Genomic DNA, 56348 nt, shown 5'->3' with positions numbered 1-56348 from the left:
GCGCAGCGTCTGGAGGATTTCGGGGATGTGCTGGTGCTCGAGCGGCTTGTAGGTGCGCAGGTTCGCCGCGCGCAGCGGGTGGTGCGTCGTAATCTGCGGGTTGGCACCACTGCCCGAGGAGCCGGTGGCGGCCACGGTGTGGATGGGACCGGTGAGCAGCCCGGCCTTGGCGAGCGGCATCAGGCCGAGCGCGATGGTGGTGGCGAAGCAGCCAGGGCTGGCGATGTAGCGCGCCTTGCGGATGGCCTCGCGGTTGAGCTCGGGCATGCCGTAGGTGAAGGCGCCGTCGGTGAGCATCTGCGGAGCCGGGTGGTCCACGCCGTAGTACTTCGCGTAGGAGGCCGCGTCGCGCAGGCGGAAGTCGCCGGACAGGTCCACGATGCGCACGCCCGAGTTGATGATGTCGAGCACCACCTTGGCGGTGGTCTTGTGGGGCATGGCCAGGAAGACCACGTCCGCGCCGGCCACGGCCTGGGCGGGAGGCAGCTCCTGGAAGGAGAGGTCGGTGAGCCCGGCGAGGTTGAAGTGGACGTCGCCCACCTTCTTGCCGATGTTGTCCACCGCGGTGACGCGGATGACCTCCACGTGGGGGTGGAAGAGGAGGCGGCGGAGGATCTCGGCCCCGCCATAGCCGGTACCGCCGATGAGGACTGCCTTGACCTTGTTGGCCATGTGCACTGTCTCCGTGAGGTACTGCCCGGGGCGTGTATAGAGGTGCCCCGGCTGGGAAATCCACCACCCCGCGCCTCTGACGCGGCGGGCCAGGAGGACCTGTCTCCTCCCCTACAGCCCAAGGCGGCGGTCTCACTCCGGGTGTGCCCCTCGCGGGCCACGGGACGGCATCAAGGTGCTTGGCCTCGGAACGGAGGCTGTGGAACGGTGCACGCACCATGAGCACGGAACTGAAGCTGCGCCCTATTGAGTCGCGGGACGATGCGGTGGTGGCGGCCATCATCCGCCAGGTGATGCCGGAGTTCGGAGCGAGCGGACCGGGCTTCGCCCTCCACGATCCGGAGGTGAACGGGATGAGCGGGGCCTACTCACGCCCGGGATGCGCCTACTGGGTGGTGGAGGACGGGACGGGCCGGGTGTTGGGAGGAGGAGGCATCGCGCCGCTGGATGGCGGCGAGCCGGGCATCTGCGAGCTGCGGAAGATGTACTTCCTGCCCGAGCTGCGTGGGCGCGGCGTGGGCGAGCGTCTGGTGCGCCACTGTCTGGCCTTCGCCCGGGAGGCGGGTTACCGGACGTGCTACCTGGAGACGCTGTCGGGGATGAAGCAGGCGCAGAAGCTGTACAGCCGCCTGGGCTTCCAGCAGCTGCCGCGCCCCCTGGGCGCCACGGGCCACTTCAGCTGCGACCGCTTCTACGCGCTCGACCTGACCGCCTAGATCCGGACCTCGGGAGACGGAAATCCCCCCGGCGGTAGTGGAGTTGAAGAATTACATTCATGCCACGGTTTGGACCGCGTGCGGTGTATATCTTTGATATCGCTGCACGCGAACCCCGGAACAAAAACACTTTCACGCCTTGCACCTGGCGAGGTCCGCCGCCACCTCAAGGGCCCATGCCCCCCGGTGCATCCTTCTCGTTCGATGATTCCCAGTGGCCGCTGATGGTGGTGCGGCTCACCGGCGAGCTCTCCTCCCAGGACTTCGAGAGCTATCTGAGCCGGGCCTCCCACTACCTGCAGCGCCAGCAGAGACACGTCTGCATCTTCGACGTGAGCACGCTCCGGCTCTTCTCGAGCGAGCAGCGGCAGCGGCAGGTGGAGTGGCTCAAGGCGCACGAGGTGCTGATCCACCAGACGCTGCTCGGCATCGCGTACGTGGTCACCTCGCCCGTGGTGCGGCTGACGATGAGCGTCATCTTCCACCTCAAGACGCCGTCGGCCCCCTACACCATCGTGCCCGACCTGGGCGCCGCGGCGGCCTGGGCGGCGGCCTGCCTCGACAAGACGAGCCTGCGGCCCGTCGCCGAGCGCATCCGGAGCCAGTTCTGCTCCGGCAGGGAAGGAGACGCCGTGTTGCCCCAGGCCGGAGCACTCCCGCGGCATCCCCTCCCCGAGCCGCGCGCCGAAGACTAGTCGTCGGTCGCGTCCTCGACCTTGTCGCCCGCCTTCTCCGCGGCGTCCTCGACCTTGTCGCCCGCCTTCTCCGCCGTGTCCTCGACCTTGTCGCCCGCCTTCTCCACGTTGTCCTCGGCGCGCTCACGGGTATTGCGGTGGCAGCCCGTTCCAGCCAACAGGGTCCCCAGCGCCACGGCCAGCAGTGCCTTCTTCATCATGCTCCTCTCCTCTCGTGTGGCCCCGGCCTCGGCCGCCGGAGCCTTGTCACGCGGAGGAAGGTAGGAACGCGCCGCCGGTTGCACAGGGGTTGCACGAAGAAAGAAGCGGGCCACTCCCGTGTTCACTGACGGATACGGCGGCAGAGCGCGGACGCCGCCAGGAAGCCGTAGCTGAAGCCCTTGCGGAAGAGCTTCGTGTACACCCAGCCCACCCCGGGAACGGCGGCGATCATGTCGCCGAAGCTCCACATCTCCTCATGCGCGTGGATGAGGGGCCTGACGTCCCCTGCCGGAGTGCCCACGAGGGTGAAGTCGAAGACGAGGATGGTCCTGAGTGGGTAGGTGTACAGCCAGCTGAACTGCTTCAGGTTCATCACCCCGTCGACGATGGCGCGCCCCTTCTCGTGCCCCTCCTCCAGCTGGACATTGAGCTGGAAGATGTCGAAGTCGAAGGAGAACATGCAGTGGAAGCCGGCCGCGCCGCGCCGGTAGGTCTCACGGCCCCCGCCGCGCTGCCAGGGGTCCGTGAAGGTGACATCCTCCGCCAGGAAGGGCACGACCTCCTCATCCAGGACACGGGCGGGAACGCTCGTGTCGTAGAGCAGATGGGTGATGCGCCGGAAGCGCTCCTCCAACTGTTGAATGAGCGCCCGCTCTCCGTCCCGCCTGGGGTTGCTCTTGCCCTGCCCTCTCCCCGATGTCGATGCCGTCGTCATGGCTGCGCGCAGGGTAGGCATCGCCCCATCCCCCGGGAAGCCATCATGCCGGATTCAGGGCAGCTCGCCCTTGCCAGCAAAGGCTTGCATCCATGCCTGCTCGTCGCGAGCCCTGGGCGCACAGGACTCCTCCTGCAGCGAGGCCAGGGGCCAACGGTAGTAGGCCGCCTGCTTCAAGGCCTCCTCCCACTTCCCCAGCTCCAGCCAGGCGGCGATGCATTGCTCCCGGGACGGGGTGTGCCCCGTCAGCTCGGAGCCGCGCATCTGGAGCCGCAGCCCCATATCCAGCTCCAGGTCCGAACGCTGCTCGCGCAGGCGAGCCCCCACATCCCAGAGAAGCCGCCCCAACCACCGCTGCTCGTCCTCGGACAGGTGCGTCTTGCTGGCATTGGCCCGCTGCACGAGCCACGGGCCGAGGAAGATACCCTGGGCCAGCGTGGCCATCAGCCAGGCATGGTGGCTGGGTGCGAGCAGGAGTCCCTCGAAGAGCGCGCGCATCTCCAGGAAGAACTCCTCGCTCGAGGGATTCTTCCACTCGGGCAACGCGACGAGCTTCTCGAGCGACTCCAGGTCGCTGCGCTCGAAGGGAGCTGTTCGAGGCCTGCCGGACAGGAAGGACAACAGGGCGAGTTGGAGGGTCCGGGAAGAGGACCCGGTGAGTTGACCGAGCCGCTCCTCCACCACGGGCCGCAGACGCTGGCTCAGCGGCGTTTGCGCGTCGAGCGCGTGGAGCTGCTGACACAGGACCATGAGGAGTGGCACGGATTGACTGACGCGCACTTGTTCGAGGGCCCACTCCTGGCGCGGCTCCATCAGCGATTCCGGATGCAATACCGCCAGGGGGAAGCGCTGGGCCTCCGTCGCGGCCTTCCAGGCGGCCGCGGTGTCGGCGAGCAGGAGATTCCACTCCAGCGGCTGGGGAAGCAGGGTGCTTTTGCGGAAGTCAGGCCTGCCGAGCGCCGTCCAGGTGTCGAGGAAGGCATGACGCCAATCCGGCGCGTGGGGCCTGCGTCTGGCGAGCTCGCGCAGCAGGCGCGCCTCCGGAGCGTCTCGCACATTGGAGAACGCGAGGTGCCATTCCACCCGGCTCCAATCGCCCCGCTCCATGGACAGACACGCGCTCAACAGCCGGGCCGGCCTGCTGGGCGTGAGGGGCTGAAGCAACCTGTCCAGCCCAGCAACCGCGTCCGGGTGCCCCGAGAAACAGGCCAGGGCAACCTGCTGTGTGAACGAATCGGCCCAGATCTCACTGTCCGACTCCACCGCGACGAGCCCCCGCCGTCCGCCAAGCCACTCGAAGGCGGCCCACCCAGCTCCCGCCGTGACCGGCACCAGCCCCAGGGCCCAACGCAGCACCCGGCGGCGCGGCCACCGAGGATCCCGCTCTCCTGTACCTACTGGGGCCGCGCCAAGCTGTCCCGCCGCGCCGTCTTCCGTACCACCGTTCATGGTGCCTCTATAGTAGAGCCCATGCCTCCTATCGCGAAGAGTGAGCCCCTGCGGTTGCTGGTGCTCCTAGCCCTGCTGCTGGGAGGGTGCCTGGCGGAGTCAGAGCCCGTCGATGTGGCGGGAAAATGCGGGCCACGAGACCTGACCCCCGAGTGCTGCCTCAAGCAACTCCCCGGCGAATGGGAGCGCTGCACCGGCTCGAGCCAGATAGCGGAGCAGGTGGTGAGGACGCCCTCCACGGCACTCAAACTCGCCGCTGGCGGTGTGGCTGGCACCGTGGCAGTGCAATCCGTGCGCATCAATTCCGCCGAGCAGCGGGGGACGCAACTGGCTGCGGATCTCCGCTCAAAGCTCGAGAGAGCCATCGAGCAGTGTGTCCGCAGGGCGGATCGCGAGGTGAACGACTACCACTTCAATGGCAGGAGCCCGAGCCGGGAACTCTGTCAGCAACTCAAAGTCGGCGAACAGACGACGTGGGCCGCATACTTGGGGCTCTTCAAGCACGAGCAGTCCTGGCCATGTCTGCGCAAGGCACTGGACGAGTTATTACCGAAGAAGAACTACCTGCTCCATCCCCGTTTCCGGCGCGACGGCCAGACCGACAGGTGGGAGTTCCTGGATGAGCAGATGGTGAAGAAGATTGTGTCGGAGCAGGGATGGAAGGGCCTGACGGGCAGCATCGAGCCGGACATCGTCATCCTGGATGAGAAGAGCTTCATCATCCACGTGTACGATCTCAAGTTCCCATGCCCGGAGACCAACGTCGCCACCTGGACCAAGTATAAGAACAATACCTGGAAGGAATGGTCACAGGGTGACCTTTATAAAATAGCCCTCGGGGTAATACCCAGGCTCGCCTCCCCACGGGAGGGAGTAGTACCGGAGACGAAGTAGAACGAGAGGACCCTATGCGCTACCCGCGATTGCGATACCACGACAAGGACGGCGGGCTGCGCGCATGTGATGCCCTGGTCATGAGCTTCTACATGCGACACCCCAACGACCGGATCGCCCCCGCCGTCATACGTGCTCTGGAACTCTTCCGTGAACGGATTCGGCCCTACCAGCTTGCCTGGAACGACACGGGTGAGGGGCAAGCCGAGCCACTCGACGCTGCTTCCTGGGAAAGAACCCGCAGGAAAACATTGGCGCCAGGGCCCGACACGGCCGCCTTCATACAAATGTGGGATGACCCTCACCGGTTCGCGGGATTCCACGTGGACTATAGGGGGCTGGATGTCGTCCCCCTTCCCTGGCCCTACCGACAGGATGATGTGAGCGTCCTGTACCTGCGCATGCCCACGGAGTACCTGGAAGAGCAGGGCCCGGACCGCATCCGTGCGCTCGCTCTCGACATGGCGAAGGAGCTCCCCTTCAACTCGGGCTATGTGGACTTCGTCCTCTGCTCGTCCCGTGGAGAGCCTGATGAGGCCCTCGAGCTCATCCGCCCGCGCTACCCGGGAGTCCACCTCGCCTGGAGCGGGGCGAACATGCACATGAACACCTGGGTGGATGGGGTACATTGGATGAACTTCCTCGGGCAGCCCGTGCTCGGGAAGCTCGGAGGGGTGGCCGGCCTGCGCCAGCACCTGGCGCTCCCGGGAATCTCCATTCAGGAGATGAGTGACGACCGCGTCCTCGTCACCCTCGGTGAGCAGCCAGAAGTGGGAGACATCGAAGCAGGCCAGACGCTCCCCATGCACCGTGCGCTCGCTCGGCTCCTCGAGCCACACCTCTACCACTGCAAACCCATCTTCGGAGGCCCGAGCTCCGAGCCACTCCTCCGCTGGGAGCGCCGCTTCCTGGACTGACGAGCCTGGACCGCCTGTCGGCCTGCCCGCCCGGCGGCGCGGCGATAGCCGGAGCCAGCCCTCTGGAGCATCCCCATGTTGTCCGGAAAGGGAGGTGCCCGATGGCACAGGACCAGGACAGGGAGAAGCTGCATTCCGACGAGGACAAGGAGAAGCTGTACCCGAAGGTCGACTCGGGTGACGTCTCGGGTCAGGGCCGAGAGCGGCGGCCGGACGAGGAGTATCCCAAGCACCGCAACGCGGGCGAGTTCGGCACGCATGGCGGCCCCAACAAGCCTGGCAAGGAAGACGCTCGCAAGGTCCACGCCCCCGGCAGCTCGAAGGCGGGCTCCCAGTAGGCGAGAACCCATGGAAGCGCACCCGCGCGAGGACAAGCAGCCCTTCGACATCGACGTGGCGCTGGCGCGGGTGCGCGACTCCATCCAGGGTTTCGCCGACGCCGCCATGTTCGAGCTGGCGGCGCGCGGCCACGCGAGCCTCTTCGAGCAGCTCGTGGCCTGCATCCTCTCCATCCGCACGCGCGACGAGGTGTCCTTGCCGGTGTCCCTCCGGCTGCTCGCCCAGGCTCGCACGCCCGAGGCCATGCGCCGCCTGGGGCCCGAGCGCATCCGAGCCCTCATCCGCCCCGTGACGTTCCCCGAGCCCAAGTCGGCGACGATCCACGCCATCGCCGTCCGCACCGTGGAGGAGCTCGGCGGCGAGCTGCCGTGCGACGCGCAGGTACTCCAGTCCTTCAAGGGCGTGGGGCCCAAGTGCGCCCATCTGGCGCTGGGCATCGCCTGCGGGCAGGCCCGCATCAGCGTGGACATCCACGTGCACCGGGTGACGAACCGTTGGGGTTACGTCCAGGCACGCACGCCCGAGCAGACACTGGCCGCGCTGGAGGCGAAGCTGCCGCGGGCGCACTGGGTGGAGCTCAACCGGCTGCTGGTGCCCTTCGGCAAGCACGTGTGCACGGGCACCCGGCCCCAGTGCTCCACGTGCCCCGTTCTGTCCATGTGCCAGCAGGTGGGCGTGCGCAACCCGCGCTGACGCTCTCCCCCCTAACGGTCCACGGCCAGCAACTGCGTCACCCGCCGCGCGAACCGCCGCCACGGATTGGTGCGTCCTCCATGTGCGAGCGTCATCTCCTTCGCGTGTGCCAGGTCCCGCTCCCAGCACTTCTCCAGCTTGGAGGCGAGCCGCCGGTCGGCCACCACAATCGAGCCCTCGCGCATCCGGTGGAGCGACAGCGCGTCCAGGTTGGTGGAGCCCACCGTGCACAGCCAGTCGTCCGCGAGCACCGTCTTCGAGTGCAGCATCGAGGGCTGGTACTCCCAGATGCGCACCCCGCCCTTCAGCATCTGCTCGTAGGTGGCGCGCTGCGAGGCCCGCACGATGCGCCAGTCATGCACGGGCCCCGCCGCGAGCACCCGTACGTCCACCCCCTGCTTCCGCTTCTCCAGCAGCTGCTCGAGGATGGCCTTGGGCGGGGTGAAGTAGGCGTTGGCGATCCACAGCCTCCGGCGCGCGGCGGCGAACACCATGCGCAGCATGCGCTCGGCGTCGGACAGCCCATGACCTCCCGTGCTCTCCACGAAGGCGGCGTACCCCTCGCCCTCGTGCTCCAGCTCGGGGAAGCAGCTCTCCGGGAGCAGCGCACCGCCACACTCCTGCCACGTGCGCGCGAAGGCGAGCTGCATCTCGCGCACCGCGGGGCCCTGCACACGCACGTTGGTGTCGCGCCACTCCTCGGGACTGTCGCCCTCGCCCTGCCACGACTTCCAGATGCCGAAGCCCCCGGTGAAGCCCAACTGCCCATCGAGGATGACGAGCTTGTGGTGGGTGCGCCCCAGGAGCCGGCCCAGCCACCGGCCCGACAGGGGCCGGAAGTAGTGCACCTCGACACCTCCCTCGCGCAGCCGCTGCTCCACCTTCGGGTCGAAGTCGTGCTCGCCGCGGACCTCCTCGCTGCCCACCGGATCCACGATGACACGGCAGGCGACTCCGGCCCGCGCGCGCTCGCACAGCGCCTCCACGATGCGGTCCGACGGCTCGCTCGGGCGCCAGATGAAGACGAGGATGTGGACGGACTCGGTGGCCTGGCGGATGGCCTCGACGACCTCGTCGAAGATGCGCCCGTTCTCCACCAGCTCCACCCGGTGCCCCGGCTCGAGCCGCAGTCGGGTGGACTGGTAGAGCGCATGGCGGAAGGCCTCGAACCCGGGCGGCAGCACCATGGGCCCGCGCATCTCATGCTGGTCATTGAGGCGGTCGGGTCGCTCCCACCCCTGCGCCCCCGTCGGTGGTGATTCCATAAGCCGTGGGAAGGTAGGGACGCCGTCGGCCCGGGGAAGCCCTCGGGACGCCGAGCCCGCCTGTCCGCCCTGCCTTCCACCGAGCAAATACCCCTCTCCCACCGGGAGAGGGACGGGGTGAGGGTACCTCGTGTAATCAGGTTCCCCCTCCGCGCCCACCCCGCTGCGCCTACTGGATGGAGGAGGGAGCGCGGAACACCTCGCCATCGCGCCCCTCGAGCACGAGGCTCGCCGAGTCCGCCGGAGTCACCCGGAGCGAGGCCCGGGGTTGCCCCTTGCGGTCCACGAGCAACAGGCCGGGAGAGCCATGCTCATCGGCGCCGAGGATGGCGCGCGGGCGTCCGTCCTCATCCGCCAGCTCCAGGCGCGAGGAGCCATCCGACAGCAGCCCCACGGAGAAGAACTCGGTGCCGCCGTTCTTCCCGAGTGAAAGCCGTGGGGCCTCGTTCGCGTACACGGTGAGCTCGGCGAGGGTGGCGCCCTCGGCGGTGGCGAAGCGGAGGCGGGGCGAGCCGCTGGCGTCCACGCCCAGCAAGGCGCGGGGCTGGCCCTGGGCATCGTGAAGCACCAATCCGCCCTCCCTCCCGTCCTGCGCGGAGAGGGTGGCGCGTGTGTGGCCCTTCGCGTCCCGCAGGGTGAGGCGCGAGGCCACCAGCTCCCCACCCTCGGCGGGCAACCTCGGGCGCAGTGCGGCCACGCCCACCCCGAGCGCCCCCAATACGAGCGCGGCGAACGTGACGGACTGCAGGCGACGGCAGCGGCGCTCCAACCGCTCCAGGCGCGAGTCCAGGCTCTCCATCTGTCGAGACCTCCTGTCCGGGCCCACGGGCCGGCACCGGATGACGACAGGCTAGCCCGAGCCCGCCCCCCGTGCCCGCCAGGAACCGTGGACCTTGCACGAACGGAGAATTCCAGACGAGCTGAGAAAATCCAGAGATACTTGACAGACGCCATGTTCTTGCTGTTCAATGAGCTCACGAGTCGCTAAGAAGGCGGCTCGTACAGGCCTCTCGGGTTTTACCTGGGTTCGTCGGAACGGAGGATGCGATGTCACTGGAAGCATTCACGAAGGTCTCCGAGGCCTCGAAGCTGCTGGTGGAGCAGGGCTTCTCGGCACAAGCGGTGATGGGGGCCATGGAGATGGTGGGCCGGGCGATCGGGGTGGACCGGGCGGTCATCTACGAGAACAGCACCTCGACGATGCCGGGCAAGCGGCTGGCGCCGCTGAGGCACGTGTGGGGTACGGCGCCGATGACGCCGCTGCTGCAGACGTTCCCGCTGAAGGATCAGATGGCGGGCTGGGTGGAGGTGCTCTCGCGCGGGCAGCCGGTATGGGAGGTGGTGCGCAACATCCAGGGACCGCTGCAGGTGAACCTGGAGGCGCAGGCGGTGCAGTCGGTGCTGCTGTGCCCGATCAACATCGGCAACATCAACGGGCAGTGGTGGGGCTTCCTGCGGCTGGACGACTGCCACAAGGAGCGGCGGTGGTCGGCGGAGGAGGTGACCATCGTGAAGACGCTGGCGCGCTCGCTGTCGAACGCGCTGCGCCAGGACCTGCGGCGCGAGGCGCTCGCGCAGACGCGTCAGGACCTGGAAGCGATGATGGCCCGCTGCGCCGGCACGCGCTGACCACCCCCTCTCCCTCTCCCTTCGGGAGAGGGCCGGGGTGAGGGTATCTCGCCCCTCGGGTTGAACGCATCGGTGCTCACCGCACCAATCCGGCCTGGAACCGCTTCTCGTGAGCGGTCCAGGCCGCTTCGTTTTTCACGAACGTGTCGAGCGACTCAGGAAGTGCGCCGCGAGCCACGAGCGCCCGGGCGTACACCTCGAGCCGCTCCACGTCGAGCAGCCGGGCCCGAGGCACCCACGTGCTCCCGAACCGAGCCCCCAGAACACCCCCCGCGATGGCCGCGACGGTGTCGGTGTCGTAGCCCTGCTGGATGATGTCCGCGAGCACGGCACCGGGGGCCTCCTCGGCGGTGAGCGCGCGAACCAGACCATGAGCCCCACCGAGGAGCGCGAAGCCCTGGTTGGGGTGCGCCACGGTGAAGCCCTCGGCGAGATGGGGGCGGGCCAGCTCGGAGATGCGCTCGCGCAGGGCCTCCGGGGCGAGCAGCGGCCCTTCGAGCAGCGCGGCGAGCGTCTCCGAGACGAGGTGCCCACCGGTCCGGTCGAAGCTCCACGTGGAGCCCGACTGGAGCCAGCGCGTCTCCTCCTCGCGGACCACGGAGGCCACGCCAGCACGCACGCGGGCCACATCCTCACCCCGCGCGAGGGCGGCCACGGACCAGGCCACGGCGTAGGCCAGGGCGGAGGCACGCAGATCCGCATGGGTCATCATGGAGGACTCCATGACCACGCGGGCGAGCTCGGCGGGCGCATCGCGCAGCAGGGCGCCCACGGGAGCCACGCGCATGGCGGCGCCCATACCGGCGGAGGCGCTCCCCGAGTGCTCCGGGGCCCCGCCCTTCGCCAGTTGGGACACGGCGACCTGGAAGTTGCGCCCGTAGCCGCGCCAGGCCTTGCGGCGCATGCCCTCGACGAGCCAGCGGGCCCAGGACTCGCGTGTCCACCCACCCGGCTCGAGCGCGCAGGCGACGAGGGCCAGGGCCTGCTGGGTGTCATCGGAGTGGAGCCCCAGCGGGCGGAGCCGCTCGAGCCGCTTCTTGTCGCCCGCGAGTGCCTGGAGGGGCAGCTCGGAGGGCAGCTCCACATAGTCGCCGAACACCTGACGGATGAAGGAGGCGCGCCAGGTCTCGACGGGACAGCCGAGGGCGTCACCCCAGGCGAGGCCCCACAGGGAGCCCTGGACACGCTCCTCCACGGAAATGCCCTGAATGTCATTCGGAATCATAGTGTCCATAGGACACTATATAGACTCCGAACCTGACAATCGCCAACCGGGAGACTCACCGCCGGTCGCGCTCCAGATCGGCCAGGACGCGGCGGAGGTACCAGGCCTCGGTCTTGCCGGGGTGGCGCTCCTGGAGTCTGGCGAGATGGCGCGCGAGGGACTGCTCGGCCTGGGCGCGCGGGAGTTGGACACTGCGGAAGTACTGGTTGCGCAGGCGGCTGACCTCGTTGCCACCCACGACCCAGATGATGAGCCCGAGCAGCACCACCGCTCCGAGCACCACGAAGACGACGTTCCAGTTCACGCGGCCGGAACCTACCGCGAGCCCCGGCTCAGAACAGCTTCCACCACTTCTTCTTCGGAGGCTCGGCGGGCTTCTGCTCCGTCTCCGTCCGCGGACTGTCCACGGGAGCGGCGGCCGGAGCACTCGTGGGCCTGGCCCGCGGAGGTGCGGCGGGCCGGCGTCCGTAGCGCAGCTCCAGCGCCCGGGCCTTCTCCTGGAACGCCCTGCCCTTCACCGGGTCCACCATGGCCACGTAGTTGGCGAAGCCCACGGCCGAGGCGATGACGTCCGCGCCGTGCCCCCACCGCTTGCCCTCGGGCCCGGACTTCTCCAGCTGGTGCAACAGCGCGCGGAAGCGCTTGAGCGTCTCGCGGTCCACGCCGGGCTTGTCGTTGACGACGACGCCCGTCACCTCCTGCTGCCGGCCCCGGCGCAACACGCGCGTCTTCTCGGGGTGCGGCGTGAAGTCCTCCTGCCGCACCAGCCAGCGCACGAAGCGCAGCAGCTCCCCGGCATCGCGAGGCTCCGGCCCGTGGGCGGAGAACGTCAGGTCATCCGCGTAGCGCGTGTAGACGAAGCCCAGCTTGCGCGCCGCGCCCGAGAGCCTCCGGTCCAACCGCCGGCAGAGGATGTTCGTCAGCGCGGGCGAGGTGGGCGCGCCCTGGGGCAGCCGCCGCCCGCCCTGGGTGACGTAGTAGCGCTGTCCGTCCAGCTCCACCTCTTCCACGTCCGGCTCGGTGCACAGCAGCGCCAGCACCGTGGCGGTGGCCTCGCTGTAGCCCAGCCGAACGAAGACGCCCTTCACCCGCGGGTACAGCACCGAGGGGAAGAAGTCCTTCAGGTCCAGGTTCACCACCACGCGCGCGCCCACGTGCGGCCGGGCGTTGGTGACGATGGAGCGCCCCTCGCGGAAGCCGTGGGCCGCCTCGTGCACCGGCACCTTCTCGAGGATGTTCTCCAGCACCCACGCCTGCGCCGCCTTCAGCCTGGGCAAAGGCGCGGAGATGAGCCGGGTACCGCCCGTCTTCTTGGGCAGCAGGAAGCGCACGTAGTTGCTCGTGGTGGACGCGGTGCGCGTGAAGCACAGCGCCCGGAGCCTGCCCACGCTCAACCCCAGGGCATGTGCCAGCGCCTCGGGCGTGGCCAGCACCGGCAGGCCCAGGCGCGCCAGCTTCGCCTCGTCCGCGGTGCGCTCGCTCAGACCTCCGGACACGCCCCGGCCCAGGAAGAGCAGCTCCTTCGCCTTGCGCTCCTTCCAGGCCTCGGCCCGCGCCAGCCGCTCGCGCTCGCGCCGCTCCTTCGTCTCCTGCTGCTTGCGCCGGCTCTCCTCCAGCCGCCGCTTGCGCAGCTCGCGCTTCAGCCTCTCCAGGTTGCCCAGCCGGCTCTGCTCCGTGGCGAGCGCGCGAATCTCGCCCTGCAGCTCGTTGCGCCGGTGCATCACCTCCGCGGGATCCCCGGGCGAGCCACTGCGCTCCGGCCAGAAGCCCAGGCGCACCATCTCCTCGAAGATGACCTCGTCCTTGGAGCTGGCGCGGATGCGGTCGTACAGCTCCTGTCGGCTGCGGGGGCGCTGGGAGGACATGGCGGGTCAGTGAGAGAGGGAGGGTCCGTCCACGCGGCGGTCAGAGAGCACCTTCGTACTGCTCTCGGGACTGGACCGTCTCAACTCAAGCGCGGCCCCCTCCCTGTCGCTCGCAGGACCGACGCGGTCGACAACGCTGCGGCGACAGGGAGGGAGGCCGCGCACAGTGAAGAGCGGGCCAGTGATGCATGACAGGCCATGAGGCATGGACGGCGAAACACCGTCCGGGTTGCAAGGTACTGCCCCCTGACCGCCGCGTGCGCGAACCCTCTCCTCTCTCATGTGCGAGACACCCGTGAGTGCTGGAGCCGCAGCGCGAGCAGGTGCTCGCACGGCCCCCGGAACAACTTGTTCTGCTGGAAGAAGTTGCACGTGCACTCGCCCGAAACCATACGCTGGTCCCCATCGAGCCGCAAAGAGGACCGGAGCACCTTCTCGCCCTCCTTCACCGTGCCGCTCAGCTCCAGCGAGCCGTCCACGCTGGAGGGATTCGCCCGCACGTGCACCGCCCTCGCGTCCAGGAAGCGCGTGGCGCGCTCCTCGCGCTCGTTGGCGAAGCGCAGCTTGTCCACGGGCAGCGGCTCGCGGCTCAGCTCACGCGCCCGGTATACGCCCTTGTTCAGGTCCCAGATGGCCCGCCCCGCCTGCGTCCAGGCCGACAGCGCGCCGAGCACCGTGCCCCGCTCCAGCCCCAGCTTCGAGGCCAGCGCCTCGGGCTTCGAGGACCACGTCTCCTTGAGGGCGTCGAAGACGCGGCGGCGGGTGAGCTCGTCCACCTGCCCGCGCGGCGCCATCAGGTCGAAGTTGCCCGCGGTGGACCAGTCATTGGCCGTCCATCCCGACAGGCCCAGGGTGAAGGACAGGTCCCCCAGGTCCGCCACGTAGAAGGACGGCAGCCCCGTGCCCAGCAGGTGCACGGTGAAACGCCGGGCCACCGGGAGCAGCCGCTCCAGCACTCCGAGCCGCCGGCGGCCCCACACGCGGATGTCGTGCGTGCCCTCGCCCTCGTACACCGAGCGCCGGCAGATGACCTCCGTGCCCCACGGCTCGAACACCACCTTCACCGGCTGCCCCGGCGCCAGCTTGTAGCGCATGGAGCGCGGCCCCTTCTTCTCCTTGTGCCGCTTGAGCACGAAGAGGAAGTTGTGCACGTCCATGGGGTGCAGCGTGAAGCGCACCGCCGGCAGGGCCATCGCCGAGTTCACCTGAAGGAAGCCCCGCACCCACGAGTCCGGGAGGTCGATCTTCACCTCCTTGTACGCCGCGTCCGTGCCCGTGCGCGTGGTGAAGCCGCTCGGGTCCACCTCGAAGCGCGTCTGCTTGTAGGAGCGGATCTTCTGGAACTCGTCGTACAGCGGCTCCGAGTAGTCGATGTTCGTCGTGCCGCAGGAGAAGTCACCGATGTTCTGGAACACCTCGTAGCTGGCGCCCAGCCGGCCGTAGGTGGACTCGTCCTGGCTGAAGCACTCGAAGAAGCACTCGTCCGGGTGGATGGTGATGACCGGGTCGTACACGAACCACAAGTCCCGGTGCTTCTCGTAGAGGAACCTGAAGTAGCGCGCACGCGCATCCCAGAAGGGCTGCATGCGCGCCGCGCTCCGCTTCTCCAGCTCGGTGAGCTCCTCGCGCAGGGCCTTGAGCCGGCTGGCCGTGGCCTGCCGCTGCGAGGCGATGGCCGCCAGGTCCGCCTCCTCCTGCTGCGCGGCCCAGACCTTGTAGGCCGTCTTGTCCTTCGGCTTGAAGCGCAGGTCCGACACCACCACGTCATGGAGCGCGGAGATGGCCTCGCGGAAGGCCACGTTCTGGCGCAGCTCCCCGGTGAAGAAGGTGGGCTCGCGCTTGAGGTCCGGCGCGAAGGACAGCTGGGTCCGGTCCCCCTGGTGCTGCACCGCGGTGTTGCCCGCGTAGGAATACTCAAACTGCACGGCGGACCTCCACCGGACGGATGTGGAAGGGCATGGGGACGGACGGCTGCGCCTTCGCGATGGACAGCATCGCCTCCAGCGCCGCGGCGCGATGCTCTATAGCAATGGTGGCTGACATCCGGTGCAGCACCTCCATGGCCATGCGGCCACCGGCCTCGGTGCCCTGGCCCTCGCGCCGGAGGAAGCCCAGCACCCGCTGGCGCGCCACACGGCCCCGGTTCACCTGGCTCAACACCCGGATGAAGTACGGCACCAGCTTCTCCACCAGGGCCGGCTTGCCGCTGGCGAAGCGCTCCAGGTAGTTGGTGGCGAAGAGCTGCACCGCGGGCGCGGGGTGCTCGGACAGGCGCAGGAGCAGCACCGGCCCGTCCTCCTCGCGGAAGGAGCGCGTGAGCATGTCCCGCCCGAAGGCCTGCACGTCCTTGCGCACGCTGTCCGCGATGGAGACGAGCACCTCCAGGGAGTAGTCCTCCGGAGCGAAGCGCTCGCGGAAGTAGCGGAAGCCGAAGGTCCGCGCGTCGTCCCAGCGCGAGTCCAACAGGCCCACCGCCGTGGACAGCTCCGCGCGCACCTCGGGGACATGGGCCTCCAGCCAGCACCAGGCCCACTCGCGCACCGCCAGCACGTCATGCCCGGCGAGCTTCACCGCGCGCGGCACGTCCACCGTCAGCTCCGCGCTCCGGCGCTCGAGCAGCGCTCCACCCAACCCCTGCGCCGCGGCGTCCTCGGACTCGAGCAGCCGCCACACCGTCTCCGCTGGCAACAGGGCCAGCGCCGGGGCCAGCTCTCCAGAGAGCACCTCGGCCACGTGGGCCGGCACGCCCTCGGGCAGACGGCGGCGCAGCAGCGCGGCTAGCAACACCTCCACCACCCGTGCCCCGGCGGCGGGACTCGCCGCGAGCAGTCGCCCCAGCAGCGGGCGCACCGCGGCGCGCACGTCCGGCTCGTGGCTGGTGGCCAGGCGCGTGAGGAGCGTCTCCTGGGCGAGCAGCGCGGGCTCGGACTCGGAGAGCAGCGCGAGCAGCCGCAGGCCGAGGGCCCGCAGCGGCGCATGCCCCGCCTGGAGCAGCAGGTGGAGCAGCTCGTCCGGCACGGGCTCGGTGCGCGGGTCGCGGCGCAGCAGCAGCTCGCCACCAAGCTCCTGCACCTCGGGCACCGCGTGGGAGAGCAGGTCGCGCACCACCTCCAGCCCCACCACGCGGGAGCCGGGCCCCAGCGCGGCGAGCACCACGCGGCCCACGTCCACGGCCAGTGGCCCGTCCTCCTTCTTCATGGCCAGCAGCGCCGCCACCAGCCGGCCCACGAGCGCCTGCACCACCTGCGCGGAGAGCACCGAGCCACGCACGAGGTTGGCCGCATAGGCGCGGGTGTCCGCGTGCGGCGCGGTGGCCAGCCCCGCGAGGAAGCCGCTGTCGCTGGCGAGCGCGTGGCGCACCTCGTCCATCCAGCGGAAGGCCTGCTGGCGCGCGGGCACGTACGAGGCCCGCGCCACCGCGAGCAGCAGCTCCCGGGGCTCGCGCTTCGCGTCCAGCCGCTGCGAGGCCAGCTCGAAGCCGAGCCGCGCGGTGGGCTCGTAGGGACGCTCCAGCAGCATGGCCAGCGCGTCCACGTCGAGCCGGGCGAGGAAGTCCGGGCAGGCGCGCAGCGCGCGGGCGGCGAACGTGTGCACCGGGGCGCACCGGCTCTCGTCCAGCAGGTGCAGGAGTCCCTCCGGGGTGCGCTCCCACAACCGGGGGAAGGACTCCTCGCGAACATCCGGTGCCGCCGCTCCGGGCCGGTACGCTCCCTTGCAGTGGAAGGCGAGCTTGTTCTTCACCGGCTCGTAGCGTGGGCTCTCGCCATACAGGAGGTGATTGAAGGCCCAGTAGTACGCCCAGGCATCCCAGTGCTGCTGGTACTGGCCCCAGCCCGTGGAGCCAGGGACGACCGCGTCCGCGTCGCTGAAGGCGAGCAGCACGCCCACCGCCATCTTCACGAAGTCCGGGCTCTCCAGCTCGCCCAGGCGGCGCAGCGTGCGCCACACGCGGCGTCGCAGGTAGATGCGCGTGTCCCGGGTGAAGGCTCGCGGCCATACGCCCCGGAGCGGGAACTCCTTCTCGTAGCGCCAGGCGATGAGGCCGAACACCTCGCCGTCGTACCGGTACTCGGCCGCCTTGAAGAGGTGGCGCAGCACGCGCACCGATTCCAAGGAGAAGGGCAGCGTGCGCAGCACGCGCAGGAGCGCGGGCCGCACCGTCTCCGAGTCCACCAGGTAGAGGGGCTCGAGGACATTGCACGCGTCCACACGCCCGGAGGCGAGGTGCGCGTCGAGCGCCTTGCCGAAGGCTTCCGCGTCCCCACCCCGGGCCGGCTCCCTCAACGCGGGCGGCAGCTTCTCGAGCACGTCCTGGCGGAAGTCGGCGCGGGTGGCCTCGTCGGAGAGCTGAAGCAGCGCCTCGGTGGCCATGCGGCGCACCATGGCCGGCGTGGAGGCATCCCCATAGAGCTTCCCGAGCGCGGACACCGAGGCCTGCGAGCCTACCCGCCCCAGGGCGGCGGCGATGCAGTAGGCGCGCAAGGGCTTCGCCCTTTCCAACAAGGGCAACAGCAGGGGCTCGGCGGCGCGCAGGCGCAGCTCGCCCACGCGCCAGATGACGCGCTCCAGGTCGCGAGGCTGGGCACGCACGTCGGCACGGCGGAACCACTGCCGGGCACTGGCCTCCTGCTGGAGCTGTTGCAGGAGGACGTTCTCGCGAGGCGACAGTCCGGCCGGGGCCTCCGCCTTTGGAGGAGGCGGCGCGGGCGCACGAGGGGCGGGCGGAGACACCGGGGTACCGGGCGCGCCGCCGCGCACGTAGCCCGAGTCCAGCTTGGACTGGACGAGCTTGTCGAAGACGCGCTTCGCCTCGGCCTGGGGCACGGGCACGGACGTCTTCGAGCCGTCCTTCAGCGAGGTGCCCCGCCGCCCGTAGCGGAAGTTCACCACGCACTGGCCCGGGGAGACCTCCAGCAGGTCCACCTCGTACACCTTGTCGCTCTTGCCCTCCTGGAAGACCAGCACCACCTGCTCGAGCAGTTTCACGTCAGCCCACCAGCCTGCGGATGTCGCCATGGGCGCGGTAGAAGCCACCGCGCGCGGACTCGTGCACGCCCTCCACCACGTAGCGGCTGCCCGCCTGGCGGATGTCCTTGGGGAACTGCACGTGCCAGTCGGAGTGATACCCGGGGGACACCACGCGCACGCGCAACTGCGCGCCGTCCTGGTAGCACTCCACGATGACACCCTTGCCCACCTCGCGCGTCGTCTCCACGGTGCCGGCGGGGACGGCGGCCACGGGCTTGGGCGCCTGGATGTCGCGGGCCTTGGGCAGCGCGCCGGACTGCGCGGCCTGGATGGCCTTCTCGCTCGCGTCGATGCAGGCCATCACGCCCTCGGTGGTGACGAGGTAGAGCCGATTGTCGAAGAACTGCATGGAGAAGGCCGAGCCGCACCCCGTGGCCAGCTTCCAGAGCCGCTCGCCCTTGTCGTTGAAGCAGTAGACGCTGGACATGTTGTCGCCAGCGAAGACGTACCGGCCGTCATCCACCGCCGCGCAGGAGAACACCGCCGCGTCGCACTGCATGACGGGCCCCGCGTCCCCCTTCTTGGTGAAGCGGTGCACGAAGCCCAGGTTGGTGCACGCGTAGAGCGAGGACTCCTCCTGCCAGCCGAACAGGACGTTGCCCTGGGTGGGGCGGTGCCAGATTTCGCGGCCGTCCTCCCAGTCGTACATGGTCAGGCCGCGCCCATGGCCGTGGTACATGCCCAGCTCGTCGCAGCGCACCATCCACCCATGGGTGCCGACGCTCTGCTTCACCCACTGGGACTCGTCCTCGTGGTTGATGGCGGTGAGCTTGCCGCCCGCGTCGGACACGCCGAGGACGCCGTCCTTGATGTCCAGCCAGAAGATGTCCACGTCGTCCGAGATGGCGTAGGCCACGCGCGGCACCTTGCCACCGAGGTCATAGACGCGGCCGTCGTCGCACCCGGCGTAGAGCCAGCGGTCATCGGCGACGATGCACTTCACGCCATCCGCGAGGCGGAACTGGGACAGCGTGCGACCGTCGTGGTCCACCGAGTAGATGGAGCCGCTCTCGTTGCCCACCCAGCAGCGCGAATCGTCCACGAAGATGCCGAAGGCGCGGTCCCCGGAGTTGAACTTCCAGAGCAGTGGGGCCTGCGTCGCGGTGGAGCGGCCGCTGGTCATCTCCCGGCGGGTGACGGTGCGCTTCTGACGTGCGCCCATGACGGCGGGGGCGTAGCCCTTGCGGACCTTCTCGCCAATCTTCTTCCGCGCCTCGGCGAGCGCCTTCTCGGGAGTCGGGAATTGGGAAACCTGCGTCTGGCCCTTGTCGCCGATGCGGCCGTAGCGAACGGTGAGGGTGGTGCCCTCCAGCTTCACCTCGTAGAACTTGTGCGAGCCGCCCCCCTCCTCCGACAGCTCCAGGTACGTCCGTTCCTCGGCCATTCTCAGGTCTCCCCACCGGCGCAGTACGCACAGAGTAGTCCGGGGGACTGACAACACGAAAGGGGTGGACCCGACACCGGGAGCAGCGAACCGTGGTCGCGCCCCTCGGAATCGCCTACCTTGCGCCGCCTATATGAGTGGGAACACGCAGATGAAGGAGTTCCAGGGGCAGCAGCAGGTCACGCTCGCGCCAGACGCGCACCTCCTCCAGCCCCTCCTGGAGCACGCACGCACCAACCCGACGAAGCCGCTGTTCTCGCACCGTGCCGGCGACAGGTTCGAGTCCCTCACCGCCGCGGACATCGTCCGCACCGTGCGCCGGCTCGCCCGGGGGTTGATCTCCCTCGGGGTCGAACCGGGCCAGCGCATCGCCCTGATGTCCAAGACGCGCGTCGAGTGGGTGCTGCTCGACTACGCCATCCTGGCCGCCGGGGCCACCACGGTGCCCATCTACGAGACCTCCTCCGCCGACCAGGTGGAGTGGATCCTCAAGGACAGCGAGGCGGTGGCAGCCTTCTTCGAGACCGACCACCTGCACGCGCTCTACCGCCAGTCCGCGGACCGGCTCCCGGCCTGCCGCCACACCTTCGTCATCGACCAGGCGGCGTTGGAGCACCTCCAGCAGCGCGGGGACACGGTCGACGAGGCCCGCCTGGACGAGCGGCTGTCGCAGTTGCGGACCGACCATCTGGCCACCCTCATCTACACCTCGGGCACCACGGGGCGGCCCCGGGGCTGCGAGCTCTCTCACGGCAACATCCGGGTGAATGCCCTGCAGGTGATGGCCCACACGGGCAGCGTCCTCACCGCCGAGGACCGGGCGTTCCTGTTCCTGCCGCTCGCCCACGCGCTGGCGAAGATCCTCTTCCTCGCGGCGGTGGAGAAGGGCAACCTCGTGGCGTTCGCCACCAGCCCCGGCAAGCTGACCGAGGAGCTGGCGATGGTGCGGCCCACCTGGTTCGGCACGGTGCCGCGCGTGCTGGAGAAGGTGTTCCAGACGGCGCAGCAGAAGGCCGAGCAGGCGGGGCGCGGCCGGGTGTTCGACATGGCCCAGAAGGTGGCCATCCAATACTCGCGCGAGCGGTCCGCGGGCAGGGCCGCCCTGACGACCCGGCTGCAACACGCGCTGTTCGATCGGCTCGTGTACCGCAAGCTCCGCGAGGTGCTCGGCGGACAGGTGCGCTTCATCGTGTCGGGTGGAGGGCCGCTGCCGGAGTGGTTGAACCACTTCTACAACGGCCTGGGCGTGAAGGCGTTCGAGGGCTACGGCATGACCGAGACGAGCCCGGTGCTGACCATCAACGCCGCCGACGCCAACCGCATCGGAACGGTGGGCCAGCCGCTGCCCGGCACCACGGTGCGCATCGCGGATGACGGGGAGATCCTCGTGAAGGGGCCGCAGGTCTTCAAGGGCTACTGGAACAACGCCGAGGCCACGCAGCGCGCGCTCACCCCGGACGGCTGGTTGCAGACGGGAGACCTCGGGAGCCTGGACGAGCAGGGCTACCTGCGCATCACCGGCCGCAAGAAGGAGATCCTCGTCACCGCCGCCGGCAAGAACGTGGCGCCGGGGCCGCTGGAGGACCGCCTCCGCGAGCACCCGCTGGTCAGTCAGGCCATGGTGGTGGGCGAGGGCAAGCCCTTCGTCGCGGCGCTCATCACCATCGACACCGGCGCCTTCAACAACTGGGCCCGGAAGAATGGCAAGGCCGGGCAGCCGCTGGAGTCACTGGTGGAGGACGCCGCGCTGCGCGCGGAGGTGAACCAGGCGGTCGAGGCCGCCAACCGCACGGTGTCGCGCGCGGAGTCCATCCGCAAGTTCGTCATCCTCCCCCACGACTTCACCATCGAGCGCAACGAGCTGACGCCCTCGCTCAAGGTGAAGCGCCACATCGTCAGCAACCACTACGCGCAGCTCATCGAGCACCTGTACGCGCGTGGGGGCGGTGACTGAGGTCGCGCTCAGGCGATGATGCCCGGGATGCCCGGCGGCTGTTTGTACGGGTCGGGCGCCTCGTGGATGCCGGGCGGGCGGATCTCCGGCTCGGTCTCGCGGCCCGGCTCCTGTAGCGGTGGGTCGTGCCGGGGCGGCTCTATCTCCGGCGGCTGGCGCGTCGGCGGTTCGATCTCTGGCGCGTGCCTCCGGGGCGGATCCACCTCCGGCGGACGTTGGGGCTCCGGCTCGCGCTGCGGCGACTCGCGCGGCTCCGGCTCCTTCATCGGTGCTCCAGGTCTCGTGGGCGGCTGAACGGGCATGAGTCCCCCTCCTTCGTTCTCAAGCTGCTCATTCAGGTGGGTTCGGGTACGAGGCAGCCAGGGAAGGAAGCCCTCGTCCGCCTGCTGTCGGGCGTGCCGCCCGCCCCCAGGTTGGGAGTCACTGGACTTCCATGGAGGGCAGGGAAATGAGCGCTACCTGGTGGATGGTGGGGGGAATGGGGTTGGGCGCGGGACTGATGTACTGGGCGGACCCTCGCAGCGGCCGGCGCCGCCGAGCCGTGGCTCACGACAAGACCCTTCATGCCGTGCACGAGGCCGGGGACGCGGCGGGCGTGGTGGTCCGCGACATGGCCCACCGCTCGCGCGGCTACTTCTTCGAGTTCCTGAGCCGGGTGCGCTCCGAGGAGGTGGATGACAGGACACTCGAGGCCCGTATCCGCTCGGCGCTCGGCCGCGTGTGCTCACACCCGCATGCCATCCAGGTGGGCGTCACGCAGGGCCGGGTGCGGCTCGACGGCGTCATCCTCAAGAACGAGCACCCGCGGGTCATCTCCCGCATCGCGCGGGTCCGCGGTCTCCAGGGTCTGGTGGACAACCTGGAGGTGCACAAGCAGCCCGGCGGCCACCCAGCCTTGCAAAGCGGTTCCCAGAGGCCGGGAGAGCGTCCCGAGTTCCTCCAACACAACTGGTCGCCCGCGGCGCGCTTCGTGGCGGGGCTCGGGGGTGCCGGACTGATCACCTGGGGGCTCTCGCGACGTGGCATCCCGGGCATGGGCTCGGCCATCCTCGGAGGGCTGATCACCCTGCGCGGCATCACCAACATCGAGCTCAAGCGCATCATCGGCATCGGCGGCGGACGTCTGGCCATCGAGCTGCACAAGGACATCACCGTCCACGCACCGGTGGAGGAGGTGTTCGCCTTCTGGCGGGCGATGGAGAACTTCCCGCGCTTCATGACCCACGTGGAGGAGCTGCGCACCAGCGGTGAAGACCGCTCGCACTGGCGGGTGCGGGGCCCGGCCGGGGTCGTGTTCGAGTGGGACGCCCTCATCACCCGGCTCATTCCCAACCAGGTGCTCGCCTGGAAGAGCGTGGAGGGCTCCTCGGTGGAGCACGCTGGCATCATCCACTTCGAGCCGGTCCAGGATGGCCGTGCCACGCGGCTGGACATCCGCATGTCCTACAACCCACCCGCGGGCGCGCTGGGCCACGCCTTCGCCCTGCTGCTCGGCGCCAATCCCAAGCGGCAGATGGATGACGACCTGATGCGCTTCAAGTCGCTCATCGAGACGGGCAAGGCCACGGGGCGGGAGACCGTCTCACGCGACCAGCTGTCCATCCCGACACCGGAGCGGACCGGGCCCCGGCCGGTGCACTGACGCTGCGACATCCGGTGTAGGGAGACGACAGCGTGAGTTGATCCGACATAGGGGCGGGGTACTCGCCTCGTTCACGGGCGCTGACCTATGCTGGCAGGCCCGTGAAGGAATCACCCCCCAGCCCCCCCGCGTCCCTGGATCCTGCCTTCACCGAGCTCCGGGAAGCCTACGAGTCCGGCAATCTGATCATCTTCGCGGGCGCGGGGATCTCCGCCGCCGCCGGCCTGCCCGGTTGGAAGCGGCTGGTGGAGCTGCTCTCGGAGCGTGCCCGGGCTCGCAAGGCCGATACGGCGGCGCTCCAGGAGATCGCCGAGCTAACCGCCGCGCGCCAGTACATCGACGCGCTCTCGGCGCTCAAGGACTGCCTCGGCGCCTCCGAGTTCGGCACCGTCATCGAGCGGCACCTCGACGACAAGCTCACCGAAGAGCCGGAGGTGACCCGGGCCATCGCGGCGCTCGCGCCCCGCCTGCGCGCCGTCCTCACCACCAACATCGACCACCTGCTCGAGCGCGCCTTCGCCGGCCGCTGGCCCACGCTGCCTCGCGCCACGGGCGACATCGCCCAGCGCAGGGAATTCATCCTCAAGCTGCACGGTACCCTGCTCGACCGCTCCAGCTGGGTCTTCACCCGCGAGGACTACGACCGCGCCATCTTCGCCGACCCGAACCTGCACGGCGCCTTCACCGCCCTCTTCCACGCCGTGCCCCTCCTCTTCGTGGGCTACGGCCTGACCGATGACGACTTCGACCTGCACCTGGGCCGGATCCGCGCCTTCGCCGGAGCGCAGCCTCCCCGCCACTTCGCGCTCGTCCCCGCCGACTCCGTGACGCCTCACCGGCGCAAGCGGCTGGAGTCCTCCGGCGTGCGCCTCCTCCCCTACGACAACCCCGACGGGCGGCACACCGCCGTGGTGGACATGCTGCGGCAACTGGCCCTCCCACCTGCGGCACGTGGACCAGGCGTTTCCGGTTCCACCCGGCCCCTCACGCTCACCGAGGCACTCGGTATCATCGAGGCGGAGGGTTTCACTGCATCGACCGAGCTTCCTCGCGAGTCCATTCACGCCCGTTTGACTGGGGGGCCGCTGCTTATACTCCGGCTCCTGCGTTGCATGGACGTTCCCGGCACCACCGTCTGGTTGGGGCAACGAGCCGAAAAGGGAGAGGAACTTCGCGTTGTCCTCGGCACCGTTCTTTCGCTACCCAGCGAAGGAGGCTTCGCTCTCAGCTTCCACGAGGATGTGCTGCTCTCCTCCTCTCGCGCTCTGCTCATCGGATTGGCCAGCAAGCTCAGCGCCTACGGCGGCTCCGTTCGTGTGTATGGCCAGAAGACTCCGGATTCTCCGCTCATCCATGGCGTGGAGATCCTGGGACTACGTGAGACGCTGGTGCCGCTGGTGCGTGACCCACTCCGCGCACACGCGCAACAGTGCCTCACCGCGTGGAGCGAGGTAGACGAGCACCGCTTCGTGGCGACTCGTGCCCGGCTCCGGGAGACGGGCAAAGTGCTCCCGGTGCCAGAAGCCATCACTCAAGCACTGGACAAACACGGGCGTGTCCTCATCCTGGGGGACTTCGGAACAGGCAAGTCCACGCATCTCAAACGCCAGGCCGCCCTGATGGCCAAGGCGTTCTTGGAGGAGCCCCTGCAGGCTCCGGCGCCCCTGCTCCTGCCGTTGGTGGGGATGCCCCTGGGGCTGGACGCCCTCGTGACGAAGCACGTCCCGGGACTGTCGGGGGAAGCATTCCGGCTGGCCGCCGACCTGAACTTGATAGTCCCCCTTTTCGACGGGCTGGATGAGATGCAACTCGCCCCCCATCAGCTCGAGGGGGCCATCGGGACCTTGCTGGGAGCGTTCTCCGGAGGGTACGCGCGCGCGGTGCTCACCTCCCGCAAGACTCTCTTCCCCGACCCCGCCCGAGTCATGGCGGAGAAGCCAGGCGGCCCGTCTTCCTGGGCGGTCGTCGAGTTGGAGGACCTGGACCGCTCCGAGGTCATCGAGTTCGTGGGACGGCGGACCCCCTCGGTCGAGGAGAGGGCTCGCGTGATGGAGAGCATCCGGAGCACCCACGACCTGACGAGCCTCTCCAAGCGCCCGGTGCTGCTCGACCTCATCGTGAAGAGCCAGGAGCGGCTGTCGAGCCGGGAGATGAGCGCGGCGAAGCTCTACGAGCTGGCCGCGGAGGACTGGCTGGGGAGCCGGGAAGAACGTCTCGTCATCCACGAGTACCGGCTGGCCTTCGCGCGCAGCTTGGCACGAAAGCTCTTCGACTCCGGGGCGGCGAGCACCACGCGCAACGAGGTGGCGCGAATCGTGCTCGAGGAGATGCGTGGCGAGCGGTTTGCGTCCATCGACGAGGCCGAGCTCGAGGTCCGCACGGCCGTGTTCCTCGCCCATGACGAGCAGGAGGGACGTTTCCGATTCGCGCACAGATCCTTCCTCGAGTACTTCCTGGCGGCCGACATCTCCGCGCGGCTCGATGAGGGGCGGGAGGACGCCCTCGCGCTGCCACGGCTGACGCCGGAAGTCGTGGCGTTCCTGGCGGGAATGGAGGGATGGGAGCGGAGAAAGGCACTGCTGCGCCTGTTGCTCACCACGAGGTATCAGCCACGCGTCAGCGAGAACGCGCTGCTGGCGCTCTACCTCGCTGCCCGGGAGCGCGAAGGCGAGGGGGAGTCCCTGGAACGGGCACTCGAGAGCGAGCTTCCAGCTGGCATCCGTCTGGAGGGAGCGCGGCTCGCGGATGTCGATCTGCCCTGGATTTCCCTGCCGGGAGCGGTGCTCTCGGGAGCGGTGCTCTCGGGAGCCAGGCTGGCCTGGGCTGATCTCCGCGGAGCCCGGCTCGACCGCGCCAGGGCCGACCACGTCATTCTCGATGGAGCCGTGCTGGATGATGCGAGCCTCGTGGAGGCGGACCTCTTCCGGGCCTCGATGGTGGATGCGTCCATCGAGCACGTGAAGTGGGGTGCCGCGAACCGCGAGGGATTGATCGACCTCCACGTAGAGCCCGCACGGAGCGGGGCGAGAGGAGGAGATGTATCGCCACCCCGTGCCGTCCTTCACACCAGGGGCGGTGCCGTTGCCCATCTGGCCTGGTCCCCGGATCGCAGGCGTCTGGCCTCTGGTGCTTCTGATGGAACGGTGCGGGTGTGGGATGCGCGCAGCGGTGAGCTGCTCCACCGATTGGAGGGACACTCGGATCGGGTCAGGACGGTGGCGTATGCGCCAGATGGCTCTCGGCTGGCCTCGGGCTCGAACGATGGAACGGTGCGGGTGTGGGACGCGCGCAGCGGTGAGCTGCTCCATCGGCTGGAAGGGCACTCGGACCTGGTGAGGACCGTGGCGTATGCACCGGACGGCACGAGTCTGGCCTCGGGTTCGAACGATGAAACGGTGCGGGTGTGGGACGCGCGCAGCGGTGAGTTGCTCCACCAGCTGGAAGGACATGAAGGCCGTGTGTGGACCGTGGCGTATGCGCCGGACAGCTCGCGTCTGGCGTCAGGCTCGAACGATGGAACGATTCGGGTATGGGATGCGCGCAGCGGTGAGTTGCTCCACCAGCTGGAAGGACACGAGGGCTGTGTGTGGGCGATGGCGTATGCGCCAGACGGCTCTCGGCTGGCCTCGGGCGCGGACGACGGAACGGTGCGGGTGTGGGACGCGCGCACGGGGACGCTGCTCCACCAACTGGGCGAACGCGCGGGAGCTGTATGGACGGTGGCGTATGCGCCGGACAGCTCGCGGCTGGCCTCGGGCTCGAACGATGGAACGATACGGGTGTGGGACACACACAGTGGGGAACTGCTCCACTGGCTGGAGGGGCCCGAAGTCGGTGTATGGAAGGTGGCCTATGCGCCGGATGGCTCGCGACTGGCTTCGGGCGCTGAGGATGGAACGGTGCGGGTGTGGGACGCACGTAATGGGGAACTGCTCCACCGCCTGGAGGGACACTCGAACTGGGTCATCACGGTGGCGTATGCGCCGGACAGCTCGCGGCTGGCTTCGGGCGCGGACGATGGAAGGGTGCGGGTGTGGGACGCGCACAGCGGGGAGCTTCTTCACCGCCTGGAGGGACACGAGGGCCACGTGTGGACGGTGGCGTATGCGCCGGACGGCTCCCGGCTGGCCTCGGGCGTGGACGATGGATCGGTGCGGGTATGGGATGCGCGCAGCGGGGAGTTGCTCCACCGGCTGGAGGGGCACGAGGGCGCCGTGGAGACAGTGGAGTATGCGCCGGACGGCTCTCGGCTGGTCTCGGGTGCGGATGACGGAACGGTGCGGGTGTGGGACGCGCGCAACGGGAAGCTGCTCCACCGCCTGGAGGGACAAAAGGGCCGTGTCTTGATGGTGACGTATGCGCCGGACGGCTCTCGGCTGGCCTCGGGCGCGGACGATGGAACCGTGTGGGTATGGGACGCGCGCAACGGGAAGCTGCTCCACCGCCTGGAGGGACCCGAGGGCAGTGTGTGGACGGTGGCGTATGCGCCGGACGGCTCTCGGCTGGCCTCGGGCTCGAACGATGGAGCGGTGTGGGTGTGGGACGCGCGCAGCGGGGAGCTGCTCCACCGCCTGGAGGGACACAGGGACGGTGTGTGGACGGTGGCATATGCGCCAGACGGCTCTCGGCTGGCCTCGGGCGCCGCCGATGGAACGATACGCGTATGGGACGCGCGCACGGGGAAACTGCGCCACCAGCTCGGGCACCAGGGCGGTGTGTGGATGGTGGTGTATGCGCCGGACGGCTCGCGGATGGCTTCGGGCGCGGAGGGTGGAACGGTGCGGGTGTGGGACGCGCGCACGGGGGAGCTGCTCCATCAGCTGGAGGGGCACAAGGGCCGTGTCCTGACGGTGGCGTATGCGCCGGATGGTTCGCGGCTGGTCTCGGGCGCGGACGATGGAACGGTGCGGGTATGGGATGCGCACACGGGGGAGCTGCTCCGCCGGCTGGAGGGACACGTGGGTCATGTGTGGACGTTGGCCCATGCGCCGGATGGCTCGCGGCTGGCCTCGGGCGCGGACGATGGAACGGTGCGAGTGTGGTCCACCCACCCGGAAATCCAGAACACCGTCCTGGCGAGCACTCGGGAGGACTGGGTCGCGCTCGTCGACGGCACGCCCTTCTTCGTGGGCGAAGGCAACCTCTCCCGCCTGCTCCACTATGTCTCGGGCCCTCGAGCCATGTCCGCCGCGCTCTGGCGGCCCCTCTTCCAGCGCCCGGAGCTCGTACGCGAGGCACTCGCGGGCAAGCCTGTCGACATGAAGGCACTGGGGCTCGACAGCTACGAGGCCTGTGACTCCGCCCTCCTCACCGAGCGCAAGCGCCAGGGCCTCGTCCGCCGCCGGAGTCTGCGGGGTGGATTCCAGCCCGCTACGTCTCCTCCCCAGCCCGCGCCCTCCTTCTCCCTGCCTCTCTCCTCCCTGACCCTCGGGCTGCTCAGGGGAGGACAGCGGCCACCCCTCTCCCTTTTCCTGGAAGGGACCGGGCTTTCCCAGGGAGTGGAGCTCTCCGCCGTCCTCCACCTGGGTTCCCAGCGTCTCCCGGCCACACGCGTGGCTCTCGAGCGGAAGGGGGACGCAGCCCATACCGCCACCGTCCAGCTCCAATTCGAGGTCCCCGGTCCCGGGGAGGGGCTGCTTGCCCTCACCTCCCATCTCCAGAGCGGCCACGAGTACACCGAGACGCTCACGGTCTCCTTCGTTCCCGAGAACCCCTACATCGTGGGTCCTCCCATCGATCACCCGAGGGACTTCTACGGACGCGAGGAGGACCTCTCCCGCATCCTCCGCGATCTCGAGCAGGGGTACGTCGCGCTCATCGGCGACATGCGGATCGGCAAGAGCTCGCTCTTGAATCAGCTCGAGCACCGCCTGAGTGGGAGCTGCCAGGTCGTCTCCCTGCAGCGCCATATGTCCAACTTGGAGGCGCTGCCCACCCGGCTGGCCGGGCTCATCGCTCCCGGCGAGCGTCTGGAGGGCGAGCCCTATGACGTGCTCGACCGGGCCATCACCTCCCGCCTGACGGAGCTGACCCGGGCCCGAGGCCCCGGAGCGCGCTTCACCCTGCTCATCGACGAGGCCCAGCTCCTCACCCGCTCCGACTCCGTGCGGCACGAGCTGCGCAACCTCTTCCAGTCGCGTCGGCGCGATGGGCTGCGCGTCCTGGTGGCCGGCCCACCGCACGCCATGCGCGAGCTGGCCCATGATCCCACCGGCTCGCCCTTCCTGAACATCTTCCTGCCGTACCGCCTCGGTCCCATGACCCGTGCCGAGCTCGTCCGTCTGGTGCGCACGCCGCTGGGCGATGAGTACACGGTGACGGACGAGGCGGTGGATCGGATCGCGGCGTTGTCGGGCGGACGGCCTCTCATCGCGCAGCTCCTCTGCCGTCATGCGCTCGAGGCCTGCCATGCGTCGCGGCGCTTCCGCATCGACGGAGCGGACATCGAGCAGGCCTTCGGCGAGAAGGCGTTCGATGACGTCATCGACATCTATGGCTATCCCGGGCGCTGGGAGGGCCTGCCCGAGCAGGTCCGTGAGGTGCTGCGCCGTCTGGCCGGACTGCCCGCCACGGAGCGCGAGGCGCTCGACGCCCCAACGCTCCGCCTGCTCGAAGCCCATGGGCTCGCGGACAAGGCGAAGAAGCGCCTCGACGTGGAGCCCACCTTCTTTCTGTGGATCCAGGAGTTTCTGTCATGAGCTGGTGCATCCATGGTCCCGTGGACAAGGACGAGGACTGCCGGGATACAGCCGTCACCCAGCGAATCCTCCGCCTGTCGGAGCGCGGCGTGGTGGTGGTGGGTCCCAGCCGTATCGGCAAGACGAGCCTGCTTCACCGTGTCATCGAAAGCCTGGGGCCCCGGTTCGACAGCCCTCGCCCCATCCACCTGTCCAGCGAATCCAAAGACACCTTCGCCCGGATGGAGAAGGCCACGGGCTGGCTCGTGTTCGACGAGGCGCAGCACCTGCTGGATTGGAGCCCGAGGGCGCTCGGCGAGCTGCACCAACGGCTGAAGGATCGTCCGTTCGTCATGGCCGCCTGGCCCATCTTGATGAGGCCAGACGCGCCGGTCGAGCTGCAGCGGCTTCTCGAAGATGTGAGCATCGAGACACTCCATCCGCTGAGGCGCGAGGAAACGGCGCGGATGGTGCGGCGGGCCTGGAGTCATGCGCCCCTTGCCTGTGAGGACGACGTGGTGGAAGCCCTCCACCGCGCGACCGCCGGTTTCCCCAATCTGGTCGCGCGGCTCTGCCGCTTCCTCACGAGCACCGGCACCGAGGCACCATCCGCCCCCACCGATGGGGAGTTGGCGGGCTTCATCGACTCCGTCGAGGATTTCGATGACCCCTTCCAGGCCATCTACGCCTCACTCCCTCCACGAATGCAGCAATTGCTGGACGGCGCCCGGATCAGCACGGGGTCGAGCCTTGAGGCCCTCCGGCAGTACGGTCTCGTCGCTGGAAGTCCGGCCTCGTTCAACGGCTCGCTCTTCGGCCGCGTCTGGGGACCCGGGAGCACCTGGGAGCCGAGGGTCTCGCGGGCTGCTCCGGCGGTGGTGCGCCGCGCACCTTCCGGGCCGAAGCCCGCCCTCACGTGGCTGCATCTGTCCGATCTCCACTTCGGTGCCGGGGAGCAGCAGAGACAACAGAAGCACCGCTTCAACCAGGAAGTCGTCATCGGGGCCATCCGCCAGGACGTGGAGAAGAATCTCCCTTGGATACCGGACACCCTCTTCGTCACGGGGGACATCGCCTTCAGCGCGAAGCCCGAGCAGTACCAGCAGGCGGCTCAATGGCTGAAGAAGCTCGTCGAGGCTGCCGGCACCTCGACCGCAGCGCTCCGCGTGGTGCCCGGCAACCACGACGTCGATCGCTCCCTGGCCGGGGAGCCCGACGTCCAAGGCGCTCACGAGGCCATCCGCAGGAAGCCTGGAGCCATCGACGATCACCTCCACAGGGAGCGCAGCCGCAAGCTGCTGGGCGACAAGCTCGGGGCCTATGTCCGCTTCCTGGAGGAGCTCGTTCCCAACCACCCGCGAGGCGCGGACGACCTGCTGCTCGACTGGAGCGAGCAACATGACCCCACCACGGAGCTGCCCGGGCGGGTGTGGTTCGTCGGCCTGTGCTCGGTCTGGGTGAGCGACAAGGACGACGCCGAGAGGAAGCTCATCATCGGCGAGCGGCAGCTCCGCGCGCTCCAGGAGGTGAAGGAGGAGGATCTGCTGCTCCTGCTCACCCACCATCCACCGGGCTGGCTGCACCCGGATGCCGAGGATCTGCTCCTGGAGCGGATGATGGAGCGAGGTCCTCATCTGCATCTCTGCGGGCACGTCCACGTCGCCCGGGCCCGTGCGCTGCGAAGCCTCGGCATCTCCCGCGAGTCGGTCCGCCTCGTCGCGGGAGCGGGCCACGGTGAGTCCTCCGAACAGCATGGCTATGCATGGGGAGCCCTGCGCTGGAACCAGGGGCGCTGGGAGCTGGGCTGGGCGCCGCGCGTCTTCGTGCGTGGATGGGGCATGCGGCCGGATCTCAACCGTTACAATCTGGACGACGAGGGCTTCGCCTGGACGCCTCTGGAGCTGAAGTGGGGAGAGCCGGGCTCGAGCCGGGCCAAGAAAGAGGTAGGGTGAACCCTGAGGGCAGGTGGGAGAACCTGACCCGACACGTCAGACCCAGGTGCTAGACCGGCTCCATGGAAACGGAGACGGGCGTTGGAGAATATCGGGGAGTCATGGAACACAAACCGGCCACCCATGCCGATCTGGAGGCACTCCCCGAGCATGTCGTGGGGGAGATCATCGCCGGAGAGCTCCATGTGAGCCCCCGGCCAGCATCGCCTCACACGGTGGCGGCTTCCGTGCTGGGCATGGAGCTGGGAGGACCGTTCCACCGGGGGCGCGGAGGCCCAGGAGGCTGGGTGCTCCTGGACGAGCCCGAGTTGCACCTGGGGCAGGACGTGCTGGTACCGGACCTGGCCGGCTGGCGCCGGGAGAGGATGCCCCGGCCGCCACGCACCGCGGCCTTCACACTCGCGCCAGACTGGGTCTGTGAGGTGCTCTCTCCTTCCACGGCCAGGTTGGATCGGGCGCTCAAGCTCCCCGTGTACACGCGCGAGGGCGTCCGGCACGTGTGGTTCCTGGACCCGGAGGTGCGCATGCTGGAAGTGTTCCGGCTGGAAGGGGCGCGCTACTCCCTGCTGGGCACGCACACCAGCACGGCACGGGTGCGTGCCGAGCCGTTCGAAGCGCTGGAGCTGGAGCTCGCCGCGCTCTGGGATGAGGCGTAGCGCGTAATACCCGGGACATGCGGCCGCGCTCGGGTTGTGCGAGATAGGGGGCAGCCCATGCCCACGCCCTCTTCCCGCTCCTCACTCCGCGCGCTCCTGCTGTCCTCCTCGCTCCTGCTCGCCTGTGCCCATGTCGGCGGCGGACAGACGACAGCCACCGGCGCCACCCCTCCCGCGAACGCCCGCCAGGTGCACGCGCGGGTGCTGGCCATCAATGACTTCCACGGGAACCTCGCGCCTCCCCAGGGCTCCTCGGGGGAGATCCGTACGGGGTCCACCAAGACGAAGGCGGGAGGCATCGGCTTCCTCGCCCGTCATCTGGCGGATCTGCGCGCCCGAGATCCACGGAACACCCTCGTGGTCTCCTCGGGAGATCTCATCGGCGCCAGTCCGCTCGTCTCCGCCCTCTTCCACGACGAGCCCACCATCGAGGCGATGAACCTCGCCGGGCTGCAGCTCAACGCCGTGGGCAACCATGAGTTCGACGAGGGCACCACCGAGCTCAAGCGCATGCAGATGGGTGGCTGCCACCCGGTGGACGGCTGCCAGGACGGCACGCCCTTCGAGGGCGCGCGCTTCCAGTTCCTCGCCGCCAACGTGGTCGACGAGAAGGGCGCCACCCTCTTCCCCCCCTACGCCGTGCGCGAGCTCGCGGGCGTGAAGGTGGCCTTCATCGGCATGACGCTCGAGGGCACGCCGGAGATCGTCGACGCCGCCGGCATCCGGGGCTTCCAGTTCCGGGACGAGGCCGACACGGTCAACGCGCTGGTGCCCGAGCTGAGGAAGCAGGGCATCCGGGCCATCGTGGTGCTCCTCCATGAGGGGGGTGTCCAGCAACCGGGCGGCTCGTACGACGGCTGCGAGGGCATCTCCGGCCCCATCGTGGACATCGTCCACCGCATGGACAAGGAGGTGGACGCCATCCTCAGCGCCCACACCCACCAGTCCTACAATTGCGTCATCGAAGGCAGGCGCGTCACCAGCGCGGCCCCCTACGGGCGGATCATCACGGACCTCGACCTGGTGCTGGACACGTCCACCGGAGACGTCGTGGAGACCACCGCGCGCAACGTCATCGTCACCCAGGACGTGGAAGGCGTCCCCGACGTGCAGGCGCTCGTCGACCGCTATGACCGGCTGGCCGCCCCCCTGCGAGACCGCGTCCTCGGCCGGGTGACCGCGCCGCTCCAGCAGCCCAACGCCAGGAAGTGGCCCTCGGGCGAATCCACCCTGGGCAACGCCCTCGCCGATGCGCAGCTCGCGGCGACGAAGAGCCTGGGCGCCCAGGTGGCCTTCATGAACCCGGGCGGCATCCGGGGGGACCTCGACGCGGGTGACGTCACCTATGGCGAGGCCTTCACCCTCCAGCCCTTCGGCAACTCCCTCGTGACGCTGACGCTCACCGGCGCCCAGCTCCACTCCCTGTTGGAGGCCCAGTGGGAGGGAAGCCACCCGCGCATCCTCCAACCCTCGCAGGGCTTCTCCTATACGTGGAAGGCCTCGGCCCCCGTGGGCCAGAAGGTGGACCCGGCCAGCATCCGACTCAATGGCATGCCCATCGAGCCGGCGGGCCGCTACCGCGTGACGGTGAGCAGCTTCCTCGCGGGCGGCGGAGATGGCTTCCGCGAGCTCGCCGAGGGCACCAACCGTCAGGGCGGCATGCTGGACGTGGACGCACTGGAGGCCTGGCTGAAGGCCTCCCCGCGCTCGCCACCGGAGACGAACCGCATCACCCGCGTGGAGTAGCCACCAGCAAACACTCCCGCCGGAGAGCGGGCGACACTTGTCACCCGCCGTACGGGCATCCCGGGGGCACCGTTGCCACACATACGGGCCATGCATTCCTCGCGTCTTGGATTCCTGGGTTGTGTCGTCCTGTGCGCGCTGGTGGCCGCCTGTACGCACCACGCGCCCCTCTCCCGCTCCAACTCCGAGCCGCCGCTGGCTCCCGGCGAGCACCAGCGCGTCCTCAACGGGGTGAGGCTCTACTACCGCATCGCCGGAAAGGACTCCGACGAGCGCGCGCCCGTGCTCTTCCTCCATGGAGGCCCCGGCTACAACAGCTACAGCTTCGCCCGGCTCATGGGCACCCGGCTCGAGAAGGGCCGGCGCATGGTGTACCTGGACCAGCGCGGCTGTGGCCGCTCCGAGCGCCCCTGGGACGGCCGCTACTCGCTGGAGGTGCTGGTGGAAGACGTGGAGGCGCTGCGCCAGGAGCTGGGCGTGGAGCGCTGGGTGCTGATGGGCCACTCCTTCGGCGCGACGCTCGCGCTGGAGTACGCGGCGCGCCATCCCCAGCACGTGGCGGGCATGGTGTACGTGAGTGGCTTCTCGGACGCGTCCAGCTCGTTCGCCACCTGGAAGCGCGAGCTCGAGCGCCTGCACCCCGGGCGGGTGGAAGCCGCGGCCTCTACCGGGGACACGTCGGACTACACGCGGGTGATGCGCGCGCTGCGCGGCCTGGACGCCCAGTCCTTCTTCCACCAGCTGCAGTTCCGCGACGCCATGTACCTCCAGATGCAGGAGGCCGTGGACACGGAGAGCGGCCTGCGCAACACGGGCGAGCTGTCACGGGCCCTCTTCTCCCAGGAGCTGCTCGGCTACCGCTTCACGGCCTTCGATCGCATCACCGCGCCGGTGCTCGTCGTCGGTGGCCGGTATGACAACTCCATCGGCCTGGAGAGCATCCAGGCCCTGGCGAAGGCCCTGCCCCGCGCCACCTTCCTCGAGTACGAGCAGAGCGGGCACTTCCCCTACCTGGAGGAAGCAGACCGCTTCGAGCGGGACGTGAGCCAGTTCCTGTCCACCCTGCCGTGAGGCGGCCCGCTCACGGCCCCGGCGTGGTACGACCCGCCGCGCCACCCACCTCGGTGGAGCCCACGACGCGGCGCTGGGCCTCGTCGAACTCGAGCTCCAGCAGCCGCCCCGAGCCCCGAGGCGCCAGGCCGAAGCGCACCCGCCAGTAATTGGGGCGCACCCTCACGGCCTCGGCGACGTCGGCGACCTCGTAGCCCGAGGAGGTGGCGTATTCCTGGCCGATGCGGATGACATCCCGGTAGCCCAGCTCCTGCTGCACGGTGTTGGGCGGCTCCGGGTACATGCGCCGCTCCTGGGTCGGGCCGGCACAGCCGACGCCCAGGAGGGTGGACGACAAGAAGAGAGCGAGTACGGGGCGTGAGCGGACCATGACCGTTCAAAGGTGAGCATGGTCCGTGCCACACGGGGCTCCCTCGGAGACTCGATGGGAGCCCGGGAGACCGGCCCGCAAGCATTGCGCTCGCGGAATACCGGGCCGCAGCGGTTGCGCTCGCGCCCGAGGGGCGGCTAGCCCTTGGTGGGCGTGGTGGCGGCCACCGGCAGCTGCTTGTTCACCACCTCGTCGATGATGCCGTACTGCCGGGCCTCCTCGGCGCTCATGAAGTAGTCGCGCTCGGTGTCCTTCTCGATGCGCTCGATGGAGTGGCCCGTGTGCTTCACGATGAGGCCGTTGATGTAGGAGCGCAGGCGCAGAATCTCCTTCGCCTGGATGTCGATGTCGGACGCCTGGCCCTGGGCCCCACCCAGCGGCTGGTGGATCATGATGCGCGCGTTGGGCAGCGCGTACCGCTTGCCCGAGGCCCCGGCGAGCAGGAGCAGCGCCCCCATCGAGGCCGCCTGCCCGATGCAGATGGTCGACACCGGACACTTGACGTACTGCATCGTGTCGTAGATGGCGAGACCGGCCGTCACCGAACCACCCGGCGAGTTGATGTAGAGGTTGATGCCCTTGTCCGGGTCCTCGGACTCGAGGAAGAGCAGCTGGGCGACGATGATGTTGGCCACTTCATCGGTCACCGGCGTGCCGAGCATGACGATCCGGTCCTTGAGGAGCCGGCTGTAGAGGTCATAGGCGCGCTCGCCTCGGTGGGTGGTCTCGATGACGAAGGGGATGTTCATGGCCTCCCAACACTAATGCGCCTTCCCGCCCCACGCCCGTGCGTTCTTCGCGGACCGTGCGCCAGACCACGGTCGGCCCTCCCGGAGCGTCCACGGGGTGCCTACGGCGCCGGGTCCCGGATGACCTCTGGGGTGTCCCCGGCAGGCTCCTCGCCCGCCCTCCTCCCGGACATGGCCCCCCCCATGGCCAGAGTCCCCCACCCCGCCCACCCTGTAGCTCTCGGAGGCCGCGCATGGGTCTGGTGGGAGAAGCCGTCGGTCGGGCAGTGGGGACGCTGTGGGGGCCATCGTTTCGCGCCATCTCGGAGCTGCGCCACGCCCGCTCCCTCCACGCCGAGGGCATCTGCCTGCAGGCCGATGTCGTCCCGGTGAGGACGGATCCGCCCTTCACGGACGTGGCCGAGCGCCTCGCGGGCCCGGCCTTCGTGCGGCTCTCCACCGCCATGTGGAGGGGCGGGCGCGAGTGGCCGGACATCCTCGGGGCATCGGTGCGCTTCCGGCAGGACGCGCGCATCACCGAGGAGGCCTCGCCCGGCGACCAGGACGTCCTCTTCGCCACCGTGCGCCACGTCTGGACGCTGGCCCCCGCCGCCTTCTCCACCCGCGTCCACGACTGGCTCTCGAACGACTATTACGGGCTCGCGCCCTTCACGGTGCGGAGGCTCGGGCGGGCGAAGCTGCGGCTCACCTCGCCGCGTGATGTGCCCCGGAGGCAGGGCTCGCGGGTGCAGCGCCTGCGCGAGGCCATGAGCGAGGGCCATGCCTTCCTCACCTTCGAGGTGTACCCCCTGGAGCACGGCCTGCCCCACACCTGGACGCCGCTGGCGGATCTCTTCCTGCGCGCCGAGGTGACGCTGAATCCCGCGCGCCTGCGCTTCGACCCCTTCCGCGACGGGCTCGGCATCACCCCTCGTGGCTTCCTGCATGCCCTGCGGCTCCCCGTGTACCGGCAGAGCCAGGAGGGCCGCACCGAGCACTGAGCACGACCCGGGCCGCGTCACTCCAGGAGGACGCCCGCGCGCCCGCGGAGCTCGAGTCCTTCACATCGTTCATGGTCGTCACCTTTCGCGGCCAGACCCTGCCGGGGTCGAGGCACGGCCGCAAGGCGATCCCTCTGTGCCCCACGTGCCAGAAGCCCTGCCGGTTCGTCCCATTGCCGGCCGGAGGCCAGTGCCCCACCCATCATGGACGTCCTTTCCGGGGAGCGTCATGCCGCTGAATCTCGTCGTCATCTACGGCTCGGTCCGCACCGGGCGGCAGGGAATCCGCGCCGCGCGCTTCGTCCACCGTGGCCTGGAGGCTCGCGGACACACCGTGACGTTCGTCGACGCCCTCGAGTACCGGCTGCCCCTGCTGGAGCGGCTGTACGTCGAGTATCCGCGAGGGAGCGCGCCGGAACCGCTGGAGCGGCTGGCGACGCTGTACCGCGCCGCCGACGCGTTCGTCCTCGTCGCGGGCGAGTACAACCATGGGATGCAGCCGGGGTTGAAGAACCTGCTGGACCACTTCTACGCGGAGTACCACTGGCGGCCGTCGGCCATCGTCTGCTACTCGGGCGGCGGGTTCGGCGGCGTGCGCGCGGCGATGCAGCTCCGCATGACGCTCTGCGAGCTGGGCATGCCGAGCATCCCGAGCCTGCTGCCAGTACCGAAGGTGCAGCAGGCGTTCGATGAGCAGGGTGTCCCCGCCGATCCGGCGTGGGAGAAGCGGTTCGACAAGTTCGCCAGCGAGTTGGAATGGTATGCCGAGGCACTGAAGGCACGGCGCCAGAACGGAGTGCCCCACACCCCATTGGCGTGAGCACTACACCGGCCCGCGGCCCCGCCCCATCACCTCCCAGCGGCCCGTCACCTGCCCACCACGCACCGCCCACAGCTCGTCCTGCAGGTTCACCGAGACACAGACGTGGTTGGGCACTACCCGCACCCGGTCGCCCACGCGCGGTCTCCACGAGGTGCGCGACAGGTCCAGCAGTCCATGCTCCTCGGAGAGGGAGTGCACCACCACCTCGGGCCGGTCCACCAGCGCGCCATAGCCGCCCACGGGTAGCTCCTCCTTCGCCAGGGCCTTGGAGCCCGCGTCGATGACGGCCTGCCCCGCCACCGAGGTGCTCACCACCGTGGCGAGCACCGAGTAGGCCACCTCCTCCCAGCCGCACGCGCCCATCCACGCGCTGGCGCGATCGAAGAAGGGGGTGATGCCCGGGCGGATCTCATTCATCCCCACCACCTCGTGCGAGCGCCAGAGGGTGGGCGTGGAGCCGCCGCTCACGATTCCGGGCTTCAGCCCCGCGGCGCCCAGCGCGTCCAGGAAGGCGCCGAGCCGCCTGGACACCTCCACGAGCGCCGGGCCCTGCTCGGCCAGCGGCATGCGGATGTGCCCCGGGTAGAACATCACGCCCTGGTACTCGACGCCCTGGAGCTCGGCGGCCTCGCGGGCCAGCGCCACGGCCTCCTCCGGCGTCTGCACGCCCACGCGGCGCATCCCCAGGTCCAGCTCCACCAGCACGCCCGTGGTGCGCCCCACCTCGCGAGCGGCCTCGGCCAGCCCCGCCAGCACCTCGCGCGAGTCCAGTCCCACCGAGAGCCGCACGCGCCGGGACAGCGCCATCAGCCGCTTCAGCTTGGACGCCCCCACGGGCGAGTAGGCCAGGAGCACGTCCTCGGCCACGGCGCCCATCACCTCGGCCTCGCGCGGCGTGGCCACCGTGACGCCGGCCGCTCCGGCCTCGAGCTGCCTCACCGCGAGCTCCGGCACCTTGTGCGTCTTCGTGTGCGGCCGCCACCTCAGCCCGTGCGTGCGCGTGTACGCCGCCGCCTTCTGGAGGTTGGCCTCCATGCGCTCCACGTCCACGAGCGCGGCCGGGGTCTCGATGCTGTCCAGGGAGAAAGGGCTCATTCGGGCCTGGGACGGTACCGCTGGCCTGTCCGGGGGGCTACAGGTTGCCGATCATCTTCTCCGGACGCACCCACTGGTCGAACTGCTCGGCGGTGAGCAGGCCCAGCTCCACCGCCGCCTCCTTGAGGGTCTTGCCCTCCTTGTGCGCCTTCTTGGCGATCTTCGCCGCGTTGTCGTAGCCGATGTGCGGGTTGAGCGCGGTGACGAGCATCAGCGAGCGCTCCAGGTTCTCCTTCAGCCGCCCCATGTTCGGCTCGATGCCCACCGCGCAGTGCAGCCGGAAGCTGCGCATGCCGTCCGCCAACAGCCGGCAGCTCTGCAGGAAGTTGTGGATGATCAGCGGCTTGAAGACGTTCAGCTCGAAGTTGCCGGACGCACCGCCCAGGGACAGGGCCACGTCGTTGCCCATCACCTGCGCGCACAGCATGGTGACGGCCTCGGACTGCGTGGGGTTCACCTTGCCCGGCATGATGGAGCTGCCCGGCTCGTTCTCGGGGATGGTGATTTCTCCGATGCCCGAGCGAGGCCCCGACGCCAGCCAGCGAATGTCGTTCGCAATCTTGAAGAGCACGGCGGCCAGTCCCTTGAGCGCCCCATGCGCCTGCACCAGTGCGTCATTGGCCGCGAGCGCCTCGAACTTGTTGGGCGCGGTGACGAAGGGGTGACCCGTGAGGCGTGAGAGCTCCTGCGCCACGCGCTCGGCGAAGCCCTTGGGCGCGTTGAGACCCGTGCCCACCGCGGTGCCCCCGAGCGCCAGCTCGGACAGGTGCGGCAGCACGAGCTCCAGGTGCCTGCGCGCGTGCTCCAACTGCGCCACGTAGCCGCTGAACTCCTGGCCCAGCGTCAGCGGCGTGGCGTCCTGCAGGTGCGTGCGGCCAATCTTCACGATGTCCCGGAACCGCTCCGACCGCTCCGCCAGCACGTCCCGCAGCGCCTGCAGCTCGGGCAGCACGTTGCGCACCACCGCCTCCGCCGCGGCCACGCTCATCGCCGTGGGGAAGACGTCGTTGGAGCTCTGCCCCTTGTTGACGTCGTCGTTGGGGTGCACCTTGCGCGCCTCACCGCGCTCGCCACCCATCAGCTCCGACGCCCGGTTGGCCAGCACCTCGTTGACGTTCATGTTCGTCTGCGTGCCGCTGCCCGTCTGCCAGACCAGCAGGGGGAACTCCTCGTCATGCTCGCCGCCGAGCACCTCGTTGGCGGCCTTCACGATGGCCTCCCCCTTGTCCCTGGGCAGCGTGCCGTTCTCCATGTTCGCGATGGCCGCGGCCTTCTTCACCAGCACCAGGGCGTGGATGAGGGCCAGCGGCATCCGCTCGCTGGAGATGGCGAAGTTCTGCCGGCTGCGCTGCGTCTGCGCTCCCCAGAGGCGCTCGGCCGGAACCTCGATGGGACCGAACGTGTCCTTCTCGATGCGAACGTCCTGCTTGCTCACGTGCTTGCCTCCTCGGCTGGGGGCGGTGCGATAACACGCGCCCCTCCGCCGCGCCCCTGTTGGCCCTCGCATCCGTCTTGCGGTGGCACCAGCCCCCGGACAGGATTCCGGAAGTGGACACTCCCAACGGCACCATCCGCGCACTGCTGCTCGCCCAGGAGCGGGGAACCCCCATGAAGCGCGTCCCCGAGGCCCAGGCCCTCGAGGGCCGCGGCTTCGTCGGCGACCGTCACGGGAAGAAGAAGCCCCACGGCAAGCGGCAGCTCCTGCTGCTCGACGAGGCCTCCCATGCCTCGCTGCGGCTCGGCGCGGGAGAGCTGAAGGAGAACGTGGTCATCTCCGGCCTCCCCCTGGAGTCCCTGCCACCCGGCCAGCGCCTGGCCCTGGGCTCCGAGGTGGTCGTCGAGCTGACCGAGCCCTGTGTGCCCTGCTCGAAGCTCGAGCGCATACGCCCCGGCCTCCTGAAGGAGTCCTGGGGCCAGCGCGGTCAGCTCGCCAGGGTGCTCCACGGAGGCACGGTGCGCGAGGGGGACGGTGTGCGCCTGCTCGACGTCAACCCGGATGCGCCTCGCCCCATCCGCCCCAGGCTGCCCTGAGTCAGCGCTTCCAAAGGCGCCCCAGCTCCAGGGCTCGCGCCTCGAAAGGCTCGGCGTGCACCGTCACCTCGCCCCTCTGCGTGGTCAGCGGCCGCCAGTGACCGCTCTCCAACCGGTAGACCTCCAGCGACCGCTCCGCTGGATCCACCAGCCACAGGTGTTGAACACCTTCTCGCGCGTACGACCTCTGCTTCTGGCCGCGATCCAGCACCGCCGTGGAGGGTGAGAGCACCTCACAGACCCAGTCCGGCGCGAGCGTGATGGCGGCCTCCTCCGGCAGCTCCGGCATCCGCTCCCGGCGCCACCCCGCCAGGTCCGGCACCAGCACCGCACGCCCCAGGTGCAATTCGGGCTCATAGAGGAGCACCCAGCCCCCAGGGCCCTCTTCCCCCGCATCCCGGTCGAACGGGTCCAGCTCCCTTCCGAGCCGGAAGGTCGCCCGGGCATGCCTCGGCATGGGACGGGGGCTCACGTGCAGCTCGCCCTCGATGATCTCACCCACGCAGTTGGGTGGGAGCTCCTCCAGGTCCGCGTATGTCGCTTCGCGCCGCGGCGGCTCGTCGCTCATGACCACAGGATGCGGTTCTCCCTCGGCCACCGCAAGCCGACGCCCCCTCGCCCTTACCGGCTTTCCGCTCATGCGCCCAGGATGCTTCTGACCTCTGACATCCTGTCGCTCCACGGTGGGCGGCGACGGGTTCGCTGACCCTCACCCCAGCCCTCTCCCAGGGGGAGAGGGGGCATACACGGGTCTCTTCCCGGTGGGAGAGGGTGGGCGTTTTACAAAATTACCAGGGCCCGCACTCCTCAGACCCTCCGCTCCACCCTCGGCTCCTCCACCTCCCCGCTCGTCACCCTCCTCAGCCAATCCGCTCCCCTCTGCACCGGCGCCCTCCCCATCGCCGAGGGCGGCGTCAGCCCCCACAGCAGCAGGTAGACCATCAGCACCGTTCCCCCAGACAGCGCCAGCGCCACCACGAACGCCACCCTCACCAGCCCCACGTCCACGCTCAGCTGCCTCGCCAGCGCCGTGCACACCCCTCCCAGCACCCTCCCCTCTCCTCCTCGGTGCATCCGCTCCGCACCCGGCTGCCGCTCGCGGCAGTGCGGGCACCTCGTCGCCTCCACCCGGATGTCCATCCGGCACGCCTCGCACCGCTTCGTCTCGTCCATGGCTCCACTCCTCTAGCGAGGCTCATCCACCACCACCGGCCTCTCTCCTCCCTACGCGCCACGTCTCCCCCCATTGCACCCCACCTCCCCCACTCATTTTCAGTCCGGTCAATTTACAAATTTAATCCCGACCGTGTTGACATCCTTACAAAGCTGTCGACTTTTGAGCGCGGGGGGTTCACACTTCCTCGGACCAGATACACATTGGTCCCCGTTGGGGCCTTTTACAACGCACCCCGTCAAGGAGCTTTGCATGGACGCGGCCAGCCTCTCCTCCAACCCCTCCGCGCAACGTACCGGGGGACAATGTCCCCAGGTACAGGGGGTCACCCTCCGGGGCCCCTGGTTGCCCGAGTACGCGGACGTCCTCACCCCCCAGGCCCTCGAGCTCGTGGCGAAGCTGGCCCGGGCCTTCGGCGGCCGGCGCGAGGCCCTCCTGGAGCGGCGCAAGCAGGTTCAAGCCGCCTATGACCAGGGCGAGCGTCCCCGCTTCCTCCCGGAGACGCGCGACATCCGGGAGAAGGAGTGGACCGTCGCCCCCCTCCCCCAGGACCTGCTCGACCGGCGCGTCGAAATCACCGGCCCGGTGGACCGGAAGATGATCATCAACGCGCTCAACTCGGGCGCCAACGTCTTCATGGCGGACTTCGAGGACGCCAACAGCCCCACCTGGGACAACGTGGTGCGCGGCCAGCTCAACCTGCGCGACGCCGTGCGCGGCACCATCAGCTACACCGCCGACAACGGCAAGCACTACGCCCTCCACGAGAAGACCGCCGTCCTCTTCTGCCGCCCCCGGGGCTGGCACCTGCTGGAGCGCCATCTGGAGGTGGACGGCAAGCCCGTCTCCGCCTCGCTCTTCGACTTCGGCCTCTACTTCTTCCACAACGCCCGCGCCCTCCTCGAGAAGGGCAGCGGCCCCTACTTCTACCTGCCCAAGATGGAGAGCCACCTCGAGGCCCGCCTGTGGAACGACGTGTTCCACCTGGCCCAGAGCGAGCTGGGCATCCCTCGCGGCTCCATCAAGGCCACCGTCCTCATCGAGACGCTGCCCGCCGCCTTCGAGATGGACGAAATCCTCTACGAGCTGCGCGAGCACTCGGCGGGCCTCAACTGCGGCCGCTGGGACTACATCTTCAGCTTCATCAAGAAGCTGCAGGGCGACCCGAAGTTCGTCCTGCCCGACCGCGGGCAGGTGACGATGGACAAGGCCTTCCTGCACAACTACTCGCTGCGCCTCATCCAGGTGTGCCACCGCCGCGGCGTGCACGCCATGGGCGGCATGGCCGCCTTCATCCCCATCAAGAGCGACCCGGCCGCCAACGAGGCCGCCATGGCCAAGGTGCGCGCCGACAAGTCCCGCGAGGCCCGCGATGGCCACGACGGCACCTGGGTCGCCCACCCGGGCCTCGTGCCCGTGGCCCGTGAAATCTTCGACCAGCACATGCCCGGGCCCAACCAGCTGGCAAAGAAGCGCCCGGACGTGAACATCAGCGAGGCGGACCTGCTCGCCATGCCCGAGGGCTCGCGCACCGAGGAGGGCCTGCGCCACAACATCCGCGTGGGCGTGCAGTACATCGCCGCCTGGCTCGGGGGCCTGGGCTGCGTGCCCCTCTACAACCTCATGGAGGACGCGGCCACCGCGGAAATCTCCCGCGCCCAGGTGTGGCAGTGGATGCACCACCGCGTCCCGCTCGCCGACGGCAAGCCCGTCACCCCCGAGCGCTTCCGCCAGGTGCTCGCCGAGGAGATGAAGCGGATCGAGTCCGAAGGCGCCACCGAGCGCTACGGCGCCGAGCGGCTCGAGGAGGCCCGGGTCCTCTTCGAGAAGCTCTCCACCGCGCCCCGCTTCGAGGACTTCCTCACCCTTCCCGCCTACGAGGCACTCGTCTCGCACGGCTGAGTGGCTGTCCCTTTCCGCAGTTCCGTCTTTTCACACGTACCTTTTCGCGAGGAGCCAACATGTACGACGCCGTGACGACGAAGAACGATGCGACCCCCCACGCCAAGCTCCACGCCCAGCGTTTCGAGGGCATCACGCGCAACTACTCGGAAGCCGACGTCGAGAAGCTGCGGGGCTCCATCCGCATCAGCTACACGCTCGCGGAGATGGGCTCCAAGCGCCTCTGGGAGCTGCTGAACACCCGCGACTATGTGCACGCGCTCGGCGCCCTCACCGGCAACCAGGCCGTTCAGATGGTCCGCGCCGGTCTCGAGGCCATCTACCTGTCCGGCTGGCAGGTCGCCGCCGACGCCAACACCGCCGGCCAGATGTACCCGGACCAGAGCCTCTACCCGGTGGACAGCGTCCCCAACGTCGTGCGCCGCATCAACTCCGCCTTCCGCCGCGCCGATCAGATCGACCACGCCGAGGGCAAGCACGACCGCTACTGGTTCGCCCCCATCATGGCCGACGCCGAGGCCGGCTTCGGCGGGCCCCTCAACGCCTATGAGCTGATGAAGTCCATGATCGAAGCGGGCGCCGCCGGCGTGCACTTCGAGGACCAGCTCGCCAGCGAGAAGAAGTGCGGCCACATGGGCGGCAAGGTGCTCGTCCCCACCAACAACTTCATCCGCACCCTCACCGCCGCGCGCCTGGCCGCCGACGTCATGGGCGTGCCCACCATCCTCGTGGCCCGCACCGACGCCGACAGCGCCAAGCTCCTCATGAGCGACGCCGACGAGTACGACCACGCCTTCATCGACCGCAAGGCCGGCCGCTCCGCCGAGGGATTCTACCGCCTCAAGGGCGGCCTCGAGTGCGCCATCGCCCGCGGCCTCGCCTACGCCCCCTACGCCGACCTCATCTGGTGCGAGACCAGCACCCCGGACCTCGACCAGGCCAGGAAGTTCGCCGAGGGCATCCGCGCGAAGTTCCCCAACAAGCTCCTCGCCTACAACTGCTCGCCTTCCTTCAACTGGAAGAAGAACCTCGACGACAAGACCATCGCCAGGTTCCAGCGCGAGCTCGGCGCCATGGGCTACAAGTTCCAGTTCGTCACCCTCGCCGGCTTCCACGCCCTCAACTACGGCATGTACGAGCTCGCCCGGAACTACAAGGACCGTGGCATGGCCGCCTACTCCGAGCTCCAGCAGAGGGAGTTCTCCTCCGAGAAGGATGGCTACACCGCCACCCGCCACCAGCGAGAGGTCGGCACCGGCTACTTCGACAAGGTCGCCGAGGTCATCTCCGGTGGTTGTGCGAGCACCCTGGCCCTCAATGACTCCACCGAGGCCCACCAGTTCTGAGGCTCGGTGAAGGGGTTCAACCCGGGTGAGTGAAGACCCTCACCCTAGCCCTCTCCCAGAGGGAGAGGGGACTTGGGCCGCGACCTTCGAGGATCCTCCTCGCGGGCTCGCGGCCTCTGTGCTCCTGGACTTCAGTTCCACGACTCGTGAACCCTGTTCCTCGAAGAGCTCGCGGATCCACGGGTGGCACGTGAAGGCGATGACCTGGTGGCGCTCGCAGAGGCTCGATAGCAGGGACAGCGTGCTCCTCGTCCTCTCCAGGTCGAAGTTCACCAGGATATCGTCCACCACCAGCGGCAGCGCTCCCCGCGTCTCCCCAAAGTCCTGGATGACCGCCAGCCGGAACGCCAGGTAGAGCTGCTCCCTCGTCCCTCGCGAGAGCTGCTCCGCGCTCCAGTCCTTCCGCCCATCGCTCACCCTCAGCTCGCGCCTTCCCCCCGCCGGGATGAACACCCGCCGGTACCGCTCTCCCGTCAGCACCGCGAAGTGCTCCGAGGCCAGCTGGATGACCCGGGGTTGTTGCTCCTCCTCGAAGCGCCGGCGCGCCCTCGCCAGCAACGTCAGCGACAGCCGGTCCGATGCATAGCGCGTGGCGAGCTCCGCCGCCCTCGCCCTCAGCCGCTCCTCGTGGATTCGCAACCCGGCTATCTGCTCGTCGTTCTCCCATTGTCCCAGCAGGCTCCGGACCTCGCCGTACCGGGTATGCAGTTCCTTCAGCAACGTGGCGTTCGCGGGCTCCTGCATCCGCAGTTGCCCCAGCTTCTCCTTCAGCCGCTCCTCCCCTCCCAATGTCTGAAGGGTCTCCCTCGCGGCGGCCTCCTCCAGACCCGTGGCCGCTTCGATGCGCTGGGAGAGCTCGCGCACGCGCCGGGTGAGCCCCTCGAAGCGCTCCGCCTGCCGCGCCCGCTGGCGGAAGGACTCCTCCGTCTCTCCTCCGCCCTGGGCCAGCAGCGCCGTCAACGCCTGCTCCTCGGACTCCCGGAGCCGTGCGAGCCGCGCCCTGTCCGCCAGCAACCCGTCCCTGCTCCCCCGGAGCGCCCGCGCCTCCGCATCCCGCGTCTTGAGCTCCTCCAGCTCCGTGGCCACCCGCGCGGCCACCGCCTCCACCGGTCCCCCCGGCAACCCCGCCGCTCTGGCCTCCTCGTGCAACCGCGAGACGACGGTCGCGCAAGTGGCCTCGTCCGCCGCCAGGGCCCGCTCGTCCGCCTTCAGGTCCGCGAGGCGCTGCCGCTGCTCGGCCGCGTCACGCCACAGCGCCAGGGCCCGCTGCGGCGACAGGTCCGAGGGAAAGCGCCGCGCGGCCAGCAACGCGGACAGCTCCGCCTGGAGCTCCTCAATCCGTGCCTCGGCCCCATGCGCCAATTCCCGCGCCGTGTGAGCCTCGCGTGCCGCCACGTCCCGCTCCGCCACGCGGGCCTCTTCATCCCGGCCCAGCTGCTCCTGCCGCTCCGCCTGCCTCAGCAGCTCGGCCATCGCCGCCTCACGCGCGGCGAGCTCCGCCATCGGCGCATCGGCAGGCACACCCGCCTCGGCGGCGGCCATCGCCAGCTCGCGCTCCACCCCGGCCACCCGCCCCGACAGCATGTCCAGCGAGGACTGCACCCGCGCCACCTCCCGCGCGTGCGCCTGCTGGCGCACCGCCTGGGCCTCCTGGAGGTGCTCGTGGGCCGCCACCGCGCGCCGGTGATTGAGGACGAGCAGGCCCACCAGCAGCAGCGCCCCCACCAGCGCGAGCACTCCCGCCCCCGCTCCCGCGTACAGCCCGAGCAGCAGGGCCAACACTCCCGCGCCTCCCACGCCCGCCAGCACCGGCCATGCCGCGGGCGCCGGCCCCAACGGAGGCTCCACCTGGGAGCGCAGGGATTCCAGGCGCTGCCGCTGCTCGGCACGCTGGGACGCCCCCTGCTCCCGCTCCACGCGCAGCGGCCGCAGGCGCCCCAGTGCCGCCTGCCGACGACGCACCTCCACGGCCCCCACGGACGGCAGCCGCGCCCGCTCCGCCTCCAGCCGCGCCAGGGCCGCGTCGAGCCGCTCCAGCGCCACCCGCGCCCGCCCGAGTGCCCCCTCCGCGTCCCTCCGCTCCGTCTCCGCCCTCGTGAGGCGATCCGCCAGGGCTTCCAGGGTGCCTCGCGCCACCGGGCCCAGCTCCAACCCCAGCAGGCCCGCGGCGTCCACCTCCAGCCCCAATCCCCCGAGCGCCTGCTCCACCTCCCGGTGTCTCGCCTCCAGCGCCGCGCGACGGCCCGGCAACGCCCTCAGCAGCTCGGCCCTCGCCGTGAAGGCCGCCAGCGCCGAGCGCAAGGTCTCCTGCCGCTCGCGCACGGCCGACGCCCCGGACAGCCTCGCCAGCTCGTCCTCGGACGAGGACAGCAGTTCCCCGACGCGCGCCTCCTGGGCCCGCGTCTCCTTCAACCGCTGGAGCAGTTCCTCCAGCCGCGCCTCGCCTCCCACCGGGAAGGCCGTCAGGTCCGGCAGCGCGGCCAGCTCCGCCCGCAGCCGCACCAGCTCACCCAGGTCCCCCAGCGACGCCTCCAGCCGCGTCAGCCGCCCCAACTCGCGCGAGATGTCCTCTCCCTGCGCCTTCGCCTCCTCCTGCTGCCGCGACAGGGACGCCAGCCGCTCGCGCTCCTCGAAGTACCTCGCCGGACGGTCCTCCAATGCGTGCAGCTTCGCCTTCACCTCCTCCAGCTCCTTCAGCACCTGGTTGAGCTCGGGGTTGCGCCCGCTCGGCTTGAACAGCTCGCCGGCCCGCTTCTCCAACTGCTTCTCCACCTCCGGCAGCCGGCGCGCTCCCCGTAGCCCCGCGGCGAAGAGCGCCCGGGAGACACCGTCCTCCTCGGCCAGCTTCTCGAAGGTGGACAGCTCCTCCAGGCTGAAGGCGAACACCTCGCAGAACAGCTCCCGGGAGACATGCGCCAGCGCCTCGTCCAGCCGCGAGGCGAGCAGCTCGTGTCCCTCCGGGGCGTGCACCGTCGCCACCGCCCTCCCCCGGCGATCCACCACACGGCGCACCACCATCGGGCCAACCCCCGTGCTCACGCACAGCTCGCCCCCGAAGGTCCCCGCCTCGGGCTCGTACCGGGGGCCTCGCTTCTCGAAGCCGAACAACACGCCCCGGATGAACGCGAGCAGCGTGCTCTTGCCCGCCTCGTTCGGCCCGTACAGCAGGTTGAGGCCCGGCTTCAGCTCCAGCGCGTAGTCGGAGAAATGGCCGAAGCCGTGCACGCGCACCAGGTCGATCCGCAATCCCCCGCTCACGTCTCGTCCTCCTCGTGCAGCTGCTCCACCACCCGCAGCCCCGCCTGCTCCACCCACTCCGGCCGGGGTTTCTCCAGCGCGTCCACGCCCAACCGCAGCAAGCGCTGGCGCAGCGAGCGCAGCTCCGCGTCCTCCGTCCACACCGTCTCCAGTGCCTCCGGGTCCGCGGCCAGGGCGTCGGCCTCGGCCAGCAGCGTCCCGGTGAAGCCTCCCGCCAGCCGCACCGTCTGGAGGTCCAGCTCGGGCCGGCTCGCGTCACGCACGGACTCCAGCAGCACCGGCGGGTGACGTCGAGAGAGCTGCTCGCGCAGATCCGTCTCCAACTGCTGGAGCGCCTCCGGCCGGGACAGCTCCCGGTGCAGTGGGCCCCGCTCCGTCAGCGTGAGGCGCACCGCATGCCCGTCCAGTTCCTGCGCGCAGCTCGCGTCCACCTGCTCCGTCACCGCCGCCACGAGCCCATCCAGCGACCCGAGACCCACGAGCGGCACCTCCAGCCGGTGCCAGCGCACCCGGTCCACCGGGACGAAGCGCCGCCGCGTCCGGCCCTCCTCCACCTCCACCAGCACGCACCCGCGCTCGCCCGGCTCGTTCACGTGCCGCCCCTGCGGGTTGCCCGGGTACACCGCCACCGCGCCACTCGCGAGCGGGTATTCGGCCCGCGTGTGCACGTGGCCCAGCGCCCAGTAGTCCAGCCCGCGCGCCCCCAGGTCCTCCACCGTGCAGGGCGCGTAGTCCGCATGGCCCTCCACTCCGCCCAGGTTCGCGTGCAGCAGGCCCACCGTGAAGTCCGGTGCCGTCCGCCGGAAGCGCGCTGAGAGGTTCTCGCGCACCTCTACCTCCGGGTAGGAGATGCCCTGCACCCGGCAGAGCAGTCTTCCCTCCCGGCGCACCTCCGCCTCTTCCCAATCGGCGCCGAACACCTTCACCGAGCCCGGCAGCCCCAACGCCCCCGTGTCCCCGCTCAGCGGATCATGGTTCCCGTGGACGATGAACGTCTGGATGCCCGCCACGTGCAGCCGGTCCAGCTCGCGCCGCAGCGCCAGCCTCGCCCGCACCGAGCGGTCCTTCGCGTCGAAGAGGTCTCCCGCCAGCACCAGGAAGGTCACGCGCTCGCGCAGGCACAGGTCCACCACGCGCGCGAAGGCCCGGAATGTCGCCTGCTGGAAGGTGCTCAGCAGACTCGAATCGGCGGGGATTCCGCGAAAGGGGGTATCCAGGTGCAGATCGGCCGCGTGGACGAACTTGAAGCGCATCGGGTCCGCACACTAGCCGTCCTGGTTCCGTGGACCCATGAACCCCGGGCGAATCTGCGGCACTGGACGTGGCGCGGAAGACCGGGACGGGGACGGGGACGTATACCCTCACCCTAGCCCTCTCCCAGAGGGAGAGGGGACCTACACGGTCAACGTCTCGGTTGGCGTCTCTCCGCGATTCCGTTCGCCAGTTTGACTTGTTGCTTCCAGTGTCCGTAGAGCCGCCCCTGTGAAGCCAGCCGGTCCAGTTCCTTCCGCGTCTCGTCGTCCACCGAGCCCGGCGCCGCATCCCGGTACGGCGTCCCCGGCAATGGCATGAACGTGTGTCCGTGCACCTTCGCCCCCAGGTCCGCCAGCCGCTTCATCAGCGCCAGCGTCGCCCTCACGTCCTCCGGCGTCTCTCCCGGCAGCCCCAGGATGAAGTCCACGTTCGGTACGAACCCCTCCTCCACCGCCAGGCTCGCCGCCCTCACCACCGTCTCCACGTCGTGCCCCCGGTGACTCGCCTGGAGAATCCGCTCACTCCCCGATTGTCCGCCGATGATGAGGTTGTCGTTGTCCACGTAGCGCTTGAGCAACGCCAGTGCCTCGGGTGTCACGTGCTCCGGTCTCACCTCCGAGGGGAACGTCCCGTAGAACACCCGCCCCTCCCGTCCCATCGCCTCGCGCACCGCCGCCAGCAGCCGCTCCAGTGCCTCCAGGTTCACCGACTCGTCCGGCGAGCCGTAGGACATGGACGTCGGCGTGATGAAGCGCACGTCCCGCTTGCCCGCCGCCCTCAACACCCGCGTCCAGTGCGCGATGTTCTCCACGCTCCGGTGCCGGAAGCGCGCCTTGCTCATGAACGGCGTCTGGCAGAACCGGCACGCGTAGATGCAGCCCCTCGTAATCTCGATCGCCCCGAACTTCGCGTTCCTCGCCGCGAACGGTGGGTATGTGTCCAACATCACACCCTCGCTCCGCCCCTGCGGCACCATCCGCCCCTCCACCAGCCGGGCCATCCCCCGCGTCTGCTTCGGCTCCTCGCCGCGCACCAGCCGGCCGAGCAATTCCAACAACACCGGCTCGCCCTCCCCCACCGCCACCAGGTCGAAGCCCGCCCGCAGCGTCTGCTCCGTCTCCGCCGTGGCGTGCACCCCGCCCGCGATGCACAGCACCTCGCGGCCCGCCAGCCGCTCGCGCAGCCACGTCAGCTCCTCGGCCGCCGCGGGGAAGCTCGCCGAGTAGAACGACCACGCCACCACCACCCGGTACCCCTCATCGTGGCACTGGCGCACCGTCGTCAGCAGCGACTCCCGATCCCTCGGGAAGCGCAGGGCCACGTCCTGCCCCACCGCGTCCGCCTCCACCGCCCCCGCAAGGACGGTGAGCGCGTACTTGCCCGGGTACTGGTAGCTCAGGACGAGCGCGACCTTGTTCTTCGTGGAGGACATCTCCGTCGGAAATTAACACGCTCCACCAGCCGACAGAGTCATTGTCGCACCCCTCGCGGGCGGACCAACCCTCGCTAGATTGGTCGCATCCTCCCTGGAGGTCCGATCATGACGGCTCACCGCGAGTGGATGTTCGGCACCAACCGTGTGCGCTTCGAACCTCCTGACCTGGTCGTCGCGAAGTACTCCGGCCTCACCGGCCTCGAGGAGGCCCGGCGCACCACCGCCATCTACCGCGAGCTGGCCTCGCAGGGGCCCTTCTTCCTCATCGTGGACGTCGCGGACTCCGAGCTCGACAAGCAGGCCCGCGAGCACTTCATCCAGAACCTGCGCACCGAGTGGCTCCTCGGCGTGGTGTACGTCGGCGCGGACTTCATCCAGAAGGCCGCAGCCAAGGCCATGACCATCGCCGTCTACTTCACCGGCAAGTCGCACCTCGACTTCCTCTTCGCCAATACCGAGGCGGAGGCTCGCGCCCTCTACGAGCGCAAGCGCAAGGAACAGGCACGCGTGGCCTGAGAGGGCCCTCGCTCCGGGCCCTCAGTTCCGCGGCCGTACCAGCGGCGCACGCGCCCCGGAGAAGCTCATCGCATCCAGGGGGAGGCCGGGCGATGGGCTCGTGACACGCTCCGCGCCGCCCCGGTGCCACGTCTCGGCACTCGCGGCGACACCGGACAGGTCCAGCCCCAGGCCGCGCCGGATGGCGCGCTCGCTCCGGAGCACGTCGGCCAGCAACCGGCGATGGCCGTCGAGCCCCAGGGCGCGCAACTGCGCGTGGAGCGCCAGCGCCCCCCCCGTCTCCAGCGTCCGCAGTCCCACCGAGTGCAGATCCACCCCATCCCTCAGCAGGAAGAGGCCCGCCGGGTACGAGGCCCGCCCCAGCCACCGGAAGTCGAGCCCCACCGAATCCGCCAGATGCAGGTGCCGCACCCGCGTCCGGATGAGCGCGAGCGCCTCCAACACCAGGGGCTCGAAGCCGAGCGGGTTGCTCTCGAAATCATAGCTGTTGAAGACGCCATAGAGCCCTCCCCACGCCGCGTCCGCGTGGAGGTGCACGGGCCTCAGCCCATGGCGCGTGGTGAGGGTGTCCGCCACCTCACGCAGTTCCTGCAAGTCATCCAGGGCAGAGGCTCCCTCGCTGCCGGTGGTCGCCATCACGAAGGCGGGCACGTCTCCACCCGCGGCAACGGCCCGCATCTTCTCGTGCAGATCCGCGGGATCCATCGCGCCGTCCTTGCGCGTCTTCACGCGGATGAGGTGGTAGCCGCCAATCCCCGTGGTCTCCACCGCTTCGATCAGGGACTCGTGCCCCGCCTCCGAGGCGAAGCAGTAGAGGTTGCGCGGCACACCCTTCCTCCGGGACGTGGGCGCCTGCCTCGCGATGGCCATGCGCAACCCCGCCAGCACCGCCGCGCGCGCACCCCAGACGGTGAGGCCCTGACTCCGCTCGGCGTCGTAGCCCACCACCCGCGTCACCATGGCGACGACGCGCGACCGCGCCTCGTCCGCCAGCAGGCCCTCGTCCCGCCGCTCCCCACCGCCGCGGGCGATCACCTCGGACACCGCGCCGAGCAGCCCGGGCAGGTTCACTCCGGACGACGCCCCCTTCATCAGGAACAGCAACTGATCCACCACCGCGTCCAGGCTCTCGCCCTTCACGGGCAGCTCGCGCGGGTCCACACGGCGCCCATCATCGAGCGCGTTCACCTGACCCCATTTCCCCGCGAGCACCGCCGAGTCCTGCGCCACGCTCGCCGGGACGAGCAACTTCTCCAACAGGACCAGCCACAACCGCCTCTGCTCAGGGGTGAAACCCTCTGCGGAAAACAGATGCTCCAGCACGTGGATGGAAGAGCTCATGATGTGAACAGCGCATCTACCGGCCGGGTGATCGCCTGTCGAGTGACGAATAACCAACGCACCGCGCCAGCAGGATGGGGCCACACTGCGCGCGTCCCCCACCTTCACCATTCTTCGCACTCCCGTCACTTCCTCTTAATTCGAGCGGAACCTCGCGAACGCGCTCGCGTCCCCGAATCGCTTGCATGGGCCTGATGTAGGTGGATTACCCTCAACGACACAGGGGGAAGTCAGTCCATGGATCACGCGACCCAGGTCGAGCTCATCCGCCGCATCCAGGAGCACCTGCGTACGGGCACCACGCACATGGAGGCGGAGGAGTCCCGCATCCCCGTGGAGAGCTATCTGCGCGCGGATCGGCTGGAGGCCGAGCGGGAGACCCTCTTCCAGCGCCGCCCGCTGCTGGTGGCACACGTCTCGCAGTTGCCGAAGCCCGGGGACTACTTCACCCACGACGTGAGCGGTCTGCCACTGCTCATCTGCCGCACGCCCTCGGGCGAGCCCGCCGCCTTCCTCAATGTCTGCCGTCACCGGGGAACCCGGCTGGTGGAGGAGGCGTGCGGCCAACACAAGCAGGCCTTCGTCTGCCCCTATCACGGCTGGACCTATGACACCGAAGGCACCCTGCGTGCCGTCCCGCACGAGGTGGGCTTCCCCAGCCGGCCCTCCGAGAACGTGGGGCTGGTGCGCGTGTCCATCGCCGAGCGCTTCGGCTTCCTCTGGGCCCAGGGCCGCAAGGACTCGCGCTTCGCCGCGGACTGCTTCCTCTCCCCCGTCGCCACCGAGCTCGCCAGCTACGGGCTGCACACCCACGTGGTGTACCGGCCCGAGCGGCTCGAGCTGAGGCTCAACTGGAAGCTGGCCATCGAGCTGTTCCTCGAGGCCTACCACGTGAGGCACGCGCACCGGACCTCCATCTACCCGCTCTTCATCGACAACGTGGGGCTGGTGGACCGGCTGTCGCCGCACCTGCGCTGCATCTTCCCCAAGCGCACCGTGCGCGACCTGGAGGGGACGCCCGAGGAGGCGTGGCGGCTGCGCATGCACGCCAACATCCTCTACTTCGTCTTCCCCAACACGCTGCTGCTGGTGCAGCCGGACCACGTCAGCGTCACCACCGTGTACCCGGTGGACCTCGACCGCACGGAGCTGCGCCTCTTCACGCTCATCCCCGAGGCCCCCACCAGCGAGAAGGCCACCCGGTACTGGGACAAGAACGTCGACCTCCTGCTGAAAGCGGTGCACGAGGACATCCGCATGGGGGAGTCCATCCAGCGGGGACTGCGCTCGGGTGCCAACGCCTCCCTGCGGCTGGCCCGCTTCGAGCAGGGCCTGCGCTACTTCCACGAGGCCATGGATCAGGCGCTCGGAGTCCGCGCCTAGCCGCCTTCCACCGCCACGCGCAGCTCGCGGAACAGCCGCGCCAGCGCCGCCGGTGTGTAATGGGCATTCAACCCGCTCGGGTTGGGCAGCACCCAGACGCGCGTTCCGCCCAGTGTCTCCGGCTGAGGCCCCAGCGAGGCCCCGGGGTGCCGGAAGGCCGTGCGCCATGCAGTGATTCCCAACACCGCCAGGTATCGGGGCCGGTAGCGCCGCACCTTCGCCGCCAGCATCCGTCCGCCCTCGGCGAGCTCCTCCGCCGTCAGGACGTCCGCCGAGACGGTGGCCCGGTCCACCACGTTGGTGATGCCCAGCCCGAGCCGCGGCAGCGCGTCCTGCTCGTGGGGCGCCAGCAACCGGTCCGTGAAGCCCGAGGCATGCAACGCCGGCCAGAAGCGATTGCCCGGCCGGGCGAAGTGGTAGCCCACCACCGCCGAGTACACGCTGGGGTTGATGCCACAGAAGAGGACCTTCAGCCCGGGGCCGATCAGGTCCGGCATCTTGCTCCCCACCGCGGCGAGCAGCTCTTCCTTCGTGGGCCTCCGAGGTGACTTCAGGCGTTCCTCCCGTGCCCTGAACCTATACCGTCTCCCCCGCGCCGGCATCCCCACCCGGAGGGTGCACCGGTGGACGGGAGCACCACCCGAGCCCCCTCCCCTGGCTGGCGGGCGGTTACAGTCGGGCCACCATGCGCACCCTCGATATCAAGGATGGGCAGATCGCCTCGATCCTGGTCGCCGAAGAGCTCGCCACGGCCCAGAGCGACAGTCTGGACGTCGTGGTCCGCCTGAAGGACGGCCGCCGCTTCGGGCTCACCCTCTTCACCCCCGAGCACCTGCGGCGCCAGCTCGACCAGGCGCTCTCCCTCGTCACCCCCGGGATGGTCCTCGTGAAGCAATTCTCCGACGAGACCATCATCGACGCGGTGCGCTCGGCCATGCGCCACGACATCGAGCACCTGGGCGTGCTGCAACCGCTCATCAATCAGTGAGCGCCACGAGCTGCTCCCAGACGGCGCGCACGTGCCGCTCCTCGGTGCGCGGCGAGCCGATGGCCATGCGCAGCACGTAACGCGCGGGCGCGCCATCCACCCCGGGCAGCACCGTGTGCGTGAGGAAGGCCTTCCCGCTCGCATTCAGCCGCTCCAGCAGCTGGCGGTTGCGCGCGTCCGTGGCCGCGGGCTCCTCGCCCGGCCTGGGACGCAGCCGGAAGCACACCAGGGCCAGCGAGCGCGGCACGGCCAGCTCGAAGCGTGTGTCCGCCTCCACCCAGGAGGCGAACAGCTCCGCCTGCCGCACGTGCTGGCGGA

At 69.5% G+C, this 56348-nt stretch carries 47 protein-coding genes (2 of these 47 cut by a window edge); 22 read left to right on the top strand and 25 right to left on the bottom strand.

Annotation, left to right across the window (positions count from 1 at the left end):
* Positions 1-672, bottom strand: the 5' portion of a protein-coding gene (gene argC / locus NR810_RS32780; RefSeq protein ID WP_257458375.1) for an N-acetyl-gamma-glutamyl-phosphate reductase. 393 nt of this gene lie to the left of the window's left edge; the window shows 672 of its 1065 coding nt (coding positions 1-672); it begins with the start codon at positions 670-672; its stop codon lies off the left edge, out of view.
* Positions 673-890: 218 nt separating this feature from the next.
* Between argC and NR810_RS32775 the strand changes: the two genes are divergently transcribed.
* Both NR810_RS32775 and NR810_RS32770 read left to right on the top strand, forming a co-directional pair.
* Positions 891-1388: a GNAT family N-acetyltransferase gene (locus NR810_RS32775; RefSeq protein WP_257458374.1), complete on the top strand. Its 498-nt coding sequence runs from the start codon at positions 891-893 to the stop codon at positions 1386-1388.
* A 176-nt stretch (positions 1389-1564) separates the two neighbouring features.
* Complete coding sequence (locus NR810_RS32770) at positions 1565-2083, top strand: hypothetical protein (RefSeq protein ID WP_257458373.1); 519 nt, start codon at positions 1565-1567, stop codon at positions 2081-2083.
* Here NR810_RS32770 and NR810_RS32765 read toward each other — a convergent pair.
* From NR810_RS32765 to NR810_RS32755, 3 genes are all read right to left on the bottom strand, one after another.
* A complete protein-coding gene (locus NR810_RS32765) occupies positions 2080-2283 on the bottom strand; it encodes a YtxH domain-containing protein (protein WP_257458372.1) in 204 nt (67 codons plus the stop codon). The genes NR810_RS32770 and NR810_RS32765 overlap by 4 nt on opposite strands.
* Before the next feature lie 122 nt (positions 2284-2405).
* Positions 2406-3020 carry a hypothetical protein gene (locus NR810_RS32760; protein ID WP_257458371.1) on the bottom strand — a complete coding sequence of 205 codons (615 nt, stop codon included), beginning with the start codon at positions 3018-3020 and terminating at the stop codon, positions 2406-2408.
* 33 nt (positions 3021-3053) lie between these two features.
* Positions 3054-4448, bottom strand: a complete 1395-nt coding sequence (locus tag NR810_RS32755) for a hypothetical protein (protein ID WP_257458370.1) — start codon at positions 4446-4448, stop codon at positions 3054-3056.
* A 21-nt stretch (positions 4449-4469) separates the two neighbouring features.
* Between NR810_RS32755 and NR810_RS32750 the strand changes: the two genes are divergently transcribed.
* The 4 genes from NR810_RS32750 (at position 4470) to NR810_RS32735 (ending at position 7291) form a co-directional block, all read left to right on the top strand.
* Positions 4470-5342: a hypothetical protein gene (locus tag NR810_RS32750; RefSeq protein WP_257458369.1), complete on the top strand. Its 873-nt coding sequence runs from the start codon at positions 4470-4472 to the stop codon at positions 5340-5342.
* A gap of 14 nt (positions 5343-5356) precedes the next feature.
* Positions 5357-6259: a type VI immunity family protein gene (locus tag NR810_RS52275; RefSeq protein ID WP_306818695.1), complete on the top strand. Its 903-nt coding sequence runs from the start codon at positions 5357-5359 to the stop codon at positions 6257-6259.
* Positions 6260-6360: 101 nt separating this feature from the next.
* Positions 6361-6597, top strand: a complete 237-nt coding sequence (locus tag NR810_RS32740) for a hypothetical protein (protein ID WP_257458367.1) — start codon at positions 6361-6363, stop codon at positions 6595-6597.
* Positions 6598-6607: 10 nt separating this feature from the next.
* Positions 6608-7291 carry an endonuclease III domain-containing protein gene (locus tag NR810_RS32735; RefSeq protein WP_257458366.1) on the top strand — a complete coding sequence of 228 codons (684 nt, stop codon included), beginning with the start codon at positions 6608-6610 and terminating at the stop codon, positions 7289-7291.
* Between the two features lie 11 nt (positions 7292-7302).
* On the opposite strand, the gene NR810_RS32730 is transcribed toward NR810_RS32735, so the two are convergent.
* On the bottom strand, positions 7303-8478 hold the full coding sequence (locus NR810_RS32730) for a phospholipase D-like domain-containing protein (protein ID WP_257458365.1): 1176 nt from the start codon (positions 8476-8478) through the stop codon (positions 7303-7305).
* A gap of 247 nt (positions 8479-8725) precedes the next feature.
* Positions 8726-9355 carry a hypothetical protein gene (locus NR810_RS32725; protein ID WP_257458364.1) on the bottom strand — a complete coding sequence of 210 codons (630 nt, stop codon included), beginning with the start codon at positions 9353-9355 and terminating at the stop codon, positions 8726-8728.
* A 248-nt stretch (positions 9356-9603) separates the two neighbouring features.
* Between NR810_RS32725 and NR810_RS32720 the strand changes: the two genes are divergently transcribed.
* Complete coding sequence (locus NR810_RS32720) at positions 9604-10185, top strand: GAF domain-containing protein (RefSeq protein WP_257458363.1); 582 nt, start codon at positions 9604-9606, stop codon at positions 10183-10185.
* A gap of 76 nt (positions 10186-10261) precedes the next feature.
* On the opposite strand, the gene NR810_RS32715 is transcribed toward NR810_RS32720, so the two are convergent.
* From NR810_RS32715 to NR810_RS32690, 6 genes are all read right to left on the bottom strand, one after another.
* Positions 10262-11419, bottom strand: coding sequence for an ADP-ribosylglycohydrolase family protein (locus NR810_RS32715; protein ID WP_257458362.1), 1158 nt, complete (start codon positions 11417-11419; stop codon positions 10262-10264).
* 46 nt (positions 11420-11465) lie between these two features.
* Positions 11466-11714, bottom strand: coding sequence for a hypothetical protein (locus tag NR810_RS32710; protein ID WP_257458361.1), 249 nt, complete (start codon positions 11712-11714; stop codon positions 11466-11468).
* 28 nt (positions 11715-11742) lie between these two features.
* The gene (locus NR810_RS32705) at positions 11743-13275 is read right to left on the bottom strand and encodes a reverse transcriptase family protein (RefSeq protein WP_257458360.1); all 1533 of its coding nucleotides are present in this window, start codon (positions 13273-13275) and stop codon (positions 11743-11745) included.
* A 278-nt stretch (positions 13276-13553) separates the two neighbouring features.
* Positions 13554-15200 carry an SWIM zinc finger family protein gene (locus tag NR810_RS32700; RefSeq protein ID WP_257458359.1) on the bottom strand — a complete coding sequence of 549 codons (1647 nt, stop codon included), beginning with the start codon at positions 15198-15200 and terminating at the stop codon, positions 13554-13556.
* Positions 15190-18261 carry a hypothetical protein gene (locus NR810_RS32695; RefSeq protein WP_257458358.1) on the bottom strand — a complete coding sequence of 1024 codons (3072 nt, stop codon included), beginning with the start codon at positions 18259-18261 and terminating at the stop codon, positions 15190-15192. Before NR810_RS32695 ends, NR810_RS32700 begins: the two co-directional genes overlap by 11 nt.
* Before the next feature lies 1 nt (position 18262).
* On the bottom strand, positions 18263-19687 hold the full coding sequence (locus NR810_RS32690) for a WGR domain-containing protein (RefSeq protein WP_257458357.1): 1425 nt from the start codon (positions 19685-19687) through the stop codon (positions 18263-18265).
* 151 nt (positions 19688-19838) lie between these two features.
* Between NR810_RS32690 and NR810_RS32685 the strand changes: the two genes are divergently transcribed.
* Positions 19839-21641, top strand: coding sequence for an AMP-dependent synthetase/ligase (locus tag NR810_RS32685; RefSeq protein ID WP_257458356.1), 1803 nt, complete (start codon positions 19839-19841; stop codon positions 21639-21641).
* A gap of 8 nt (positions 21642-21649) precedes the next feature.
* Here NR810_RS32685 and NR810_RS32680 read toward each other — a convergent pair whose 3' ends face one another.
* The gene (locus NR810_RS32680; RefSeq protein ID WP_257458355.1) at positions 21650-21943 is read right to left on the bottom strand and encodes a hypothetical protein; all 294 of its coding nucleotides are present in this window, start codon (positions 21941-21943) and stop codon (positions 21650-21652) included.
* A 146-nt stretch (positions 21944-22089) separates the two neighbouring features.
* Between NR810_RS32680 and NR810_RS32675 the strand changes: the two genes are divergently transcribed.
* From NR810_RS32675 to NR810_RS32650, 6 genes are all read left to right on the top strand, one after another.
* On the top strand, positions 22090-23283 hold the full coding sequence (locus tag NR810_RS32675) for an SRPBCC family protein (protein ID WP_257458354.1): 1194 nt from the start codon (positions 22090-22092) through the stop codon (positions 23281-23283).
* A gap of 101 nt (positions 23284-23384) precedes the next feature.
* A complete protein-coding gene (locus NR810_RS32670; protein WP_257458353.1) occupies positions 23385-29981 on the top strand; it encodes a WD40 domain-containing protein in 6597 nt (2198 codons plus the stop codon).
* Entirely contained in the window at positions 29978-31912 is a 1935-nt protein-coding gene (locus NR810_RS32665) for a metallophosphoesterase (protein WP_257458352.1), read from the top strand. Before NR810_RS32670 ends, NR810_RS32665 begins: the two co-directional genes overlap by 4 nt.
* 101 nt (positions 31913-32013) lie before the next feature.
* Entirely contained in the window at positions 32014-32568 is a 555-nt protein-coding gene (locus NR810_RS32660) for a Uma2 family endonuclease (protein ID WP_257458351.1), read from the top strand.
* Between the two features lie 57 nt (positions 32569-32625).
* The gene (locus tag NR810_RS32655; protein ID WP_257458350.1) at positions 32626-34314 is read left to right on the top strand and encodes a bifunctional metallophosphatase/5'-nucleotidase; all 1689 of its coding nucleotides are present in this window, start codon (positions 32626-32628) and stop codon (positions 34312-34314) included.
* Positions 34315-34404: 90 nt separating this feature from the next.
* Positions 34405-35385 carry an alpha/beta fold hydrolase gene (locus tag NR810_RS32650; RefSeq protein ID WP_257458349.1) on the top strand — a complete coding sequence of 327 codons (981 nt, stop codon included), beginning with the start codon at positions 34405-34407 and terminating at the stop codon, positions 35383-35385.
* A 10-nt stretch (positions 35386-35395) separates the two neighbouring features.
* Here the strand turns inward: NR810_RS32650 and NR810_RS32645 are convergent, their stop codons facing one another.
* Both NR810_RS32645 and clpP read right to left on the bottom strand, forming a co-directional pair.
* Positions 35396-35668, bottom strand: coding sequence for a hypothetical protein (locus tag NR810_RS32645; RefSeq protein WP_257458348.1), 273 nt, complete (start codon positions 35666-35668; stop codon positions 35396-35398).
* Positions 35669-35892: 224 nt separating this feature from the next.
* Positions 35893-36504: an ATP-dependent Clp endopeptidase proteolytic subunit ClpP gene (clpP, locus tag NR810_RS32640; RefSeq protein WP_257458347.1), complete on the bottom strand. Its 612-nt coding sequence runs from the start codon at positions 36502-36504 to the stop codon at positions 35893-35895.
* Between the two features lie 233 nt (positions 36505-36737).
* On the opposite strand from clpP, the gene NR810_RS32635 reads away from it, so the two are divergent.
* Together NR810_RS32635 and NR810_RS32630 are read left to right on the top strand one after the other, a co-directional pair.
* Positions 36738-37484, top strand: coding sequence for a hypothetical protein (locus NR810_RS32635; RefSeq protein WP_257458346.1), 747 nt, complete (start codon positions 36738-36740; stop codon positions 37482-37484).
* Positions 37485-37713: 229 nt separating this feature from the next.
* On the top strand, positions 37714-38304 hold the full coding sequence (locus NR810_RS32630; RefSeq protein ID WP_257458345.1) for an NADPH-dependent FMN reductase: 591 nt from the start codon (positions 37714-37716) through the stop codon (positions 38302-38304).
* A gap of 3 nt (positions 38305-38307) precedes the next feature.
* Here NR810_RS32630 and NR810_RS32625 read toward each other — a convergent pair whose 3' ends face one another.
* Together NR810_RS32625 and fumC are read right to left on the bottom strand one after the other, a co-directional pair.
* Positions 38308-39402 (bottom strand): D-TA family PLP-dependent enzyme, encoded by a 1095-nt coding sequence (locus NR810_RS32625; protein WP_257458344.1) that lies wholly within the window; start codon positions 39400-39402, stop codon positions 38308-38310.
* 37 nt (positions 39403-39439) lie between these two features.
* Complete coding sequence (gene fumC / locus NR810_RS32620; protein WP_257458343.1) at positions 39440-40837, bottom strand: class II fumarate hydratase; 1398 nt, start codon at positions 40835-40837, stop codon at positions 39440-39442.
* Between the two features lie 113 nt (positions 40838-40950).
* Between fumC and NR810_RS32615 the strand changes: the two genes are divergently transcribed.
* On the top strand, positions 40951-41433 hold the full coding sequence (locus tag NR810_RS32615) for an MOSC domain-containing protein (protein ID WP_257458342.1): 483 nt from the start codon (positions 40951-40953) through the stop codon (positions 41431-41433).
* Between the two features lies 1 nt (position 41434).
* Here the strand turns inward: NR810_RS32615 and NR810_RS32610 are convergent, their stop codons facing one another.
* Together NR810_RS32610 and NR810_RS32605 are read right to left on the bottom strand one after the other, a co-directional pair.
* Positions 41435-42001 carry a Uma2 family endonuclease gene (locus tag NR810_RS32610; RefSeq protein ID WP_257458341.1) on the bottom strand — a complete coding sequence of 189 codons (567 nt, stop codon included), beginning with the start codon at positions 41999-42001 and terminating at the stop codon, positions 41435-41437.
* 239 nt (positions 42002-42240) lie between these two features.
* Entirely contained in the window at positions 42241-42606 is a 366-nt protein-coding gene (locus tag NR810_RS32605; RefSeq protein ID WP_257458340.1) for a PspC domain-containing protein, read from the bottom strand.
* A gap of 253 nt (positions 42607-42859) precedes the next feature.
* Between NR810_RS32605 and aceB the strand changes: the two genes are divergently transcribed.
* Positions 42860-44509 carry a malate synthase A gene (aceB, locus tag NR810_RS32600; protein ID WP_257458339.1) on the top strand — a complete coding sequence of 550 codons (1650 nt, stop codon included), beginning with the start codon at positions 42860-42862 and terminating at the stop codon, positions 44507-44509.
* Between the two features lie 59 nt (positions 44510-44568).
* A complete protein-coding gene (gene aceA, locus NR810_RS32595; RefSeq protein ID WP_257458338.1) occupies positions 44569-45855 on the top strand; it encodes an isocitrate lyase in 1287 nt (428 codons plus the stop codon).
* A gap of 39 nt (positions 45856-45894) precedes the next feature.
* Here aceA and NR810_RS52270 read toward each other — a convergent pair whose 3' ends face one another.
* The 3 genes from NR810_RS52270 to NR810_RS32580 all read right to left on the bottom strand — a co-directional run bounded on the left by NR810_RS52270 (position 45895) and on the right by NR810_RS32580 (position 51799).
* Complete coding sequence (locus tag NR810_RS52270) at positions 45895-49113, bottom strand: ATP-binding protein (protein WP_326522528.1); 3219 nt, start codon at positions 49111-49113, stop codon at positions 45895-45897.
* Positions 49110-50366: a metallophosphoesterase family protein gene (locus NR810_RS32585; protein ID WP_257458337.1), complete on the bottom strand. Its 1257-nt coding sequence runs from the start codon at positions 50364-50366 to the stop codon at positions 49110-49112. The genes NR810_RS52270 and NR810_RS32585 overlap by 4 nt, the downstream gene beginning before the upstream one ends.
* A 149-nt stretch (positions 50367-50515) precedes the next feature.
* On the bottom strand, positions 50516-51799 hold the full coding sequence (locus NR810_RS32580; protein ID WP_257458336.1) for a TIGR04013 family B12-binding domain/radical SAM domain-containing protein: 1284 nt from the start codon (positions 51797-51799) through the stop codon (positions 50516-50518).
* 108 nt (positions 51800-51907) lie between these two features.
* On the opposite strand from NR810_RS32580, the gene NR810_RS32575 reads away from it, so the two are divergent.
* Positions 51908-52318, top strand: a complete 411-nt coding sequence (locus tag NR810_RS32575; RefSeq protein ID WP_257458335.1) for a PIN domain-containing protein — start codon at positions 51908-51910, stop codon at positions 52316-52318.
* A gap of 21 nt (positions 52319-52339) precedes the next feature.
* Here NR810_RS32575 and NR810_RS32570 read toward each other — a convergent pair whose 3' ends face one another.
* The gene (locus NR810_RS32570; protein WP_257458334.1) at positions 52340-53659 is read right to left on the bottom strand and encodes a pyridoxal-dependent decarboxylase; all 1320 of its coding nucleotides are present in this window, start codon (positions 53657-53659) and stop codon (positions 52340-52342) included.
* A gap of 237 nt (positions 53660-53896) precedes the next feature.
* On the opposite strand from NR810_RS32570, the gene NR810_RS32565 reads away from it, so the two are divergent.
* A complete protein-coding gene (locus NR810_RS32565) occupies positions 53897-55042 on the top strand; it encodes an aromatic ring-hydroxylating oxygenase subunit alpha (RefSeq protein ID WP_257458333.1) in 1146 nt (381 codons plus the stop codon).
* Here the strand turns inward: NR810_RS32565 and mug are convergent.
* Entirely contained in the window at positions 55039-55539 is a 501-nt protein-coding gene (gene mug / locus NR810_RS32560; protein ID WP_257458332.1) for a G/U mismatch-specific DNA glycosylase, read from the bottom strand. The genes NR810_RS32565 and mug overlap by 4 nt on opposite strands.
* Before the next feature lie 188 nt (positions 55540-55727).
* Between mug and NR810_RS32555 the strand changes: the two genes are divergently transcribed.
* Positions 55728-56030: a hypothetical protein gene (locus tag NR810_RS32555; protein ID WP_257458331.1), complete on the top strand. Its 303-nt coding sequence runs from the start codon at positions 55728-55730 to the stop codon at positions 56028-56030.
* On the opposite strand, the gene NR810_RS32550 is transcribed toward NR810_RS32555, so the two are convergent.
* On the bottom strand, positions 56020-56348 hold the end of the coding sequence (locus tag NR810_RS32550) for a pyridoxal-dependent decarboxylase (RefSeq protein WP_257458330.1). 1183 nt of this gene lie beyond the right edge of the window; 329 of the gene's 1512 nt are visible here — the last part of the coding sequence; the start codon falls outside the window, past its right edge — the gene reads right to left on this strand; its stop codon occupies positions 56020-56022. The genes NR810_RS32555 and NR810_RS32550 overlap by 11 nt on opposite strands.

Origin of the sequence: Archangium lipolyticum (genome assembly GCF_024623785.1) — a bacterium.
GTDB lineage: Bacteria > Myxococcota > Myxococcia > Myxococcales > Myxococcaceae > Archangium > Archangium lipolyticum.
The sequence above is the reverse complement of the archived record's forward strand: the minus strand, read 5'-3'. Positions and strand labels throughout refer to the sequence as shown.

What these genes read in the sequence shown, in the direction of transcription:
- NR810_RS32775 (WP_257458374.1), top strand. Translation starts at nt 891, where the DNA reads ATGAGCACGGAACTGAAGCTGCGCCCTATTGAGTCGCGGGACGATGCG.
- NR810_RS32770 (WP_257458373.1), top strand. Translation starts at nt 1,565, where the DNA reads ATGCCCCCCGGTGCATCCTTCTCGTTCGATGATTCCCAGTGGCCGCTG.
- NR810_RS32765 (WP_257458372.1), bottom strand. Translation starts at nt 2,283, where the DNA reads ATGATGAAGAAGGCACTGCTGGCCGTGGCGCTGGGGACCCTGTTGGCT.
- NR810_RS32760 (WP_257458371.1), bottom strand. Translation starts at nt 3,020, where the DNA reads ATGCCTACCCTGCGCGCAGCCATGACGACGGCATCGACATCGGGGAGA.
- NR810_RS32755 (WP_257458370.1), bottom strand. Translation starts at nt 4,448, where the DNA reads ATGAACGGTGGTACGGAAGACGGCGCGGCGGGACAGCTTGGCGCGGCC.
- NR810_RS32750 (WP_257458369.1), top strand. Translation starts at nt 4,470, where the DNA reads ATGCCTCCTATCGCGAAGAGTGAGCCCCTGCGGTTGCTGGTGCTCCTA.
- NR810_RS52275 (WP_306818695.1), top strand. Translation starts at nt 5,357, where the DNA reads ATGCGCTACCCGCGATTGCGATACCACGACAAGGACGGCGGGCTGCGC.
- NR810_RS32740 (WP_257458367.1), top strand. Translation starts at nt 6,361, where the DNA reads ATGGCACAGGACCAGGACAGGGAGAAGCTGCATTCCGACGAGGACAAG.
- NR810_RS32735 (WP_257458366.1), top strand. Translation starts at nt 6,608, where the DNA reads ATGGAAGCGCACCCGCGCGAGGACAAGCAGCCCTTCGACATCGACGTG.
- NR810_RS32730 (WP_257458365.1), bottom strand. Translation starts at nt 8,478, where the DNA reads ATGGTGCTGCCGCCCGGGTTCGAGGCCTTCCGCCATGCGCTCTACCAG.
- NR810_RS32725 (WP_257458364.1), bottom strand. Translation starts at nt 9,355, where the DNA reads ATGGAGAGCCTGGACTCGCGCCTGGAGCGGTTGGAGCGCCGCTGCCGT.
- NR810_RS32720 (WP_257458363.1), top strand. Translation starts at nt 9,604, where the DNA reads ATGTCACTGGAAGCATTCACGAAGGTCTCCGAGGCCTCGAAGCTGCTG.
- NR810_RS32715 (WP_257458362.1), bottom strand. Translation starts at nt 11,419, where the DNA reads ATGGACACTATGATTCCGAATGACATTCAGGGCATTTCCGTGGAGGAG.
- NR810_RS32705 (WP_257458360.1), bottom strand. Translation starts at nt 13,275, where the DNA reads ATGTCCTCCCAGCGCCCCCGCAGCCGACAGGAGCTGTACGACCGCATC.
- NR810_RS32690 (WP_257458357.1), bottom strand. Translation starts at nt 19,687, where the DNA reads ATGGCCGAGGAACGGACGTACCTGGAGCTGTCGGAGGAGGGGGGCGGC.
- NR810_RS32685 (WP_257458356.1), top strand. Translation starts at nt 19,839, where the DNA reads ATGAAGGAGTTCCAGGGGCAGCAGCAGGTCACGCTCGCGCCAGACGCG.
- NR810_RS32680 (WP_257458355.1), bottom strand. Translation starts at nt 21,943, where the DNA reads ATGCCCGTTCAGCCGCCCACGAGACCTGGAGCACCGATGAAGGAGCCG.
- NR810_RS32675 (WP_257458354.1), top strand. Translation starts at nt 22,090, where the DNA reads ATGAGCGCTACCTGGTGGATGGTGGGGGGAATGGGGTTGGGCGCGGGA.
- NR810_RS32665 (WP_257458352.1), top strand. Translation starts at nt 29,978, where the DNA reads ATGAGCTGGTGCATCCATGGTCCCGTGGACAAGGACGAGGACTGCCGG.
- NR810_RS32660 (WP_257458351.1), top strand. Translation starts at nt 32,014, where the DNA reads ATGGAACACAAACCGGCCACCCATGCCGATCTGGAGGCACTCCCCGAG.
- NR810_RS32655 (WP_257458350.1), top strand. Translation starts at nt 32,626, where the DNA reads ATGCCCACGCCCTCTTCCCGCTCCTCACTCCGCGCGCTCCTGCTGTCC.
- NR810_RS32650 (WP_257458349.1), top strand. Translation starts at nt 34,405, where the DNA reads ATGCATTCCTCGCGTCTTGGATTCCTGGGTTGTGTCGTCCTGTGCGCG.
- NR810_RS32645 (WP_257458348.1), bottom strand. Translation starts at nt 35,668, where the DNA reads ATGTACCCGGAGCCGCCCAACACCGTGCAGCAGGAGCTGGGCTACCGG.
- clpP (WP_257458347.1), bottom strand. Translation starts at nt 36,504, where the DNA reads ATGAACATCCCCTTCGTCATCGAGACCACCCACCGAGGCGAGCGCGCC.
- NR810_RS32635 (WP_257458346.1), top strand. Translation starts at nt 36,738, where the DNA reads ATGGGTCTGGTGGGAGAAGCCGTCGGTCGGGCAGTGGGGACGCTGTGG.
- NR810_RS32630 (WP_257458345.1), top strand. Translation starts at nt 37,714, where the DNA reads ATGCCGCTGAATCTCGTCGTCATCTACGGCTCGGTCCGCACCGGGCGG.
- NR810_RS32625 (WP_257458344.1), bottom strand. Translation starts at nt 39,402, where the DNA reads ATGAGCCCTTTCTCCCTGGACAGCATCGAGACCCCGGCCGCGCTCGTG.
- NR810_RS32610 (WP_257458341.1), bottom strand. Translation starts at nt 42,001, where the DNA reads ATGAGCGACGAGCCGCCGCGGCGCGAAGCGACATACGCGGACCTGGAG.
- NR810_RS32605 (WP_257458340.1), bottom strand. Translation starts at nt 42,606, where the DNA reads ATGGACGAGACGAAGCGGTGCGAGGCGTGCCGGATGGACATCCGGGTG.
- aceB (WP_257458339.1), top strand. Translation starts at nt 42,860, where the DNA reads ATGGACGCGGCCAGCCTCTCCTCCAACCCCTCCGCGCAACGTACCGGG.
- aceA (WP_257458338.1), top strand. Translation starts at nt 44,569, where the DNA reads ATGTACGACGCCGTGACGACGAAGAACGATGCGACCCCCCACGCCAAG.
- NR810_RS32585 (WP_257458337.1), bottom strand. Translation starts at nt 50,366, where the DNA reads ATGCGCTTCAAGTTCGTCCACGCGGCCGATCTGCACCTGGATACCCCC.
- NR810_RS32580 (WP_257458336.1), bottom strand. Translation starts at nt 51,799, where the DNA reads ATGTCCTCCACGAAGAACAAGGTCGCGCTCGTCCTGAGCTACCAGTAC.
- NR810_RS32575 (WP_257458335.1), top strand. Translation starts at nt 51,908, where the DNA reads ATGACGGCTCACCGCGAGTGGATGTTCGGCACCAACCGTGTGCGCTTC.
- NR810_RS32570 (WP_257458334.1), bottom strand. Translation starts at nt 53,659, where the DNA reads ATGAGCTCTTCCATCCACGTGCTGGAGCATCTGTTTTCCGCAGAGGGT.
- NR810_RS32565 (WP_257458333.1), top strand. Translation starts at nt 53,897, where the DNA reads ATGGATCACGCGACCCAGGTCGAGCTCATCCGCCGCATCCAGGAGCAC.
- mug (WP_257458332.1), bottom strand. Translation starts at nt 55,539, where the DNA reads ATGCCGGACCTGATCGGCCCCGGGCTGAAGGTCCTCTTCTGTGGCATC.
- NR810_RS32555 (WP_257458331.1), top strand. Translation starts at nt 55,728, where the DNA reads ATGCGCACCCTCGATATCAAGGATGGGCAGATCGCCTCGATCCTGGTC.